The sequence below is a fragment of the Pseudomonas nitroreducens TX1 genome, from assembly GCF_000313755.1.
Taxonomy (GTDB): domain Bacteria; phylum Pseudomonadota; class Gammaproteobacteria; order Pseudomonadales; family Pseudomonadaceae; genus Pseudomonas; species Pseudomonas nitroreducens_A.
Window position 1 is genome coordinate 1 of record NZ_AMZB01000115.1, and the last position, 55,862, is coordinate 55,862.

50 protein-coding genes and 2 pseudogenes (1 of these 52 running past the window's edge) are annotated in these 55,862 nt (G+C 66.7%); 21 read left to right on the forward strand and 31 right to left on the reverse strand.

Annotated features, from left to right (window positions below; all coding sequences use genetic code 11):
* Positions 1–287 precede the first annotated feature (287 nt).
* Together C167_RS0115380 and C167_RS0115385 are read right to left on the reverse strand one after the other, a co-directional pair.
* Positions 288–1,286, reverse strand: coding sequence for an AraC family transcriptional regulator (locus C167_RS0115380; RefSeq protein WP_017519169.1), 999 nt, complete (start codon positions 1,284–1,286; stop codon positions 288–290).
* Between the two features lie 59 nt (positions 1,287–1,345).
* Positions 1,346–1,864, reverse strand: a complete 519-nt coding sequence (locus C167_RS0115385; protein ID WP_017519170.1) for a GFA family protein — start codon at positions 1,862–1,864, stop codon at positions 1,346–1,348.
* 130 nt (positions 1,865–1,994) lie between these two features.
* Here C167_RS0115385 and C167_RS0115390 point away from each other — a divergent pair, with 130 nt between their 5' ends.
* On the forward strand, positions 1,995–2,894 hold the full coding sequence (locus C167_RS0115390; protein ID WP_017519171.1) for a LysR family transcriptional regulator: 900 nt from the start codon (positions 1,995–1,997) through the stop codon (positions 2,892–2,894).
* Between the two features lie 3 nt (positions 2,895–2,897).
* On the opposite strand, the gene C167_RS0115395 is transcribed toward C167_RS0115390, so the two are convergent.
* Both C167_RS0115395 and C167_RS0115400 read right to left on the reverse strand, forming a co-directional pair.
* The gene (locus C167_RS0115395; protein WP_017519172.1) at positions 2,898–4,079 is read right to left on the reverse strand and encodes an iron-containing alcohol dehydrogenase; all 1,182 of its coding nucleotides are present in this window, start codon (positions 4,077–4,079) and stop codon (positions 2,898–2,900) included.
* 102 nt (positions 4,080–4,181) lie between these two features.
* Positions 4,182–5,676: pseudogene (locus tag C167_RS0115400) on the reverse strand (APC family permease); the annotation flags it as partial.
* Between the two features lie 373 nt (positions 5,677–6,049).
* Between C167_RS0115400 and C167_RS0115405 the strand changes: the two are divergent.
* From C167_RS0115405 to C167_RS0115415, 3 genes are read left to right on the forward strand one after another with little or no spacing between them, the layout of a single operon-like run.
* On the forward strand, positions 6,050–6,826 hold the full coding sequence (locus C167_RS0115405; protein ID WP_026079081.1) for an efflux RND transporter periplasmic adaptor subunit: 777 nt from the start codon (positions 6,050–6,052) through the stop codon (positions 6,824–6,826).
* Positions 6,823–8,139 (forward strand): efflux RND transporter periplasmic adaptor subunit, encoded by a 1,317-nt coding sequence (locus C167_RS0115410; RefSeq protein WP_017519175.1) that lies wholly within the window; start codon positions 6,823–6,825, stop codon positions 8,137–8,139. The genes C167_RS0115405 and C167_RS0115410 overlap by 4 nt, the downstream gene beginning before the upstream one ends.
* On the forward strand, positions 8,136–10,232 hold the full coding sequence (locus tag C167_RS0115415; RefSeq protein WP_026079082.1) for an efflux RND transporter periplasmic adaptor subunit: 2,097 nt from the start codon (positions 8,136–8,138) through the stop codon (positions 10,230–10,232). Before C167_RS0115410 ends, C167_RS0115415 begins: the two co-directional genes overlap by 4 nt.
* A 109-nt stretch (positions 10,233–10,341) precedes the next feature.
* Here the strand turns inward: C167_RS0115415 and C167_RS33750 are convergent.
* The 12 genes and pseudogenes from C167_RS33750 to C167_RS0115475 all read right to left on the reverse strand — a co-directional run.
* A pseudogene (locus tag C167_RS33750) lies at positions 10,342–10,630 on the reverse strand (nitrilase-related carbon-nitrogen hydrolase); the annotation flags it as partial.
* A gap of 163 nt (positions 10,631–10,793) precedes the next feature.
* The gene (locus tag C167_RS0115425; RefSeq protein ID WP_017519178.1) at positions 10,794–11,900 is read right to left on the reverse strand and encodes a response regulator; all 1,107 of its coding nucleotides are present in this window, start codon (positions 11,898–11,900) and stop codon (positions 10,794–10,796) included.
* Positions 11,890–13,653, reverse strand: a complete 1,764-nt coding sequence (locus tag C167_RS0115430) for an ATP-binding protein (protein WP_017519179.1) — start codon at positions 13,651–13,653, stop codon at positions 11,890–11,892. Before C167_RS0115430 ends, C167_RS0115425 begins: the two co-directional genes overlap by 11 nt.
* Entirely contained in the window at positions 13,646–14,620 is a 975-nt protein-coding gene (locus C167_RS0115435) for an ATP-binding SpoIIE family protein phosphatase (RefSeq protein ID WP_017519180.1), read from the reverse strand. Before C167_RS0115435 ends, C167_RS0115430 begins: the two co-directional genes overlap by 8 nt.
* Complete coding sequence (locus C167_RS0115440) at positions 14,617–14,967, reverse strand: anti-sigma regulatory factor (protein ID WP_017519181.1); 351 nt, start codon at positions 14,965–14,967, stop codon at positions 14,617–14,619. The genes C167_RS0115435 and C167_RS0115440 overlap by 4 nt, the downstream gene beginning before the upstream one ends.
* A gap of 7 nt (positions 14,968–14,974) precedes the next feature.
* Positions 14,975–15,400, reverse strand: a complete 426-nt coding sequence (locus C167_RS0115445; RefSeq protein WP_017519182.1) for an STAS domain-containing protein — start codon at positions 15,398–15,400, stop codon at positions 14,975–14,977.
* A 10-nt stretch (positions 15,401–15,410) separates the two neighbouring features.
* On the reverse strand, positions 15,411–16,253 hold the full coding sequence (locus tag C167_RS0115450) for an STAS domain-containing protein (RefSeq protein WP_017519183.1): 843 nt from the start codon (positions 16,251–16,253) through the stop codon (positions 15,411–15,413).
* A gap of 98 nt (positions 16,254–16,351) precedes the next feature.
* Positions 16,352–17,038: a ligase-associated DNA damage response endonuclease PdeM gene (gene pdeM / locus C167_RS0115455; RefSeq protein ID WP_017519184.1), complete on the reverse strand. Its 687-nt coding sequence runs from the start codon at positions 17,036–17,038 to the stop codon at positions 16,352–16,354.
* Entirely contained in the window at positions 17,035–19,635 is a 2,601-nt protein-coding gene (locus tag C167_RS0115460; RefSeq protein ID WP_017519185.1) for a ligase-associated DNA damage response DEXH box helicase, read from the reverse strand. The genes pdeM and C167_RS0115460 overlap by 4 nt, the downstream gene beginning before the upstream one ends.
* Complete coding sequence (locus C167_RS0115465; protein WP_017519186.1) at positions 19,635–21,290, reverse strand: ATP-dependent DNA ligase; 1,656 nt, start codon at positions 21,288–21,290, stop codon at positions 19,635–19,637. Before C167_RS0115465 ends, C167_RS0115460 begins: the two co-directional genes overlap by 1 nt.
* Positions 21,287–22,300, reverse strand: a complete 1,014-nt coding sequence (locus tag C167_RS0115470; protein ID WP_017519187.1) for a ligase-associated DNA damage response exonuclease — start codon at positions 22,298–22,300, stop codon at positions 21,287–21,289. The genes C167_RS0115465 and C167_RS0115470 overlap by 4 nt, the downstream gene beginning before the upstream one ends.
* Positions 22,301–22,387: 87 nt before the next feature.
* The gene (locus C167_RS0115475; protein WP_017519188.1) at positions 22,388–24,154 is read right to left on the reverse strand and encodes a S8/S53 family peptidase; all 1,767 of its coding nucleotides are present in this window, start codon (positions 24,152–24,154) and stop codon (positions 22,388–22,390) included.
* Between the two features lie 678 nt (positions 24,155–24,832).
* Here C167_RS0115475 and C167_RS0115480 point away from each other — a divergent pair.
* Positions 24,833–25,816 carry an SDR family oxidoreductase gene (locus C167_RS0115480; RefSeq protein WP_017519189.1) on the forward strand — a complete coding sequence of 328 codons (984 nt, stop codon included), beginning with the start codon at positions 24,833–24,835 and terminating at the stop codon, positions 25,814–25,816.
* Positions 25,817–25,901: 85 nt separating this feature from the next.
* Here the strand turns inward: C167_RS0115480 and C167_RS0115485 are convergent, their stop codons facing one another.
* Positions 25,902–26,804, reverse strand: coding sequence for a MerR family transcriptional regulator (locus C167_RS0115485; RefSeq protein WP_017519190.1), 903 nt, complete (start codon positions 26,802–26,804; stop codon positions 25,902–25,904).
* A gap of 121 nt (positions 26,805–26,925) precedes the next feature.
* Between C167_RS0115485 and C167_RS0115490 the strand changes: the two genes are divergently transcribed.
* The 7 genes from C167_RS0115490 (at position 26,926) to C167_RS0115520 (ending at position 32,457) form a co-directional block, all read left to right on the forward strand.
* Positions 26,926–27,378, forward strand: a complete 453-nt coding sequence (locus tag C167_RS0115490; protein WP_017519191.1) for a PAS domain-containing protein — start codon at positions 26,926–26,928, stop codon at positions 27,376–27,378.
* A 110-nt stretch (positions 27,379–27,488) separates the two neighbouring features.
* Positions 27,489–27,911, forward strand: coding sequence for a nuclear transport factor 2 family protein (locus tag C167_RS0115495; protein WP_017519192.1), 423 nt, complete (start codon positions 27,489–27,491; stop codon positions 27,909–27,911).
* Positions 27,908–28,663: an SDR family NAD(P)-dependent oxidoreductase gene (locus C167_RS0115500; protein WP_017519193.1), complete on the forward strand. Its 756-nt coding sequence runs from the start codon at positions 27,908–27,910 to the stop codon at positions 28,661–28,663. The genes C167_RS0115495 and C167_RS0115500 overlap by 4 nt, the downstream gene beginning before the upstream one ends.
* Before the next feature lie 3 nt (positions 28,664–28,666).
* Positions 28,667–29,914 carry an NAD(P)/FAD-dependent oxidoreductase gene (locus C167_RS0115505; protein ID WP_017519194.1) on the forward strand — a complete coding sequence of 416 codons (1,248 nt, stop codon included), beginning with the start codon at positions 28,667–28,669 and terminating at the stop codon, positions 29,912–29,914.
* Positions 29,911–30,726, forward strand: coding sequence for a DUF1365 domain-containing protein (locus tag C167_RS0115510; protein WP_017519195.1), 816 nt, complete (start codon positions 29,911–29,913; stop codon positions 30,724–30,726). The genes C167_RS0115505 and C167_RS0115510 overlap by 4 nt, the downstream gene beginning before the upstream one ends.
* Entirely contained in the window at positions 30,698–31,966 is a 1,269-nt protein-coding gene (locus tag C167_RS0115515; RefSeq protein ID WP_017519196.1) for an SAM-dependent methyltransferase, read from the forward strand. The genes C167_RS0115510 and C167_RS0115515 overlap by 29 nt, the downstream gene beginning before the upstream one ends.
* Positions 31,966–32,457, forward strand: a complete 492-nt coding sequence (locus tag C167_RS0115520; protein ID WP_017519197.1) for a DUF2878 domain-containing protein — start codon at positions 31,966–31,968, stop codon at positions 32,455–32,457. Before C167_RS0115515 ends, C167_RS0115520 begins: the two co-directional genes overlap by 1 nt.
* On the opposite strand, the gene C167_RS35305 is transcribed toward C167_RS0115520, so the two are convergent.
* Genes C167_RS35305 through C167_RS0115540 form a run of 5 tightly spaced genes read right to left on the reverse strand, consistent with a single transcriptional unit; the run spans position 32,422 to position 35,552 of the window.
* Positions 32,422–32,577, reverse strand: coding sequence for a DUF2256 domain-containing protein (locus C167_RS35305; RefSeq protein WP_081596681.1), 156 nt, complete (start codon positions 32,575–32,577; stop codon positions 32,422–32,424). The two genes, C167_RS0115520 and C167_RS35305, sit on opposite strands and share 36 nt — an antisense overlap.
* A complete protein-coding gene (locus tag C167_RS0115525) occupies positions 32,574–34,115 on the reverse strand; it encodes a cryptochrome/photolyase family protein (RefSeq protein ID WP_017519198.1) in 1,542 nt (513 codons plus the stop codon). The genes C167_RS35305 and C167_RS0115525 overlap by 4 nt, the downstream gene beginning before the upstream one ends.
* A complete protein-coding gene (locus C167_RS0115530; protein WP_017519199.1) occupies positions 34,112–34,417 on the reverse strand; it encodes a DUF6482 family protein in 306 nt (101 codons plus the stop codon). The genes C167_RS0115525 and C167_RS0115530 overlap by 4 nt, the downstream gene beginning before the upstream one ends.
* Before the next feature lie 47 nt (positions 34,418–34,464).
* Positions 34,465–35,019: a DUF3833 family protein gene (locus C167_RS0115535; RefSeq protein ID WP_017519200.1), complete on the reverse strand. Its 555-nt coding sequence runs from the start codon at positions 35,017–35,019 to the stop codon at positions 34,465–34,467.
* On the reverse strand, positions 35,016–35,552 hold the full coding sequence (locus C167_RS0115540) for a chalcone isomerase family protein (protein ID WP_017519201.1): 537 nt from the start codon (positions 35,550–35,552) through the stop codon (positions 35,016–35,018). The genes C167_RS0115535 and C167_RS0115540 overlap by 4 nt, the downstream gene beginning before the upstream one ends.
* A gap of 289 nt (positions 35,553–35,841) precedes the next feature.
* Here C167_RS0115540 and C167_RS0115545 point away from each other — a divergent pair, with 289 nt between their 5' ends.
* Both C167_RS0115545 and C167_RS0115550 read left to right on the forward strand, forming a co-directional pair.
* Positions 35,842–36,906, forward strand: a complete 1,065-nt coding sequence (locus tag C167_RS0115545) for a catalase (protein WP_017519202.1) — start codon at positions 35,842–35,844, stop codon at positions 36,904–36,906.
* Entirely contained in the window at positions 36,903–37,469 is a 567-nt protein-coding gene (locus tag C167_RS0115550; RefSeq protein WP_017519203.1) for a cytochrome b, read from the forward strand. Before C167_RS0115545 ends, C167_RS0115550 begins: the two co-directional genes overlap by 4 nt.
* A gap of 57 nt (positions 37,470–37,526) precedes the next feature.
* Here the strand turns inward: C167_RS0115550 and C167_RS0115555 are convergent, their stop codons facing one another.
* On the reverse strand, positions 37,527–37,742 hold the full coding sequence (locus C167_RS0115555) for a hypothetical protein (RefSeq protein WP_017519204.1): 216 nt from the start codon (positions 37,740–37,742) through the stop codon (positions 37,527–37,529).
* Between the two features lie 214 nt (positions 37,743–37,956).
* Positions 37,957–39,456, reverse strand: coding sequence for a sensor domain-containing diguanylate cyclase (locus C167_RS0115560; protein ID WP_017519205.1), 1,500 nt, complete (start codon positions 39,454–39,456; stop codon positions 37,957–37,959).
* Between the two features lie 494 nt (positions 39,457–39,950).
* Here C167_RS0115560 and C167_RS0115565 point away from each other — a divergent pair, with 494 nt between their 5' ends.
* The gene (locus tag C167_RS0115565) at positions 39,951–41,252 is read left to right on the forward strand and encodes an MFS transporter (protein WP_017519206.1); all 1,302 of its coding nucleotides are present in this window, start codon (positions 39,951–39,953) and stop codon (positions 41,250–41,252) included.
* Between the two features lie 15 nt (positions 41,253–41,267).
* Entirely contained in the window at positions 41,268–42,044 is a 777-nt protein-coding gene (locus tag C167_RS0115570; protein WP_017519207.1) for a substrate-binding domain-containing protein, read from the forward strand.
* Here the strand turns inward: C167_RS0115570 and C167_RS0115575 are convergent.
* The 6 genes from C167_RS0115575 to C167_RS0115600 form a co-directional block, all read right to left on the reverse strand.
* Positions 42,030–42,938 carry a LysR family transcriptional regulator gene (locus C167_RS0115575; RefSeq protein WP_017519208.1) on the reverse strand — a complete coding sequence of 303 codons (909 nt, stop codon included), beginning with the start codon at positions 42,936–42,938 and terminating at the stop codon, positions 42,030–42,032. The genes C167_RS0115570 and C167_RS0115575 overlap by 15 nt on opposite strands.
* Before the next feature lie 158 nt (positions 42,939–43,096).
* Positions 43,097–44,152 (reverse strand): ABC transporter ATP-binding protein, encoded by a 1,056-nt coding sequence (locus C167_RS0115580; protein WP_026079087.1) that lies wholly within the window; start codon positions 44,150–44,152, stop codon positions 43,097–43,099.
* Positions 44,153–44,166: 14 nt separating this feature from the next.
* On the reverse strand, positions 44,167–45,012 hold the full coding sequence (locus C167_RS0115585; protein ID WP_017519210.1) for an ABC transporter permease: 846 nt from the start codon (positions 45,010–45,012) through the stop codon (positions 44,167–44,169).
* Positions 45,009–45,917, reverse strand: a complete 909-nt coding sequence (locus tag C167_RS0115590) for an ABC transporter permease (RefSeq protein WP_017519211.1) — start codon at positions 45,915–45,917, stop codon at positions 45,009–45,011. The genes C167_RS0115585 and C167_RS0115590 overlap by 4 nt, the downstream gene beginning before the upstream one ends.
* A 101-nt stretch (positions 45,918–46,018) precedes the next feature.
* Positions 46,019–47,122 carry an ABC transporter substrate-binding protein gene (locus C167_RS0115595; protein ID WP_017519212.1) on the reverse strand — a complete coding sequence of 368 codons (1,104 nt, stop codon included), beginning with the start codon at positions 47,120–47,122 and terminating at the stop codon, positions 46,019–46,021.
* A gap of 363 nt (positions 47,123–47,485) precedes the next feature.
* Positions 47,486–49,108, reverse strand: coding sequence for a 5-guanidino-2-oxopentanoate decarboxylase (locus tag C167_RS0115600; RefSeq protein ID WP_017519213.1), 1,623 nt, complete (start codon positions 49,106–49,108; stop codon positions 47,486–47,488).
* A 182-nt stretch (positions 49,109–49,290) separates the two neighbouring features.
* Here C167_RS0115600 and C167_RS0115605 point away from each other — a divergent pair, with 182 nt between their 5' ends.
* From C167_RS0115605 to C167_RS0115625, 5 genes are all read left to right on the forward strand, one after another.
* The gene (locus tag C167_RS0115605; RefSeq protein ID WP_017519214.1) at positions 49,291–50,190 is read left to right on the forward strand and encodes a LysR substrate-binding domain-containing protein; all 900 of its coding nucleotides are present in this window, start codon (positions 49,291–49,293) and stop codon (positions 50,188–50,190) included.
* 536 nt (positions 50,191–50,726) lie between these two features.
* The gene (locus C167_RS0115610; RefSeq protein WP_017519215.1) at positions 50,727–51,569 is read left to right on the forward strand and encodes a sugar phosphate isomerase/epimerase family protein; all 843 of its coding nucleotides are present in this window, start codon (positions 50,727–50,729) and stop codon (positions 51,567–51,569) included.
* Between the two features lie 22 nt (positions 51,570–51,591).
* Positions 51,592–52,635: an isopenicillin N synthase family dioxygenase gene (locus C167_RS0115615; RefSeq protein ID WP_017519216.1), complete on the forward strand. Its 1,044-nt coding sequence runs from the start codon at positions 51,592–51,594 to the stop codon at positions 52,633–52,635.
* 33 nt (positions 52,636–52,668) lie between these two features.
* Positions 52,669–53,475: an ABC transporter substrate-binding protein gene (locus C167_RS0115620; RefSeq protein ID WP_017519217.1), complete on the forward strand. Its 807-nt coding sequence runs from the start codon at positions 52,669–52,671 to the stop codon at positions 53,473–53,475.
* A 65-nt stretch (positions 53,476–53,540) separates the two neighbouring features.
* Complete coding sequence (locus tag C167_RS0115625; protein WP_026079088.1) at positions 53,541–55,097, forward strand: amino acid ABC transporter permease/ATP-binding protein; 1,557 nt, start codon at positions 53,541–53,543, stop codon at positions 55,095–55,097.
* Between the two features lie 254 nt (positions 55,098–55,351).
* Here C167_RS0115625 and chrA read toward each other — a convergent pair whose 3' ends face one another.
* A protein-coding gene (gene chrA, locus C167_RS0115630) for a chromate efflux transporter (RefSeq protein WP_017519219.1) crosses the window boundary here: on the reverse strand, positions 55,352–55,862 show its 3' portion. The gene runs 854 nt beyond the window's last position; only the last 511 of its 1,365 coding nucleotides appear in the window; its start codon lies beyond the right edge, outside the window; its stop codon occupies positions 55,352–55,354.

Here is a 55,862-nt window from a genome sequence, read left to right on the forward strand (position 1 = left end):
CCGGCTCGGATAGCTCCCTCTCCCTTCGGAGCGGGGCGCGTAGCCAGGGCGGGGGGAGAGGGCGTGCCTCGGCACGGTGTTTCAGGTAGGAGCGAGCTCTGTCGGCGAGGTGTCACCGGCAAGTTCGGAGCTGCCGGAAATCGATCGCGGACGGAGTCCGCTCCTACGGTGCTGGATGCTTGGGCGCTGTCTGGTAGGAGCGAGCTTGCTCGCCAAGCGGGCCGAGTACCTAGGGCGAATAACGCCCCCAGCGTTATCCGCCGCTGCGGCGGATAACCCGTTCCCGGTTATGCGCCCTGCGCAGGCACCGGCAGGCTCTTGCGCAGGTCCGCAGGACTCATGCCGTAGGCCCTCTGGAAGTACTGGCAGAAGCGCCCGACGTTGCTGAAGCCCAGGGCCAGGGAAATCTCGCTGACCGACTGCGCGCTGTCCTGCTGCAGGGCGTCATAGGCGCGCTGCAGGCGCACTTCGCGCTGATAGGCGACGATGGAGCTGCCGACGAAACGACGAAAGCCGTCCTGCAACGCGCGCAGGCTGACATGGCTCAGCTCGGCCAGGTCGCTGCCGCTGACCATCGCCTCGGGATGCTCCTGGATGTATTCCATGGCCAGTTTCACGTGGCGGGGTGCGATCTGTGGAGCTGGCCGCCTCAATGCAGCGCTGTAGTTGTGCGGCCAGATGTCCAGTACCGCGTCGACCAGCATCTCCTGCAGGCGCGCCGGCATCAGCGCGCTGGAATGGATCAGCAGGTCGAACTCGTTGCCGGTCGCCATGGCGACAATCGCCTTGATGCCCTGGTAGGCCTCGTTGCCCAGGTCCACCCGTGGCTGGAAACGCACCTTGTGGGTGATCGGCCGGCCCAGCAGCATGGCCAGGCGGCGGGCGAACAGCGAGCGGCGCACCGACAGGCCGTGGTGGGCATGGCCGTCGATGAAGCCCACCGAGCGCACCTGGGTCTTCTCCATGGCCAGGCCGACGTTGGGCAGGCCGACACTGTCGCTGCACTGATTGAAGACGACGCGCCCGGCGCTGGGGAAGATGAAGGTGATCTCGTCTTCCAGGTCCGGCATTTCGGCCAGCAGGTCGCCGCGAAAGCTCAGGCGGCGAAAGCTGACGCCTTCGTAGCGGCCGTAGACTCCGCCGATGGCAATGGGCTTTTCGGGACGCGGCATCCCCGCGTAGAGGTTGCCGAACATGCGCGTGTACAGCTCGCCGAAATCGTCGGCGCTCATGTTCTCCGAGCGGATCAGGAACTGCTTGCGGGCGGGGGTGGTGTCTGCCGTCATGGTCCGTCTTCTGGCTGCGCCGGTCGGCGAAGATGGACGAGCACCTTAGCCGGCAAGGGTTACAACTGCGTGTCGGGGCAGCTCGTCCATGCGTTACCGTCCACGCCCAGGCGCTGGTGCCACTGGGCGATGGACTCCGACGGGTAGTCGTCGAATTGCAGGTCGTGCGGGCCGGCCTGCACCTCGACCCAGCTGGCCTTCGAGCGGAGCAGCAGGTGTGTGTGCTCGGGGGGAACCGGCAAGGGCGTGTCGATGGCCGAGGCGAATGGGTGGATCAGCTCCGGCCAGCGTGAATCGTAGAGCCACAGTCCGCTGCCGCACTGGCTGCAGAAGTGCCGTTCGGCGCCACTGGTGCGGGTACGCTGGCCTGCCTCGCGGATCTTCGCGTGGTAGATGCTGATGTGCTTGCGTCCGCGCACCCTGAGGCTGGCGGCGTCGCCGCCGAGGTTGATCGCATAGCCACCCCCGCCCTGGGTCTTGCGGCAGATCGAGCAGTAGCAGCGCTGGTAGGGGTAGGGATGAGCACTGTGCAGGCTGAAGTGCACGGCGCCGCAGTGGCAGGAACCTTCGAGCAGCATGGCTTCTCTCCATCGGGCTTACCTGGGCAAGGACTCGCGGGGGCGCTGGGAATTCCATCGGATCGCACCGGCGGGACTGGCGGTGCCCCGTGAAGTAGACTAGCCGTCCGCCCAGCGCCGGACTCTGCCCATGCTCAGGAATTTCACCGACCTCGATCTGCGCCTGCTGCGCATCTTCGCTTCCGTGGTGAAGTGCGGCGGCTTCACCGCGGCGCAGGCCGAGCTGAACATGAGCCAGTCGAACATCAGCATGCACATCGGCAGCCTGGAGAAACGCCTGGGCTATCGCCTGTGCGAGCGTGGCAAGGGCGGCTTCCGCCTGACCGCAAAGGGACAGCGGATACTCGAAGCCTCGCAGGCGATGTTCGACGCCATCGGCCTGTTCCGCGACCAGGCTCAGGCACTCTCCGGCCAATTGGTCGGCGAGCTGTACCTGGGCCTGGCGGACAACGTCACGACCCTGCCGCAGGCGCGCTTCGACGAGACCCTGGCGGCCTTCCACGCCCGTGAGCAGGACGTGCAACTGAACCTCTACGTGAACTCGCCCACCGAACTTGAGCTGGCGGTCATCGACGGCCAGCTGGATCTGGCGATCTCCTACTTCAGCCGCACCCGGCCTACGCTGGATTACCTGCCGCTGTACGCCGAGGAGATCGGCGTATTCTGCGGCGAGCGCCACCCGCTGTTCACGGCGCGCAAGCCGACGCTCAAGCAGATCGCCGAGTACAACTGGGTGCGCCATGGCTTCCTGCCGGCGGACCAGGAGCTGCCGTTCCGCCCCGAACGCAGCAGCGCCACCGCCCACCACATGGAGGCGGTGGCGCATTCGGTGCTGGCCGGTACGCACCTGGGCTACCTGCCGACCCACTATGCGAACATCTGGGTCGAGCGCGGTCGAATGAAGCCGTTGCTACCGGAAAAGCTCTGCTACGAGGTGACCCACAGCATGATCACCTACGCCGGTCGGCCCCGCAGCGAGGCCGCCCGCGCCTTCATCGAAGACCTGCTGAGCGTGCACGGTCTCGGCTAGTCCTCAGGCGAGCACGCCGTTGACGGCATTGAGGTAGATGCGCGAGTAGTCCTCGGCCTGAAGCGGCAGGGCGTTGGTCTCGGAGGAGGAGATGTCTGCCACCGCCTGTTCACCGACCCATTGCGCATCTTCGCCAGTGAGGCCCAGCTCCTTGAGCGTGTGGGGAATGCCCACCGCCGAACGCAGCTCCAGCACCCAGCCGAGCAGACCCTCGAAACTGGCTTCCGGCAGTTCCAGGTAGCGCGCCAGACGCGTGGCGTCCGCTTCGATGGCCGGACGATTGGCCACCAGCAGATAGGGCAGCAGTACCGCATTGAGCAAGCCGTGGTGCTTGTGGTGCTTCGCACCCAGCGGGTGGGCCAGCGCGTGCACGCCGCCGAGTCCTTTCTGGAACGCCACTGCGGCGCTGGCCGAGGCCACCAGCATGCCTTCGCGGGCGGCCAGGTCGGTGCCGTTGTGCACGGCGCGCTGCAGGTGCTCCTTCACCAGGCGTACGCCTTCGAGGGCGACGCCGGCGGACATGGGGTGGTAGAGCGGCGAGAACAGCGATTCCAGGTGGTGGGTCAGGGCGTCCATGCCCGTGGCTGCGGTGAGCGACTTCGGCAGGCCAACGGTCAGCGCCGGGTCGAGGATCACCGAACGGGCCAGCAACTCGCGATGGCCGACGACGATCTTGATACCGCGCGTGCTATCGGTCAGCACGGCTTCGCGGCCCAGTTCGGAGCCGGTGCCGGCCGTGGTGGGAATGGCGATCAGTGGCGGCAGGTCGAGGGCCGGGTGATCGCCCAGGGTCGGGTAGCGTTCGATCAGCTGCGACCATTCGAAGTGGTGCAGGCCCTCGGCGTCGCGGCTGAGCAGGGCGATGCCCTTGGCGGCGTCCAGTGCGCTGCCGCCGCCCAGGGCGATCAGCGAGTCATGGCCGCCCTCTGCCAGGGACAGGGCGCCGCGGGTGACTTCTTCCAGTGCGGGGTTGCTGGAGAAAGCGTGGAACAGCGCGTAGTCGATACCCGCGGCTTCCAGGCGGCGTCGCACTTCATGCAGCGGCGGCAGTTCGAGCATGCCGGGGTCGGTGACCAGCAGCGGCTTGCGCATCCCGGCAAGGCGGCAGCGTTCGGCCAGTTGGTCGAGCGCACCCACGCCGCAGAGGATTTCCGTGGGGTAGTTCCAGTAGTTCAGGGTGGACATGACAAGCTCCGGATTTCAGGCATGACCTGTCCGTACCGGCTTTGCGGGGCCAGCAGGGCAGGGCGTGGGAACAGAGGCGCCGGCCAATGCCGGCGCCGATGGGTCAGCCGGCGCGGCCGGCGAAGCTCAGGCTGGTGGCGAGGCGGCGGTGCGGTTTGGCGATGAACAGGTAGGCCAGGCCGAACAGGGCGAGCACGGAGAACACCACGATCACCGCCCAGACCTGGAACCAGGGCGCGCCGGGCGGGGCGAGCATTTCCCGCGGCCAGGCCACGTTGATCGCCTCGAACACCAGCCAGACCACCGCGATGACGTTGACCAGCAGGCCCTTGCGGCCAAGCTTCAGCGCGCCCTTGTCCGGGTTCCAGCGCCCCGTCAGGCGGGCGTACAGCGCGCTGGCGGCGACGATCAGGAAGACGAAGAAGAAGCCGCCGCTGCCAAAGGCGATCAGCGTGCCGACCGCAGTGGCGTTCAGCCCCAGCGCGAGGCCCAGGCTGGCCAGCAGGGTGCTGCAGACCATCGCCGCCATCGGCACCTTGCGCGTGTCCACGCGGCGCAGCAGGGCAGAGCCGGGGAGGATTTCATCGCGGGCCATGCCGAATATCGCGCGGCCGATGTAGGTCTGCACCGAGACGACGCAGGCGACGAAGGCCACCAGCACGATGGCCACGAAGGGTTGCTCGGCCCAGGCGCCGAAGGCATCCACCACCGCGGGGGTCACCGGGTCGATGATCTGCCCGCTGACCACGGCGGCCGGGTCCTTGTACGACAGGGTGACGGCGAAGGCGGTGAGCATCACGGTCAGCCCGACCACCAGCATCGAGCGCAGGATGGCGCGCGGCGTGGAGACGCGGGCGTCGGTGGTTTCCTCGGAAATCTGCGAGCAGGCGTCGAAGCCGAGGAAGGCCCAGCCCCCCACCGCCAGCGCGGTAAGGAAGCCGCTCCAGTAGGACCCGCCGGATGCCTCCAGTGCGCCAAGGCTGCTGAACAGCATCTCGACGGAGTGGTTGCGGAAGAACAGCAGCAACAGCACGCCGATGCCGATGGAGGCGATGGCCTCGGCGAAGATGCCGGCGTTGACGAAGTACTTCAGCGGGTTGATGCCCAGCAGGTTCACCCCCAGCCCGAGGGCCAGTAGCGCTGCGCCGCAGAGCACCTGGGCGTTGGCCGATGGCGGCTCGCCGGCCACCAGCAGGCCGAGCCAGAAGCCGCCCAGGTAGGCAACGGTGGTCAGCGAGGCGAGGGCGGAGGCCAGGTAGAGGAAACCGGTGAACCAGGCCGCGCGGTCGCCGATCAGCCGCCGCACCCACTGGTAGCAGCCGCCGGCCAGGGGAAACTGCGAGGACAGCTCGGCATACACCAGCGCCACGCTCAGCTGCAGTAGCAGGCACAGCGGCACGACCCACACCCAGGACGGCCCGACGCTCATGGCGCCCAGGGACATCACCGAGTAGATGCCCACGACCGGGGATATGGTGGCAAAGCCGACGGAGAACGAGGACCACAGGTTCAGCCCGCGGTCCAGCTCCTGGCGGTAGCCGTGGCTGGCGAGCAGGCTTTCATCGCCGTTGGCGGTGGAGCTGCGAAGGTCAGACATGCCGGCCTCCGATATTCAGGGATAAGGGGGATTCACGGCCAGGCATGAGCGGGCGAAGGCGCATGGGAGATCCTCGGGGCAGTTGGAGTTGTTATCGAGAACCCGCGTCTCTTTAGGACGGCTGAGTAGCTGGCGCTGTCAATACAGCACGTGGCCAGATTAGGGGGCTGCCGCATCAGGAAAAATTCATATTTGATTGGGCTGACATCAGCCATGGCTGATGTTTATCGGGCCGCTGCCGGATGGATGTCAGGGCGGGCGGTGGATTGCCCATGGCGCCGGCGCCAATAAATACTGGCAGAATGCTCTATGGATATTTCCTACCGCCCATGGCTCACATAGACTCGCGCTTCGTGATTCGGGAGAGCGAAGGATGCGCAGACAAGTGCAGTGGGGATTCTGGAGTTTGCTGGCCTTGGCTGGCAGCGCGCAGGCGGCCGAACCCGTGCCCGATCCGTTGTTGCCGGTCGCCACCGGCGAGGCTGGCAGCAGCCGGGACATCCGCGGCGTGCTGCATGCCCGCGATCAGGCGATGCTGTCCAGCGAGCTGGCGGGGCGGATTCTCGAGATGCCGTTTGCCGAGGGGCAGCCTTTCAAGAAGGGCGATGTCCTGGTGCGCTTCGACTGCTCCGCCTACCAGGCCCAGCTCAACGCTGCCCAGGCGGGTGTGCGCGCCGCGTCTGAGGAGCTCTCCCATAACCGTCAGTTGGCTGCGCTCAATTCCGTGGGGCGCTACGAAGTGGCCCTGGCCGAGGCCAGGCAGGCCGAAGCGCAGGCCCAGGCCCAGGTTTATCAGGTGCAGGTTCGCCGCTGCGGTGTGCAGGCGCCCTACGATGGCCAGGTGGTGCAGCGCAAGGCGCAACCCTTCGAAAGCGTGGCCAGCGGCGCTCCCCTGCTGGAGATCGTCGACAACCGCAGCCTGGAAATCCGCCTGCTGGTGCCTTCGCGCTGGTTGTCCAGGCTCAGGCCGGGGGAGCACTTCAGCTTTACCCCGGACGAAACCGGCCAGCCGCTGCAGGTCGAAGTCAAGCGCCTGGGCGCGCGTATCGATGAGGCCAGCCAGACCCTGCTGCTGATCGCCAGCGTACCGCCCACCGCGGGCCTGGTTGCCGGGATGAGCGGCACCGCGCAGTTCGCGGAGCGCCCATGAACGCATCGGTCGGCGGCGCCGAGCGGGTCTTCGCGCTGTTCCTCGGGCTGGAGCGCCAGGCGCGCCTGGCTGCCAGTGCCGAGCAACTGGCCTTCGCCATGGTTAACGACGGCCAGGCCTTGTTCGGCTTCCATCATGCCGCCCTGCTGATCGCCGGCAAGGCGCGTGCGCTCACCGGAGTCAGTGTGGTCGAGCCGAACGCGCCGTTCGTGGCGTTCGTCGAGCGCGCCTGCGGACAACTGCAGGCCAGCGGTTCGCATACTGCGCCGGGCATGGTCGAGCCCGAGGTGCTGGATGCCGCGTGCCGGAGCGACTGGCAGGCATTGTCAGTTGCCCAGGCCTATTGGCTGCCCTTGAAGACTCGCGCCGGTGAAGTCTTCGGTGGGCTCTGGATCGCCCGCGAGCAGCGCTTCAGCGAAGCGGAACAGGCCCTGCTGAGCCAGCTTGGCGATACCTATGCCCATGCCTGGCTTGCCCTGCAGCCGGGCAAGCCCTGGCGCCTGCGCTGGCCGAGGAAGAAGCTGCTGATGTTCGCCGGTGCGCTTTGCCTGCTGCTGCTGTTGCCGGTGCGCCAGTCCGTGCTGGCTCCGGCGGAAGTCGTACCGCAGGGTGGGCGGGTCGTCGCCGCTCCGCTGGATGGCGTCATCGCCGAGTTTCTGGTCAAGCCCAACCAGCCGGTGCTCGCCGGCGACCTGCTGGTGCGCTTCGAAGCCACCAGCCTCAAGGCCCAGGTCGACGTCGCCGAGCGCGCCCTGGGCGTCGCCGAAGCCGAATTGAAGTCGAGCACGCAACGAGCCTTCACCGACGCGGAATCGAGCGCGCGCATCGACCTGCTGGCCGCCCGTGTCGAACAGAAGAACGCGGAGTTGGAATACGCCCGGCAACTGCTCGCGCGCAGCGAGGTGCGCGCCGAGCGAGCCGGCATCGCGGTATTCGCCGATGCCGAGCGCTGGACGGGCCGGCCGGTGCAGACCGGCGAGCGATTGATGCAGATTGCCGACCCGGCGCAGGCCGAGCTGCGCATCGAGCTGCCAGTCGGCGACGCGATTGCCTTGCAGCCCGGCGCCGAGGTGGCACTGTTCCTCGACAGCGATCCGCTGAACCGTTACGACGCTCGTCTCGAACGCTCCGCCTACGAGGCCCAGCCCACCGCAGCCGGACAACTGGGCTACCGCCTGGACGCCAGCTTCATCGATGCCGTGCCGCGTATCGGTCTGCGCGGTACCGCCAAGCTCTCGGGTGACCGAGCGCCCCTGGCCTATTACCTGATGCGGCGGCCGCTGGCGGCAATGCGTCAGAGGCTCGGCTTCTGATGCTGCCCGCGCTGCGCCCCGACCTGAGCCTGTCGGCGGCCGCACCGAACTTCGACGGCTCGCCGCAGTGGACCCTTGCCGACCCCCTGCGCGGGCGCTACTTCAAGCTCGGCGCCAGTGCCGTGCGGCTGTTGCAGCACTGGGCGCTGGGCGACCCACAGCGCGTGCTGGCGGCAGCCAACGGCGAACCCGGCGGGCCGCTGGGCGACAGCGAACTGGAAGAGCTGCTGCGCTTCCTGCGCGGGCACGACCTGATCGCCGCCGTCGATGCCGAACAGCGCGCCAGCTATGCCAGCAAGGCGGCTTCGATGCGCCAGAGCCTGTGGCAGCGCGTCCTGCACCAATACCTGTTCTTCCGCGTGCCGCTCTGGCGCCCGGATGTTTTCCTCAACCGCGCCTGGCCGGTCCTGGCGCGCAACGGCGGCTGGCTGTTGCGCTGGGGCCTGCCGACCGTGCTGTGCCTGGGGTTGTTCCTGGTGGCGCGCGACTGGGATCGCTTCATCTCGACCTTCCCGCACCTGTTCAGTTTCGGCGGGGCGCTGGCTTTCGGCGTGGCCCTGACCTTCGCCAAGCTCTGCCACGAGTTCGGCCATGCCCTCATGGCCAAGCGCGCCGGCTGCCGGGTGCAGAGCATGGGGCTGGCCTTCATCGTGCTGCTGCCGATGTTCTACACCGACGTCAGTGACGCCTGGCGCGTCAACGACCGGCGCTCGCGGCTGCTGATCGGTGCCGCAGGCGTGCTCGCCGAGCTGGTGCTGGCGGTGCTGGCGTTGCTCGCCTGGTCGCTGTTGCCGGACGGGCCGGCGCGTACGTCGGCCTTCATGCTCGCCAGTGCGACGTGGATGACCACCCTGGCAATCAACCTGAACCCCTTCATGCGCTTCGACGGCTACTTCCTGCTCAGTGACCTGTGGGGCGTGGAGAATCTGCAGGCGCGCGCCTTCGCCCTGTGCCGCTGGCGTCTTCGCGAGGCCCTGTTCGGCTATGGTGAACCCAGGCCGGAACCCTGGTCGCCGACCATGTCGCGGCGCTTGCTGGCGTGGGGCTACGGTTCCTGGCTGTGGCGGGCCGTGCTGTTCTTCGGCATTGCCCTGGCGGTGTACCACCTGTTCTTCAAGGTGCTGGGCATCTTCCTGATGCTCGTGGAGCTGGTGTGGTTCATCGGCCTGCCCATCTGGAAGGAGCTGCGCGAATGGTGGAAACGCCGCGACCAGGCCGAGACCGGCAAGGTCCTGCGTACCGCTGGCGGCCTGTCAGTGGTGCTGGCGCTGCTGGCGCTGCCGTGGAACGGTTCGGTGGAGGTCCCGGCGTTGCTCGAGTCTTCGCGTACCAGCGCCTTGCACGCGCCAGTGGCGGCGCGCCTCAAGCAGCTGCACGTCAGGGACGGACAAGCGGTGGCGCAAGGCGAGCTGTTGCTGGAGCTGGAGTCCCCGGACCTGGATTCGCGCCAGGCCATTGCCCGCCGCAAGATCCAGATACTCCAGTTGCTGTTGCGCCGCCAGGCGGGGCGCAGCGAAACCGTGGCGGATGCCGGCATTCTCGAACAGCAACTGGCTGAGGCGGTGGCCGAATACCGTGGCTTCGCCGCCCAGCGCGAGCGACTGCAGCTGCGAGCGCCCCAGGCCGGGGTCGTGCGCGACCTGTTGGCCGATCTGAGCCTGGGGCGCTGGCTCAAGCCCGCCGACCCGCTGGTGCGTATTGTCGAGCCCGGCCTGCGCCTGCGTGGCTACCTCGCCGAGGACGATCTGTGGCGGGTGGAGGCGGGGACCGAAGGCCGTTTCATCGCCGACGATCCGACCCGTTCGGCGTTGCCGGTGCGCCTGGATGACATCGATGCCAATGGCGTGGCCTTCCTCGAACTGGAAGCGCTCAGTTCCGACCACCAGGGCCCGATCGCCGTTCGCCGGGATGGCCAGCAGCGTGCCGAACCGGTGCAGGCGCAGTATGGCGTACGCCTGAGTCCGCTCGAAGCTGCGGCCGAGTTCGCCCAGCCGATACGGGGCGTGGTGGTGCTGGACGGTCGCGGGCAATCGGTGCTGGGCTATGCCTGGCGCCGGCTGGCGGCGCTGGGTGTGCGCGAGAGTGGATTCTAGTCGACATCCTCGATAGTCCTCGGGAACAAGGAGCCGAACCCCGTGTAGGCAAACCCTGTTCCCTGGCCGGTCGCTCGTTCCATCGTCCCTGGGTATCGCGCCGCCATAATTCGCCTTTCAGTCGCTCGCAGAAGCCTCCCACGATGACGATGCCCAGTTCGCTGGCCAGCCGTTGCCAGCGCTGTAGCGTCGGGCCGTCCTGCGCTTCGGAGTGGACGAGCGCTTCGGCGCGGTCTTCGAAGACGTAGCCGCTCTGCGCGAGCTCCGGCAGGACGATGACCTGGGCGCCGCGCAGCGCGGCGGTGCGGATCGCCCGTTCAGCGGCGCGCCGGTTATGGGTCCCCGACGATGGGCGCCACTTGGCTGCAGGCCACGGTGACCGGTTTCGATGCAATCATGGCTGGGGTTCCTGCAGGGGACGGGGTTGAGGGCCGGCAAGGGCGGGCCGCGGAAACAATGTCGGCTTCGCGGATCGCGTCAATCCTGCTCGACGACGGCCTGGCTGGCACGGCACTGCTCGGCTCCTGCGTGCTGCGCGGCGGACGGCGTGATGCCTGCGCCTCAGTCCAGGCTTGCCGGCACTTCGATCTCCACCACGGCGCGATGGTCTTCGTTGCGAAAGCCCACTTGGCCGCCGAAGCTTTCGCAGAGCGCCTTGACGATGGGCAGCCCCAGTCCCCAGCCCTTGGTGTCGCTGCGCGTGGAGATGAAGTAGGGCGTGGCGAGGTTGTTCAGCACTTCCACCGGGAAGCTGCCGGCGTTGCTGACGCTCAGGCGCACCCTCTGCTTCGCCCGTGACAAGGCAATGCGTATCGGTTGCTCTGCCACTCCATGCTTGGCCGCATTGCCCACCAGGTTCTCCAGGATGCGCAGAAAGGCCGTGGTATCCCAGACCACCTCACCGAGCGCACCCTCCAGTTCCAGCGACAGCGGATTGGAGACCTGCAGGCCGAGGGTGCCGATAGAGTCCTGTATCCAGGCCGCCAGGTCGATCCGCTCGCCGCTCAGCTTGATGCCACCGCCGATGCTGACGTGGGAGATATCCAGCAGGTTGGCCACCATGCTGTCCACACGGCGCAGGTTGTCCTCGACGATCTTCAGCAGTTCGTCGGTCCGCCGGGTCGGGCGGCGCAGCATGAGCCCGGTGGCCATGGTGGCGGCAGCGAGCGGGGAGCGCAGATCATGGCTGAACGAGCGCATGAAGCGCTCGAGCATGATCTTTTCCTTGCTGATCTGCTCGGTGCGCGCTTCGGCCCAGTCGCGCTGGCGCTCCACCCGTTGCAACCGCGTGTTGCTCTTCATCAGGCTGCCAATGGTGGCGATCAGCTCGTCGGGGTTGATCGGATGGGTCAGGTAGGCGCGGGCGCCGACGTTCAGGCCGGTGGCCTTGTCCTTGCCGCTGACGAAGGTCGCCGAGATGTTGATGATCGCCGGCAGGCGTTTCGGCCCGAGGCGGCGCTCGGCCTTCTGGATCAGCTCGAAGCCGGTCATGTCCGGCAGGTTGATGTCCAGGATGACCACGTCCACGCCCTGCAGGATCAGCTCCAGTCCCTCCGCGCCGGTGGCCGCTTCCAGCACCTGGTACTGGGAGCCGTCGGCGACTATCTTGCGCAGGATGTAGCGGTTGGCCTCCAGGTCGTCGATGACCAGGACCCTCTTAGCACCCATGCTGTTGCTCCTCCATCAACCGCGACACCTCGCGCAGGACCTGCTCGCCATAGTCCGCAGCGGACTTCTGCACGATGGCCCGCGAATGGCGCGCCAGGCGCTGGCGAGTCGAGTCGTCCAGTGGCTTGGCGGTGTTGATCACGACACGCGAATGCATGCCCCAGTCCATGTTCTCCAGCAGGTCCTCGCCGGCGATGTCCGGCAGGTCGAGGTCGAGGAAGATCAGGTCCGGACGCACCTCGTAGAGCATCTCGATGCTCGCCGCTCCGTTGCTGGCCTCATGGATCGAGGCCTGGCAAGGGCGCAGCAGTGTCGCCAGCAGGTAGCGATCCGCGTCGCTGTCATCCACCACCAGGATATTCATCGCACTGAGATCGACTGCCGGTACCTCGATGGTTGCCTCGTCATGCTCGCGTCTGATGCGCAGCAGGAAGCGGCTGCCGAGCCCCGGGCTGCTGTCCAGGGTGATGCCGCCATGCAGCAGGCTGGCCAGGCGTTGCGCCAGCGGCAGGCCCAGTCCGGTGCCCTGCACCTTGCCCAGCCCGGGGTTGCGGATGCGCGAGAATTCCTCGAAGACCCGCGCCAGGTTTTCCTCGGCGACACCGATGCCGGTGTCCTCGACCAGGAACTCCACGGTGTCGCGGTCGGGCAGGTAGGTGCGCACGCTGATGCGGCCTTCCGGGGTGTACTTGAAGGCGTTGTCGATGAGGTTGCGCAGGGCCTGGAATAACAGGTGCCGGTCGGTATGCAGCAGGACATTGCTCGCCGGGGCCGCCACCTCCCATTGCAATCCGGGATAGCGCAGCGCGATGGCGCTGGCGCACTGGTGCAACTGCTCGGTGAACTCGGCCAGGGTGAAGCGCGTGGACGCGATCTCGATGCGACCGGATTCGGCCTTGGACAGGTCCAGCAGTTCGTTGACCAGGCCGGACAACTCGGAGGCGGCTTCGCTGATGAAGGCCACCTGGCGCTGTTGCTCGGGGTTGAGCGGCCCGTCGTGGCCGTTGAGCAGCAGTTGGCTGATGTTCTCGACGATATTGATCGGCGTGCGTATCTCGTGGGTCATGTTGGCGAAGAAGCGGCTTTTCGAGGCGCTCGCCTCGCGGACTTCCTCGTTGGCCTTCTCTAGTTCCGAATACAGCGCGACGACCCCCTTGTTGGTGTTCTGCAGCTCCAGGTTGATCGCTTCGAGCTCGAGTTGCTTGTTCTGCAACTCGGCGGTGGTCAGCAGCAGTTCGCTGCCGCTCAGTTGCAGTTCGACGAAGGGATCGGCCGCGCCGTTGTGCTGAAGTTGCAGGCGGATGGCCTGGACCTGGCCGGCACCGGGGGTGGCGCGGGAACCTGAAACGTACTTGCAGGCACGTATCCGTGTGCCCTCCGGTGAGGTGCGGATGTCGAACTCGTCCATCAGCCGCTGCGCGCCGCGCAGGCCCAGGCCCATGCCGGTGCGGGAGACGTAGCTGCCCTCGAGGATGCGCTCGACATCCTCGATCCCGGGCCCCTCGTCCCAAGCTTCCACGCATAAGCGCTCCAGCACGCCGCCGGGGCTGCTGGCAATGTCGAAATGAAACAGGCCGCCGCCGGCGTACTGGTAGGTGTTGCGCGCCAGCTCGGAAACCGCCGTGGCGAAGCGGATCTGCTCAAGGTTCGGCAATTCCAGCCAAGCGGCGATCTGCCGCGCACTCTGGCGGCAGGTGACCACATCGATCTCCTCGCGGATGCGAACGGTGGCGATGCGAAGCGTGTCAGACATGTTTGAGAACCACCAGGGTTGCGTCGTCGTTGTGCCGGCGAAAGTCACGGTGCAGCACGCCGGCAATGACTGCCGGGTGACGCGTGGCCAGGCCCGGATAGGCGCCCAGGTCGAAACGGCTGCCGATGCCATCGGAAGCCATCAGCAGGACGGTGGACGGCGACCAGGGATAGCTGAAGCTCTTGATCCGGCCGATCCGGTAACCCACCGTGCCATTGCCCGAGACCATGCTGCGGCTGCGCCCGTCGTCGAGCACGCCGAGGATGTTGCCCATGGCGCAGAAGCGCACCTCACATTGCTGCGGCAGTACTTCGGCCAGCGCCACGGCGCCGCCACGGGTCGAAGCCAGCGCATGGTGCATACGTTCGAGCAACATTTCCTGTGGCAGGTTCAGATCATGTTGCAGGAAGATTTCCCGCGCCCGCGAGCTGGCCAGGCTGGCGGCGTGGCCATGGCCCAGGCCGTCGCAGACCATCAGCCGGTTGCCCTTGCAGGCCCAGGAGTCGCCGCAGCTTTCCTCCCCAGGGTAGGGCGTGCTGAGGCCGGCGACCGTCAGCGGGGCGCCGGGGGCCTGCAGGTCGAAACCGGCGAAGACCACGGTGCCCTGGCCGGGCTGCGAGTAGAGGTCGAAGGTGTCGGCCAGGCGCTTGATGGCGCCAAGGCCCGCGCCCATGGTGCCGGCCGTGGAAAAGCTGTCGCTCAGGCAACGCGCCACGTCCTGCATGCCCGGCCCGCGATCCACCGCGAGCAGTTGCAGGCAGCGCTCGTTCTGGAAGTACAGCATTTCGCCGCCATGGGCGTGCAGCACCAGATTGCGCGCCATTTCCTGAATCACCAGGGTCAGGCGGTCCAGCAGCAGTTGCCCGGCGCCGGCGTCGCGCGCCAGGTTGACCGCCGCGCGGCGCGCGGCATCGATGTGGGCGGTATGGGAGACAGCCAGGTTGAACTGCAGGGCTGCGTCGTTCATTTCCATTTCCAAAGCTCGATGGTGGTCCCTGTCCCTGGCGCGCTTTGGATGGTGAACTGATCCACCAGCCGGCGCGACCCGCTCAACCCCAGCCCCAGGCCATTGCCGGTGGTGTAGCCATCCACCAGCGCCTGCTCGATGTTGGCGATGCCCGGGCCCTGGTCGCTGATTACCAGATGCACGGCCGCGCGGCCTTCGCGATGGGTGATTTCCAGCAGGCACTCGCCGCCGCCGCCGTAGAGCAGGGCGTTGCGCGCGATTTCACTGGCCGCGGTGACGATCTTGGTCTGCGACACCAGGCCCAGGCGTACTTCCTCGGCGGCTTTGCGGACCTTCTGGCGGATCATGACAATGTCAGTTTCCTGCTTCAGTGGGAGCGTTTGTGTCGTCGTCACTCTCCGGCCCCCTGTCGTCAGCCTCGTCATCCAGGCTGTTTTCCAGCCAGCGCATGCCTTTTTCGATGTTGAGCGCCGTGGCGATGCCTTCCAGCGAGAGGCCGAGTTCGACCAGGGTGATGGCCACCGCCGGCTGCATGCCGACTACGATCACCTTGGCATCGAGAATGCGCGATACGTTGGCGATGTGGGAAAGCATCCGGCCGATGAAGGAGTCGACGATTTCCAGCGCCGAGATGTCGATCAGCACGCCGCGCGCCTTGTGGCGGACGATCTGCTCGGTGAGGTCCTCCTGCAGGTCCATGGCCAGCTGGTCGTGCATGTCCACCTGGATGCTGAGCAGCAGGTACCTGCCCATCTTGAGAATCGGGATGCGATCTACCATGGCGATATCCTCAGCGGGCCCTGTCCGCATGGGTAATGCGTACGCCCAGCTGCTTGAGGGCGAGCTTGAAGGCGTCGGCCAGCGAGGCCTTGGTCACCACCTCGCCCAGCTCCACGCCCAGGTGCACGATGGTGGCGGCGATCTGCGGGCGGATGCCGCTGATGATGCACTTGGCGCCCATCAGCTTGGCTGCGGTGATGGTCTTGAGCAGGTGCTGCGCGACCATGGTGTCCACCGTCGGCACGCCGGTGATGTCGATGATCGCCAGGTCCGATTCGGTCTCGACGATCTTCTGCAATAGCGATTCCATGACGATCTGCGTGCGGTTGCTGTCCAGCGCGCCGATCAGCGGCACCGCCAGCACGCCGTCCCAGAGTTCCACTACCGGCGTCGACAGCTCCAGCAGGCTTTCCTGCTGTTCGCGGATTACCGCCTCACGGCCGCTCATGAAGTATTCCAGGCTGAACAGGCCGAGCTGGTCGATCAGCTTGCTGATCTTCCAGACCGACTCGATGGTGGCATCGGGCTGCTTCTGCAGCAGCGAGAACAGCGGCTCCTTGAGGGAAAAGATGAAGGTGGCGGTTTCCGATGGGCTGAAGCCCTGCCGCGCCTGGGTCAGGGAGAGGCGCTCGAGCTGCGACTTGAGCGGCTTCCAGATCGCCGACTCGAAGTTCGGTACGCCCTGGGCGAGGGCCATGGTGAAGGCCTTGAGCAGGTCCTGGGAGTTCTGCTGGACCGCGCGCTCGTCGATCAGGTCCAGCCGCAGCCCTACGGCTCGCTGTGCCTCCATCCAGTCGGCGAGGAGCTGTTGTTCGTTCTGTTTGAAGAGTTCAGCAAGCGAAGTGTCGAGCATGGTCGGCTTCCCGGTTGTGTGAATGGGCGAAACGGCATGGCGGAACCGACTCGGGAAAAAACCGTGAAGTTCAGATTATTTGCACGAAAGTTCTGAAATCATTTGTTCCGACGCGCCGATGGGACCTCCCAGACGCCACCATCGCCGACCACGAAAACCCGTTCGTTTTCGTCGATTTTCCAGGTCATGGCCCCGGTGAAATTGCCGAAGGCGGGCAGCAGGCTCAGCCCTTCGCCGATCACGAAGCATGGCAGGCGCACCTGCTGTCGGCCGCGGCCGCGCAGCACGAAAGCCGGATGCAGGTGACCTGCCAGTACGTGATGGCTCGCATGGGGAGCAGGCTCGTGTTGCAGCGCGAAGGGGCCGAGCAGCAGCGGCTCGCCGACCACTTCGATATTCCATGTGGCGGGAGGGTCTCCGGCACGCTCGTCATGGTTGCCGCGCACCAGCGTGATGGGTAGCGCCGCATGCCGGTCGCGCCACAGCTCAAGCGCCTCCAGGGTGCGAGCGGTGCGCGCCTCGCGGCTATGCAGGAAGTCGCCGAGAAAGATCAGCCGCCGGCACGGTAACTGCGCCAACAGGGCGTCGAGCCGCTGGAGATTGCCGGCAGTGGTGCCGCCGGGCACCGGCTGCCCCAGCGCGCGATAGCTCGCCGCCTTGCCGAAGTGGATGTCGGCGACCATCAGCACCTGCCCGGTGGGCCACCACAGCGCTCTCTCCGCCAGCAGCCAGAGTTCGCTGCCGGCCACCTGCACGGCCTGATGGGACGGGTGCGGGTGGCTCATCGGTCTGGGCGCTGCTTCGATGGGCGCGGACGGCCGTCCTTGGTTCGCCGGGGTCGCCGCGCGCGCGACATGCGCGGGTCGCTTTCGACGCTGACCGACACGGCCGTTTCGCTCGCAAAGGCGCCCGGGCCGGCGGCCTGCTCCAGATCGGCGACCATGCGCCGGATGCGGTCGGCGAGCTTCTCCGAGGACAGGCTTTCGCGCAAGCGCTCCACCAGCAGCGGAAAGGCGAAAGGCGTGGCGCGCGGGATCGGCCGCAGGTCCAGCTGCAGCGAGCGCATGCGCTGCAGGGTTTGTTGCAGGCGCTGCACTTCCAGCTCCTGGCGCAGCACCTCCTGCCGGGCCTGCATCAGCAACAGGTTGTCCGGGTCGTACTGCCGGAACACATCGAAGAACAGCCCGCTGGACGCCTGCAGCTGGCGCGCGCTCTTCGGCGCACCGGGGTAACCGGTGAAGACCAGGCCGGCAATCCGCGCAATCTCGCGAAAGCGCCGCCGCGCAAGCTCACCCGCATTCAGGCTGGCGAGCACTTCGGGGAGCAGGTCGTCGCTGTCGAACAGCGCCGGGGTCAGCGCCGCGGCGAAATCCAAGGGGCTGGCGCTGAGCAGCTCCAGGCCGTAGTCGTTGACCGCGAGAGAGAAGCTCAGCGGCGCATGCCGCGCCAGTCGCCACGCCAGCAGGCTGGCGAGGCCCAGGTGCACCGAGCGTCCGGCGAAGGGGTAGAGGAACAGGTGCCAGCCTTCGCGGGACTTCAGCGTCTCGGCCAGCAGGGTGGTCCTGCCGGGCAGGGCTGACCAGGCTTTCTGGATGTCCAGCAGTGGCCGCAGCAGGCGCATTTCCGGGCCGATGAATTGCTCCTGGTCCGCCGCATCGAGCTTGTCCAGCATGGCGTCGGCCAGCTCGCTGGAGAGTGGCATGCGCCCGCCGTTCCAGCGCGGGATGGCAGCCTTGCGGACGGTGGCGCGGCGCACGTAGACGGTCATGTTGTCTACTTCCACCAGCTCCAGGGTGCGTCCGGCAAAGAGGAAATTGTCGCCGGGACGCAGGCGGGCGATGAAGCCTTCCTCGATGCTGCCCAGCGAGCCGGCATTGTTCCTGCCCCAGAACTTCACCGTCAGGCTGGCATCGCTGACGATGGTGCCGATGCTCATGCGGTGGCGCCGCGCAAGACGCGCGTCGGGTACTTGCCAGAGGCCGTCGGCGTCAGGCTCTGCGCGGCGGTAGTCGGGGTAGGCGGTGAGCGCATGACCGCCGTGGCGGATGAATGCCAGCGCCCACTGCCACTCACTGTCGCCCAGATCCCGGTAGGACCAGGCACTGCGGACCTCCGCGAGCAGGTCCTGAGCGAGGAAGCCGCCGCCCAGCGCCATGCTCACCAGGTGCTGCACCAGGACATCGAGCGGCTTCTCCGGCGCCTGGCGCGCCTCGACCCTGCCTTCGGCCACTGCCGTACGCGCGGCGGCCGCTTCGAGCAATTCCAGGCTGTGGGTCGGCACCAGGGTGGCGCGGGAAGGGCGCCCCGGCGCATGGCCGGATCGCCCGGCGCGCTGCATCAGCCGCGCCACGCCCTTGGCCGAGCCGATCTGCAGCACGCGCTCCACCGGCAGGAAGTCCACCCCCAGGTCCAGGCTCGACGTGCAGACCACCGCCTTGAGCTGCCCCTGCTTGAGCGCCACTTCCACCCAGTCGCGCACTTCCCTGGCCAGCGAGCCGTGATGCAGGGCGAGCAGGCCGGCCCAGTCCGGGCGCGCTTCGAGCAGGGCCTGGTACCAGGTTTCCGCCTGCGAACGGGTGTTGGTGAACACCAGCGTGGTGCTGCTGGCCTCCAGTTCCTCGACCACCTGCGGCAGCATGCGCAGCCCGAGGTGCCCGGCCCAGGGGAAGCGCTCGAGGCCCGGCGGCAGCAGGGTATCGATGCGCAAATCCTTGGCGGTCTTGCCCTGTACCAGGCGCCCGGCGGGCATCAGCACCTCGCGGGCATGGGCCAGGTTGCCCAGCGTGGCGGACAGCCCCCACACCAGCAGTTGCGGCTGCCAGCGGCGCAGGCGGGCGAGGGCGAGCTGCAACTGCACGCCGCGCTTGTTGCCCAGCAACTCGTGCCATTCGTCCACCACCAGCATGCGCAGGTGGGCGAAAGTCTTGCGGGCATCGGCGCGGGTCAGCAGCAGGGTCAGGCTTTCCGGTGTGGTGATCAGCACGCTGGGGAGACGCCGGTCCTGGCGGGCACGTTCGGCGCTGTCGGTGTCGCCGGTGCGCATGCCCACGCTCCAGCCGATCTGCAGGTCATCCAGCGGCACCTGCAGGGCGCGCGCGGTATCGGCGGCCAGCGCGCGCATCGGGGTGATCCACAACAGCGTCAGCGGCGCCATGGCCGGTTGGCGGCGGCGCGGCGGGGCATCTGCCGCAGGCGCTTGCCGGACGAAACGGTCGAGCGCGGCGAACCAAACCGCGTAGGTCTTGCCGGCGCCGGTGGAGGCGTGCAGCAGTCCCGACTCGTCGTTCGCGACGGCCCGCCAGACCTCGCGCTGGAAGGCGAAGGGCTTCCAGCCCTGGCCGGCGAACCAGTGTTTCGAGGGGCGCTCCGCCTGCCGCGGCATCAGAGCAACCCCTGCAGGGTGGCCAGGGTGTCGGCTTGCTCCACGGACTTGTCGGTACGCCAGCGCAGCATGCGCGGAAAGCGCACCGCAACGCCGCTCTTGTGCCGCTTGGACAGCGAGATGCCTTCGAAGCCCAGTTCGAAGACCAGGGTGGGGGTGACGCTGCGCACCGGGCCGAATTTCTCCACGGTGGTCTTGCGGATGATCGCGTCGACCTTGCGCATCTCCTCGTCGGTCAGCCCCGAGTAGGCCTTGGCGAAGGGCACCAGCACGCGCTCGCCGGGCGCCGAGTCGTCCCACACGGCGAAGGTGTAGTCGCTGTACAGGCTGGCGCGGCGGCCGTGGCCGCGTTGCGCGTAGATCAGCACGGCGTCGACACTGAAGGGATCGATCTTCCACTTCCACCACAGGCCGAGGTCGCGGGTGCGGCCCACTCCGTACAGCGAGTCGCGGCGCTTGAGCATCATCCCTTCGACGCCAAGCCGGCGCGATGCTTCGCGTTGGCGGGCGAGGTCCAGCCAGTCGGCGCCGCTCAGCTGCGGCGAGAGCCGCAGGTGGCTGTCGGCGATCTGGGCGACCAGCAGTTCCAGGCGTGCACGGCGCTCATCCTGGTGGCGATTGCGCCAGTCCTCGCCGCGCCACTCCAGCAGGTCGTAGGCCAGCAGCGCAGCCGGCACGTCCTCCAGCAGCTTCCGGCTCAGGGTCTTGCGGCCGATGCGCTGTTGCAGCAGGGCGAAGGGTTGGATGCCGAACTGCGCGTCGCTGCCGACGGGCGGCTCCTTCCACACCACCAGTTCACCGTCGAGTACCGTGCCGTCGGGCAAGGCATCGGCCAGCTCGCGCAGTTCCGGGAAGCGTTCGGTGATCAGCTCCTCGCCGCGCGACCAGAGCCAAGCCCGGCCGTCGCGTTTCACCAACTGCGCACGGATGCCATCCCACTTCCATTCCACAAGCCAGTCCTGCGCGGGGCCCAGCAGGGTCTCGAAACGTTCCACCGGTTCCTGCAACGGATGGGCGAGGAAGAAGGGGTAGGGCTGGCCACCGCGCTGGGCGTGTTCGTCGCCGGACTCGGCAGCGATCAGCGCGAGGTAACGCTGCGCCGTCGGCCGGTGCGACAGGTCGGTGTAGCCGACCATGCGCTGCGCCACGCGCTTGGCGTCGACGCCGGCCAGGGCGGCGAGGGCGCGGGTTACCAGCAGCTTGGAAACGCCGACGCGGAAGGCACCCGTGAGCAGCTTGATGCTGACCATCAGGCTTTGCCGGTCCAGACGCGTCCACAGTGCCTGCAGGCGCTCGCCCAGTTCCTCGGGGGGCAGGCCGCGCAGTGGCAGCAATTGCTCCAGCCACCACTCCAGGCCTTCTTCGGAAGCCTGCGCGGATTCGGGAAGCAGCAGCGAGATGGTTTCGGCCAGATCGCCCACGGCCTGGTAGCTTTCCTCGAACAGCCAGTCCGGCAGGCCCGACAGACGCGTTGCCAGTTCGCGCAGCAGGCGCGTCGGCACCACCTGCCGCGGTCGCCCGCCGGCGAGGAAATACACCGCCCAGGCCGCGTCCTGCGGCGGGGCGGCGGCGAAGTAGTCCTGCAGCGCGGCGAGCTTGGCGTTGCTCGAGGTGGTGGCGTCGAGGCGGGCATAGAGTTCGGCGAAGGCTTTCATGACGCGCTCTGCTCCAGGGTGTCGTCTTCTTCGCCGTATTCGGTCCGGAAGGCGCGGGCGTCCAGGCCTTTTTCGCCGAGGTAGCGCACCAGCACGTTGACCTGCCCATGGGTGACCATCACCCGCTCGGCGCCGCTCTGCTCGATGGCCCACAGCAGACCGGGCCAGTCGGCGTGGTCGGAGAGCACGAAGCCGCGGTCGACGCCGCGCCGCCGCCGCGCCCCGCGCAGCAGCATCCACCCGCTGGCGAAGGCATCGCTGTAGTCGCCGAAGCGGCGCATCCAGGTGCTGCCGCCGGCCGAGGGCGGCGCGAGGATCAGCGCCTGGCGCAGTCGCGGGTCGTTCCTTGCAATCTCGGTGGCGAACGCGGTAGGTGGAATGCGCACGCCCGCGGCGCGATAGACCTGGTTGAGCGGCTCGACGGCGCCATGCACGAGAATCGGCCCGATGCTGTCGTCGATGCCGTGAAGGATGCGCTGGGCCTTGCCGAAGGCATAGGCGAACAGCACGCTGGCACGGCCGGCGGCGGCGTTGGCGCGCCACCAGGCATCGACCTCGGCGAACAGCTGTGCCTGGGGCTGCCAGCGGTAGATCGGCAGGCCGAAGGTCGACTCGCTGATGAAGGTATGGCAGCGCACCGGTTCGAACGCCGTGCAGGTGCCATCGGGCTCCACCTTGTAGTCGCCGGAAGCCACCCAGACCTCGCCGCCGTACTCCAGGCGCACCTGCGCAGAGCCGAGTACGTGTCCGGCCGGGTGGAAACTGAGCGTCACGCCGTGGTGATCCAGGCGCTCTCCATAGGGCAGGGTCTGCAAGTCGATGTCCTGGCCCAGGCGCGAGCGCAGGATGCCCTCGCCGGGCGCCGCCGCCAGGTAATGGCGATTGCCCCAGCGTGCGTGATCGCCGTGGGCGTGGGTGATGACCGCGCGCTCGACCGGGCGCCAGGGATCGATGTAGAAGTCGCCAGGCGGACAGTAGAGACCTTCAGGGCGAGCGATGACCAGATCCATGCGGCGCACCTTTCGCGGCGGGGGTGGGTTAAAGCTCAGAGCGCCGCTGCGATGTCGAGGTTCCTTGTTTGATTGCCCGCCACCGCCTCAGCGCACCCGCTCGCGACTCTGCACGGCCAGCTCCAGGGCCTTCTGCATGTCCAGCCTGGCGGAGCGGCCAATATCCTTGTCGTCCAGCCGATAGTTGCGTTCCGACGGCAGGATGGGGGCGGTGAGGTCTTCGGCATCCATCGGTTCGAAGTCGTAGTTGTCGCCGATGCTCATGGCGCTGCGGCGCAGCAGCATGCGCAGTTGATCGGGTTGCAATTGCGGGTTGATCGACAGCATCGCGGCCAGCAGGCCGGCCACCATGGGAGTAGCGTAGGAGGTGCCGCAATGCACGTCGCCTTCCTGGCCCGGCGCGTGGGTGGAGGCGTGGGTACAGGCGGACGCGGTGATGTCCACTCGCATGTCGATGTTCGAGGAGCTGCGCTTGACGGCGAACGCCGGGTCGTCGACGGCCAGGCCAGCGCGTTCGCTGCGCTGGTGCCCGCCGACCACGATCAGTTGTTCGGTGATGAAGGAGGAGGGCAGCCGATACTCGTCCGTGCCGGAGAAGGACGAGCCGTTTCCCGCCGAGTTCACCACCACCACATCCGGGTGCTCCTTGCGCAGCCAGAGGAAGAACTCCTCCAGCAGTTCCTCGTAGCCGCCCATGGCTATCCCCGAGCGCAGCAGCGAATCGACCTCGTCGCCCTCGACGTTGCGGGCGCCGACGCGGTGGATGCCCCAGCTCCAGTTCAGGATGCGCACGCCATCCTCCACCAGGTTCACCGAGGCGGCGATGTTGGCGGTGATGCCGGCATCGGAGTTGCGCTCCACCATGATCTCGAAACCACCGCCGGCCTTTTCCAGTCCGCGCAGGAAACCGGTGTTGCCGCCGTCGTCCCAGCCTGCGGCGAGGATGCCGGTCACCGTGGTGCCGTGGTTGTCCGGCTTGTCCGCATCGCGGGCGTAGACACAGAGACGCGGCGTCGCGCACGGGCCCAGGAAGCTGGCGAAGTCGGCGCTGTCGAAATCCACGTCGCGCTCGATCAGGCCGATGCGGACGGGCTGCGGGCGGATCGGCGCCTGTTTCGCGGGGATGCGCCGCTGGTAGTAATTCACCGCGTCGAGGAAGCGGTTGGCCGCCCACTCATCGGAGTCCGGCGCGGGCTTGCCGGGCGACTGTCGAGGCGCCGCTTCCTCGGCCTTTTCCGCAGCGGACTCCTCGATCACCACGGCGTCCACGCTGGTTTCGCTGCCCAGGCGCAGAACCAGGGCGTCGCGCTGTATCAGGTCCCTGGCCGGCAAGCGCAGCTGGTAGAGGTTCAGCGGGGCGATGCTGCCGACCACTTCGGCCCCGTACTTGCGCGCCAGCCGCTGCGCTTCCTGCCGGCCATCATGGTTCTCCTCGATCAGCAGGCTGACCAGGTCCACGTAGGTCGTCAGGCCATCCATATTCGTCGCGACCTCGTCAGGCCCGGCCGCCACCACGTGGCTGTTGCGCAGGGTCAGCCAGGCGGCGTTGCTGGACCGCGAGCCGTCCCGTAGCCAAAGCGGACCGCTGCGCCGGCTCGCGCTGTCAATGCGAATGCGCAGGTCGCCGCCATCGCGCTGGATGGTTTCAGCGGGCAGCGCCTGGCCGTCGAGCATCACCTGCGGCGAGCCGGTACCCAGCCCGCGCACTTTCAGGCACCAGTCCTGGCGCTGGTCGTCCAGCAGGTTGCCGCAGCGCTTGAGCGCCTGCAGGCGCAGCGGCTCGCTTGCCCCGGCCAGAGGGGCGATAGACAGGGCAGACAGGAGAACGGCGAGCAATGCGGGGCGTGGCGGCATGGCCTGAGGTCCTTGGCGAGTTGTCCCGGTTTCGGACTGGCATCGGTGCGCTTTCGTTCAGCTGGAAATGATCTGCCGTGGGACCGCTGCGGTTGCCGTCCGGCCGTGATCCGCCTAGCGGCTGTGGTCGAGCCATGGCGACCTGCCGCGTCGTGCCGGCGAGCGTTCTGCCGCCGCCGGAAATGGCGCAGGGAGCCGATATTTCCCCGCGCCCTGCACTTGCAGGTAGTGCTGGGCGGCGGCTGCCCAGGCCTGGGCTTCTTCCTGTGTTGCGCATGACCAGAAAAACGTCCCCAGGAAGACCTTCCACGTGGGCGGATCTCCAGCCACACATTCGATTCGAATGTTCATGGCGATCCGTTGTGCGCTGGATGCCGCCGCCGACAGGGGGCGTCGAGACGGCGAGGAGTAGTTCCGAAGCTGCGAGAAAATTAGCGCGCTGAGCCAGGAGAGCAAGACCTGCGCCCGCCGCCCCGACAGGCGGCCTGACCCTGGCTGGGGCGCCGTTTCGCCTGCGGGCGCGGCGAACCGGGCGGGCCGGCGGGGAGAATTTCTGAACCTCGTGCGCCCAGCTCTCTCCACCGTGCAGAGGTCGCCGGGTGGCCTGTTGGCTGGCTCGGGCGACGAACCGCCATTTGTGCCTCCAGCAAGCGGGGCGATGCAACGAGGAGACGGGCCATGCCGGAATTCTTTCCCTTCAAAGACCGAACCGTGGTGATCACCGGCGCCTCCAGCGGCATTGGCCGGGCGGCCGCTCACGCATTCGCCCGCCATGGCGCGCGGGTGGTGCTGGCCGCGCGGGACGAGGCTGCCTGCCAGGAGGTCGCCAGCCAATGCCGTGAGGCCGGCGGGCAGGCCTGGGTGGTGCCGACGGACGTCACCCAGGGCGAGTCGGTCATGCAGCTGGCGGAGCAGGCTGTGCAACTGACCGGCGGGATCGACGTGTGGATCAACAATGCCGGCGTTGGCAGCGTCGGGACATTCGAGGAGACGCCGCTGGAAGTGCATGAGCAGGTGATCCAGACCGACCTGCTGGGCTACGTGCGCGGAGCCCGCGCCGTGATGCCGCATTTCAAGCAGCGCGGCAGGGGCGTGTTGATCAATACGCTGTCGGTGGGTAGCTGGGTCGCTCAGCCCTATGCAGCCGCCTACTCGGCGGCGAAATTCGGCCTCGTCGGCTTCACCGAGGCGCTGCGCGGGGAACTGGTGCAGTGGCCGCGCATCCATGTCTGCGATGTCTATCCGGCGGTCATCGATACCCCCGGATTTCGCGATGGCGCCAACTTCACCGGGCATGAACTGGCGCCGCCGCCGCCGCGCTACGATCCTGAGCAGGTAGCGGCTGCCATGGTCGACCTGGCGCTCAATCCGCAACCCAGCAGAACGGTGGGCGCAGCGGCGCACCTGCTGCGCCTGGCGAGGGTGTTCACGCCGGGCTTTTCGCGGCTCATGGGCTGGGGCACGGCACGCGCCATCGAGCGCATGCCGCGAAGCGCCAACTCCACGGGCAACCTGTTCGCCCCTCCGGGCGGACCGCGCCAGGTACACGGCGGATGGAAACGGCAGCAGGGCCACTCCCCGAGTCCCTTGTTGCTGGGGGTCGCAGTCGCGGCGGCGGTCGGTATCGTCTGGGCGCTGGGCCGGGACGAAGATCGACGCTAGCGAGCAATGGGTTCAGGCGGGGAGGCCTGTAATTCTGTACGAACTTATAGGGGTGTACAGATTGTCCGTAGAACGGCTTTTCCAATCAGAGCTGTAGCGCACCCCGTAACAAGAGGCGCAGGGGCTGCGCGCTGCTTGCCGGGCTGCTGCCCAGCGCAACCAGAGGAACGCCGGGTACGCCGGAGGCGATGTGCTCGGCCGCCTCGCCGACCAGTGCCAGTGGGCATTCGATCGCCATCTGCAAGCGCTCCAGGCGCTTGATCAGGTCGCCGGACAACGCCACGGGGTTGAGCAGCACCAGCGCTGCCGGCCGTGTGGCGTCGCAGATCAGCGCCAATTCTTCCAGCGGAGCTCCCGGTCCGATGGCCTGGACGCGCACATCCTCGCCGCCCAGCAGCAGGCCGGCAGCGAGCAGTTCGAATTCCTGAGTGCTGCCGGTGGCATCCGCGAGCAGCACACTGACGCATTCCGCGCGGCTCATCTGCAGGCGCAGGAGCACCCGGGCGCGCAGGAAGGCGTCGAGAAACACCCATTGGCTGCGAGCGCCGTAGGCATTGAGTGTCAGCAGGGAGCGCCACAGCGGCAGCAGGATGTCCTCCAGCAGCGTGGCGTTCGGAAAGATGCTGTAGGCCTGGCCATAGAGCCTGTCGAGCTCGGCCTGGTCGAAGGCCGCCGCGGCGCGGGCAAAGGCTTCGCGCCAATGCTCGCGCTCATCGTCGGGCTTGGCCGGTTCCTGGCGCTGGCGCTGGGCGAGCAGCTCGCCGATCTTCCCCACCGCCATGCCTCGGCTGGACCACAGCAGGATGTCCTGGATGGTCTGCAGGTCCCTGGGCGTGTACAGGCGGTGCCCGCCGTCGGTACGCAGCGGGCTGACCAGGCCGTAGCGGCGTTCCCACGCACGCAGGGTCACCGGATTGACGCCGGTGAGACGCACGACCTCGCGCATGGGCAGGAGGTCGCTGGGGTCGATATCCGAGAGATCGTTCATGGCGCAGCCTGGCGGCGAAGAAGCGTGGATTGTAAACCAGCAGCAGGGCTCGTGGCCGAGCTAGGCAGCACCCGGCTGCCCGACTACCCTAGGCGGATCGCAGCAAACCGGATGGAAAACCATGATCAACGCCAAGCTCCTGCAATTGATGGTCGAAGCCTCCAACGACGGCATCGTGGTGGCCGAGCAGGAGGGAGAGGACAGTATCCTGATCTACGCCAACGCTGCCTTCGAGCGCCTGACCGGGTACGCCGTGGACGACATTCTCTACCAGGATTGCCGCTTCCTCCAGGGCGCCGAGCGGGCGCAGGCCGGGCTTGCGGCGGTGCGCGAAGCGATCCGTACAGGGCAACCCTGCCGCCAGGTGCTGCGCAACTTCCGCAAGGACGGCACGCCGTTCTGGAACGAGCTGTCGATCACGCCGGTGCGTAACGAAGCGGACCAGCTCACCTATTTCATCGGCATCCAGCGAGACGTCAGCCGGGAAGTCGAGGCGCAGGAGCGCGTCCGTGAATTGCAGGACGAAGTGCAAGCGCTCAAGGAGCAGCTCGCCGCGCTGAATCCGGCTGAATGATCCGCCGTTAAAAATTGTACAAGATGACTTGATTTGTACAATTAATGCCGTAGGCTTCGCTTATACCTGTACAGAAAATAAAAAATGTACAGGATTTGCCGGAGCCCATCATGCCTTCGTTTCTGCAGTCCTTTGCCGAGCGTTTCGCCGCCCTCGACGCCGCCAGCCTCCACCGCCTGGACGAGTTGTACAGCCGGGGCGTGAGCTTTCAGGACCCGTTGCATCGGGTGGAAGGGCTCGGCGAATTGCGCCGTTACTTCGCGTCGCTTTACGCCAACGTGCAGGAGCTGCGCTACGACTTCCACGGATTCGACGAGGTCGCCCCCGGCCACGGCTACCTGCGCTGGACCCTGCATTACCGCCACCCACGCCTGGGCGGCGGCAGGCTGATCGCCCTGGAAGGCTGCAGTCATTTGCGCTGGGGCGAACGCGTTGAGTTTCATCGGGACTATTTCGATGCCGGCGCGCTGCTTTATGAGCACCTGCCGGTCATGGGCGGCGTCATCGGCTGGCTCAAGCGGAGGCTGGCATGAGCCGCATCTGGCTGACCGGCGCCAGCAGCGGCATTGGCGCGGCGCTGGCCGAGCGACTGCTCGCCGCCGGCCATAGCCTGGCGGTGACGGCCCGCCAGACGGCAGCGTTGCAGTCTCTGGCGGAGCGTTACGGTGAACGCGTGCTGCTGGTCCCCGGCGATGTCTCTGACGCCGGTCAGGTCGACCAGATCGCGCGATGCATCCGGCAGGCCTGGGGCGCGCTGGATCGTGTGGTGCTCTGCGCCGGAACCTGCGAGTACCTGGAGCCCGGCCAGTTCGATGCGGCCCTGGTGCAGCGAGTGATGAAGACCAACCTGTTCGGCGCTGCGCTGTGCATCCAGGCCTGCGTGCCGCTGCTTCGCCAGGGACTGCGCCCGCACCTGGTGGTCATTGGCAGCGCGGTGACCTGGCTGGCACTGCCCCGTGCCGGCGCCTATGGCGCATCCAAGGCGGCGCTGCGCTATCTGCTGGAATCCCTGCGCATCGATCTGGCGGCCGAGGCCATCGACACGACCCTGGTAAGCCCGGGTTTCGTCGACACTCCGCTGACCCGGCGCAATGATTTTCCCATGCCGATGCTGTGGCCGGTGGAGCGCGCCGCCGAGCATATCGTCCAGAGCCTGGAGGCTCGCCCGCTGGAGCTGGCCTTCCCGCGCCGCTTCGTCCTGCTGCTGCGGTTGCTGGGGCTGTTGCCCGCGCGTTGGCGCCTCAGCCTCGGACGCCGCCTCGCGCGCCGTCCGGCGGAGGCCTGAGCCATGCGCATCGCGATCATCGGCAGCGGTATTTCCGGCCTTACCTGTGCACACCTGCTGGCACGCCGGCACGAGCTGACCGTCTTCGAAGCGACAGACTGGATCGGCGGCCACACCCACACGGTCGACGTCGACTGGCAAGGCCAGCATTACGCCGTGGATACCGGTTTCATCGTTTTCAACGACTGGACCTACCCCCGCTTCATCCAGTTGCTGGAGCGGCTGGGCGTCGCTTCCCGGCCGACCCTGATGAGCTTCTCGGTGCATGATCCGGCCAGTGGCCTGGAGTACAACGGCCACGACCTCAATACCCTGTTCGCCCAGCGGCGCAACCTGCTTTCGCCCGGTTTCTGGGGCATGCTGCAGGACATCCTGCGCTTCAACCGCGAAGCGCTCGATGACCACGCCGAGCAGCGCATTCCGTTGTCGCTGACGCTGGGCGACTATCTGCGGGCCGGTGGCTACGGCGATCGCTTCATCGAGCATTACATCGTGCCCATGGGCTCTGCCATCTGGTCGATGTCGCGGGCGCGCATGCTGGATTTCCCGTTGCGGTTCTTCATCCGGTTCTTCGCCAACCATGGCCTGCTGTCGGTGAACAGAAGGCCGCAATGGCGGGTAGTGGAGGGCGGCTCGCGCAGTTACGTGGCGCCCTTGACGGCGGGCTATCGCGAGCGGATCCGGCTGAACTGCCCGGTGCAGTGCGTCCGACGCGATGTGCAGGGCGTCGAGGTGATCAGCGCCGCCGGAAGCGAGCGCTTCGACAAGGTGGTATTCGCCTGCCACAGCGACCAGGCGCTGGCCCTGCTGCAGGCGCCCTCCGCGGAGGAGCAGGCGGTGCTTGGCGCGCTGCGCTATGCCAGCAACGAGGTCATCCTGCATACCGACACCCGCCTGTTGCCGCGGCGTCGGGTGGCCTGGGCGAGCTGGAACTACCGCCTCGGCGGCCCGGAGCAGGCACCTGCCGCGCTCACCTATGACATGAACCTGCTCCAGGGGATCGAGGCGCCGGTGACCTTCTGCGTCAGCCTCAACCAGACCGAGCAGATCGATCCGGCCAAGGTGCTGGCGCGCTTCGAATATGCCCATCCGCAATTCAGCCTGGCCGGGATCGCCGCGCAGGCCCGGCGAGGTCTGTTGCAAGGACAGCAGCACAGCTACTTCTGCGGCGCTTATTGGGGCAACGGCTTCCACGAAGACGGCGTGGTCAGTGCACTGGAAGTCGCCGGTCACTTCGGGGAGCGCCTGTGAAGAGCAGCCTGTGTCGCGGCTGGGTGATGCACCGGCGCCTGCTGCCCCGCGTGCACGCCTTCCGCTATCCGGTGGGCATGGTCCTGCTGGATCTGGCCGAACAGCGCTCCCTGATGCGGCTCTCGCCACTGCTGCGGCCTGGGCGCCTCGCCCCGTTGAGCTGGCGGCAGAGCGACTACCTCTCCGCCTGGACGGGGCAGGGGATGCCGCTGGACGAAGCGGTGCGCTGCCTGCTGCGCGAAGCCTTGGGCGAGGCGCCCAGCGGCCCGATTCTGCTGCTCACCCAGTTGCGCAGCTGGGGCCTGTGGTTCAACCCGGTCAGCTTCTACTTCTGCCACGACCGTGACGGCCGGCTGGCGGCGATTCTGTGCGAAGTGCGCAATACGCCCTGGCGCGAGCGCTTCCACTACGTACTGCCGGTCACTCCCGGCGCGCCACAGGAGTTCGCGGTGGCCAAGGCCTTCCATGTCTCGCCGTTTCTGCCCAGGGAGATGGAATACCGCATGCGCTTTCTCATCGAGCCCACCCGTGTGCACGTGCACATGGAGAACTGGCGTGATGGCGAACCGGTGTTCCTGGCCAACCTCGATCTGCGCCGCGAGAGCCTGGACGCCGGATCGCTGCGCCGGCACCTGCTGGCGTTTCCCTGGATGAGCCTGCGCACCGTTGCGGCCATCTACTGGCAGGCGCTGCGCCTGCTGTTCAAGCGCGTCCCCCTGCACGACCACCAGGCCAGCGAGCATCACCTGGGGGTCGGCCATTGCGCCGTCGAGGAGCCCGATCATGTCCGAACCCACCCTGAGCGCCGATAAGGCCGGCGCCGCCGCGCCGCTGACCGGCAACCTGTTCCGCCACGCGGTCACTGCGCGCTTGCGTCAGCTGCGCCATGGCTGGCTGCAGGTGCGCCGCGGCGAAAGCCTGCTGGATTTCGGCGATCCGCTCAGCCCCCTGCGTGCGGTGATCGACATCCACGACGACGCGGTCTGGGGCATGGTCGCCTGCAATGGCTCGATAGGCGCGGGGGAGGCGTATATACAGGGCTACTGGAGCAGCCCGGAGCTGGCGGCCGTGACCCGCCTGTTCGTTGCCAATCTGGAAGTGCTCGATGCCATGGAGGGCGGCCTGGCACTGCTCGCCAAGCCGGCGCTTCGCTTGTTGCACTGGCTCAATCGCAACAGCCGCAGCGGCTCCCAGCGCAACATCCGCGCCCATTACGATCTGGGCAACGACCTGTTCGAACGCCTGCTCGACCCGACGATGATGTATTCCTCGGCCCTGTTCGAACACCCCGCGCAGAGCCTGGAGCAGGCGCAGCTGAACAAGCTGGAGAGCATCTGCCGCAAGCTGGACCTGCAGCCGCAGGACCACTTGCTGGAGATCGGCACCGGCTGGGGCAGCCTCGCGCTCTATGCCGCCACCCATTACGGTTGCCGCGTGACCACCACCACTCTGTCGAAGGAGCAGTACGCCTGCACCCAGTACCGCATCCGCGAGTTCGGCCTGCAGGACCGCGTGACCCTGCTGTTGGAGGATTACCGGGAGTTGCGCGGTCGCTACGACAAGCTGGTATCCGTCGAAATGATCGAGGCGGTCGGCCATCGCTACCTGCCAGACTACTTCCGCCGCTGCGCCGCCCTGCTCAAGGAAGACGGATTGATGCTGCTGCAGGCCATCACTATCCGTGACCAGCGCTACGAGCAGGCGCGGCGCTCGGTGGACTTCATCCAGCGCTATATCTTCCCTGGCGGCGCGCTGCCCTCGATCACCACGCTTGTGCAGACTGCCACGGCGCACACCGCGCTCAACCTGGTGCATCTTGAGGATTTCGCCGGGGACTACGCCCGCACCCTGCGGCATTGGCGAGACAACCTGCGCCATTCGCGCGCCGAGTTGCTGGAGTTGGGCTACGACGAAAGCTTCCAGCGCCTGTGGGAGTTCTACCTGTGCTATTGCCAGGGTGGCTTCGAGGAGCGCGCCATCGGCGTGGCGCACCTGCTGTGGGCCGGGCCGGCGGCGCGTAGGGCGAGCCTGGTGGAGCCGCTGGAAGCCTGATGGACCGGCGCCTGCCGCTGCTGGTCAACGCGATCTGGCTGCAACTGGGCTGGTGGGGCTGTGTGCTCGCGGCGCATCGCCCGGTCCTGCTCGGCGCGGTGGCTGTCGGGTTGATGGTGCACCTGTGGGTGTGTCGGCAAAGGAAGGAGGAGGGCCTCGCCATTCTCCGGGTCGGCCTGGCCGGTTGCCTGCTGGATGCTGCTCTGGGCTGGCTCGGCCTGTTCGAATTTCACGGAGCGCTTTTACCCGGCTGGCTCGCCTTGCTGTGGCTGGTCTTTGCCAGCGGGCTCCGGCACAGTCTTGCCTGGGCCGAGCGTCCGGCCTGGCGCGGAGTATTCGTGGGGGCCGTAGCCGGCCCGCTGGCTTATTGCGCCGGTGCGCCGCTGGCGGGAGTCGGGCTGCCGTTGGGCATGGGCGTCTCGGCACTGCTTTTGGCCGTGATATGGGCGGCATGGCTACCGCTGATGCTGCGTCTGGCGCTTGGCCGGTGAGCGCCGACAGCGCTCCGAGCAGTAGCGCACCTCTTCCCAGCAGCGCGCCCAGCGCCGCCGCCAGGCGAAGGGGCGGCCGCAGGCCACGCAGATTTTTTCCGGCAACTGGGCTTTTTTCATAACGCTTGCCCGGCATCCAGGCGCGCCAGCAATGCTTCGCCGCGCTGCCAGAGGGCGAGACTGCGCGCCTCGTCCATGCCCTGCAGATTGCGATAGGCCAGGGCCAGCCTTGGATTGGCGCCAAGCCGCTCGCGGTGCCGCATGAGGAAATGCCAGTACAGCGCGTTGAAGGGGCAGGCATCGTCCCCGGTCGCCTTGTCCACCCGGTAGCGGCAGGAGCCGCAGTGGTCGGACATCCGCTGGATATAGCGTCCGCTCGCGCAATAGGGCTTGGAGCCCAGGTAGCCGCCGTCGGCATGCATCACCATCCCCAGCGTATTGGGCAGTTCGACCCAGTCGAAGGCATCCAGGTAGACGGCCAGGTACCAGTCGCAAATGGCCGCAGGGGCGATGCCCGCCAGCAGAGCGAAGTTGCCCGTGACCATCAGCCGCTGGATGTGGTGCGCATAACCCAGTTCCAGCGTCTGGCCGATGGCCTGGGCCATGCAGCGCATGTCGGTCTTGCCTGTCCAGTAGAACTCCGGCAGCGGCCGGCGGTTACCCAGCACGTTGAGCTGCGCATAGTCGGGCATGCGCAGCCAGTAGATGCCGCGCACGTATTCCCGCCAGCCGATCAACTGGCGAATGAAGCCTTCGGCGGCATTCAGCGGGGCGCGCCCCTGGCGATAGGCCTGCTCCACATCGCTGGCGAGTTGGCGCACGTCGAGCAGGCCGATGTTCAGCGCAGCGCTGATGCGGGCGTGGAAGAGAAAGGGCTCGCCCTCGGCCATGGCGTCCTGGTAATCGCCGAACGCGGGCAGGGAGAACTCCAGGAAGTGCTGCCAGAGTTCCTGTGCCTGGGCGTGGGTCACCGGGTAGTCGAAGCCCTCCAGGTGCCCGTAATGACCGCTGAAACGCGCACCGACCAGTTGCATGACGTCGCCGGTGATCCGGTCTTTCGCGAAGCGCGCCGCAAAGGGGCCGCGCAATCCGCGGGGCAGGGGCTTGCGATTATCCCCATCGAGGTTCCAGGCGCCGCCGACGGGTTGGCCATCGGGTTCCATGAGCAACCCGGTACGCCGGCGCATATCGCGATAGAAGTGCTCCATGCGCAACTGCCGGCGCGCGCCTGCCCAGCGCGCGAACGCGTCGCGGCTGCAGAGGAAGCGGCGGTCCTCGTGCCAGATCAACGGTACCCAGCCGTTTCGCAGGGCCTGCTCCAGGCGCCACTCGCCGCATTCGGTGAAATGCACCTGCGGCTCGCCCAGGGCGGCATGCCAGCGTTCGACTTCGCCGCGGATGCTGCCGCTGTTGTCGGGATCGTCCAGCGTTACGTAGATTACCTGCCAGCCCCGTTCCCGCAGCGCCTGGGCGAAGTGGCGCATAGCGCTGAAGATCAGCACGATCTTCTGCGGGTGATGCGGCACGTAGCGGGCTTCCTGATCCACCTCGGCCATCAGGATCGCGTCCTGCGCCGGGTCCAGCGCGTCGAACAGCGACAGGTCGAAGCTCAGCTGGTCCCCCAGCAGCAGGCCCAGCCGACGGGGCTTGCGCGTCATTCGCGGGGCTCCAGCGATAGCGCTACGCGCAGCGGCTGGACCGCAGTTGGATGCGCAGAACAGATCTCGTCATGGGCGCAATGCTGCACCAGTTCGCAGGGGAGCGACGCCCAATCGCGCAGCGCCTCGCGTACCTGGGTGGTGGAGCGCAGGTGCAGCACCTGGCCGTCTTCGTCGCGAATGGGGCGCAAGCCCTCGGCCAGGCGCGCTTGCAGGACATAGAAACCGCCTTCCAGCGAGATGGCCTCGAAACCTTGGACGCGCCCGGCCGCTATGGCCTGCGCCAGTTCCTGCATGGTCATCGTTGACTCCTGTCCGGCGCGGCCGGAGAAAGTAGCGGGCGGCTGCCTCAGCCCCTGCCGGGATCGGCGCCGGCCCCGCGGCGGAAGAACAGGGTCACCTGGCCCAGCTCGACGCCGAACTTGCGCATGCTCGAGCGGTTGATCAGGGTGTCCTCGTCCATCAGGTACATCCAGTCGTCGAAGCTCACCTTCCAGGTGCTGTCATCGACGACCAGGTTCAGCTCGTAGCGCCAGCGCAGCGCATTGCCGGCGATCTCGCCCACGGCTTCGCCGACAACATCGGCGGCGCGCCCCCGCCAGCGGCCGACGCCGTCCGGCGTCAGGGTCCAGACGCGCTGCTGGCGAGTGCCGTCGCTGTAGCGAAAGCGCTCGTCGAGGATCAGCCGTTCGCCTTCACGGCGGCTGCTGATGTCCACCACGAAGCGCTTGACCACCTCGCCGGACGGTTTCTGGAAGATGCCCCAGGCTGTTACCGGCCCGGCGAAGAACGCCGGCAGGTCGAGGGTGGGGCGCTCGTTGGCGTAGTGCTCGACGCCGACGTTGCCGCAACTGCCCAGCAGCAGACAAAGGGCGACTTGAAACAGGCGCAGGGTCAGCTTCATGGTGGGTCTCCGTTCAAGCCCAGCAGGTCGCGGCGCAGCTCGGGATTGCGCGTGCGCGGGTCCAGCCAGATGGAAAAGAACGCCCGGGCGAAGCGGATATCGGCCACCGTATGGCGCAGCTTGCCGTCGACGTAGAAGCGGCAGCCCTCATCGGGCAGGAAGACGCCGGTGATCCGTTGCCCGGCCTGCACGTCGACGAAGGCCTGGCGCATCTCGACGGCCCAGCTCGCCAACTGCGTTTCGTCGGCAGCCCCCAGGCGGCGCATTTCCTCGAGGCTGGCCTGCACCAGGGTGTCCCGCGATAGTTCGCGACGGTAAACCAGCTCAAGCGCAAAAGCATGGGACCAGCCCGGCGAGGCTTCAGCACTCCACAGATGCGCCTCGTACACCACGAAGCCGAACCAGCTGAACTGGCCCTGGCCAATCTGCATGGCCCTGGGGACTTCGCTGCGCCAGTCCGCGCAGGCCGTCGGCGTCCACAGGCCGTAGAGCAGGGCGATACTCAGGGAGAGCAGGGTGGTGGTCGCGCGCATGAAAGCCAGCTCCAGGTTCCTGCACTAATGGTTATACAAAAAATTATAGTTGTACAGATATTGGATGAATGGCAATGACGGTTTCTCAGTGGATTCGCTTTGCGGAAAGCGGGTGTTTCTGGGGGATAGCCACCGATGGCGCTTGAAGAGAGGCGGGTAGGAGAATCGAGGGTGCGTACAAGTGCTGCGTTAATTGTGTGCATATTGGTGTGTTTGTATAGATAATGCCTCCACCCAGAGCATTCCGCCGATGACGGAGTGATGTCTTTCGCCTGCCGATGACGAAACCATGCCTGACGCCCCTTCCTTGACTCGAAACCAACGCCTGCTGCGCAGCGCCGCCATCGGCGGCGTCTTGTGCGGCGCCATCGGCCTGTTTGCCTGGAGCGCGGGCTGGCTGGGCGCTCATCCGCTCACCAGCGCACAGTTGATCGACCGCATGGAGACCAATGCCGGGGTCCATCCGGGGTATCGCCGCGCCCATCCACGCGGCATCTGCTTCAGCGGTTACCTGGAGGTGAACGGCACGCTGGCTCCTCTCTCCCGTGCGGCACTGCTGGGAGTGGGCCGGGTGCCGGTGCTGGGGCGTTTGTCGGTCGGTGCGGGCAATCCGCACGCCGGGGATACCAGCGTGCCGGTGCGCAGCATGGCGCTGCTGCTGCGTCAGCCCGACGGGCAGCAATGGCGCATGGCGATGAACAACCCCCCCGTGCTGGCGGTGCGCACGCCGGAGGATTTCTACGAGCAGATGGGGGCGATGCGGCCAGACCCGGCGACCGGCAAAAGCGATCCGCAGCGCGTCAAGGCATTCTTCGATGCGCATCCCGAAAGCGCCGGGTTCCGTGCCTGGGCGGCGTCCTACCGGCCCAGCGACAGCTTCGCCAGTACCGCCTACAACAGTATCAATGCCTTCGTTCTGGTCGATGGCAAAGGACAGCGCCAGGCGGTTCGCTGGTCGATGGTGCCGCAATTGGCCGCCACGCCCCTGGCCGCCGCCGGCGTGGCCGACGATGCGCTGCAGCAGGACCTGCTGCAGCGCCTGCAAGCGGCGCCGCTGCGCTGGACCTGGCGCTTCACCCTGGCGGGTGCCGGCGATCCGGTGGACGACCCGACCCATGCCTGGCCCGCCGAGCGCAGGCAGGTGGACGCCGGCATCCTGGTGGTGGAGCAGGCACGCGCGCAGTTGGGCGGCGATTGCTACGGCTTCAACTTCGATCCGCTGGTCCTGCCTGACGGCGTCGAACCCAGCGGGGATGCCATCCTGCGCGCCCGCTCATCGGCCTATGCGCAGTCCTATCGTCGGCGGACCCTCGAAGGGCAGCCGTCCAGCCAGCACCTGGGAGCACAACCGTGAGCGCGCCTGTCGAGTCCTTCCATCCGTTGCTTCGCCTGCTGCATGGCCTGATGGCTGTCCTGGTGATCGCCATGCTCTTCATCGGTGTCGCCATGGTCGCCAGCGTCGACGGCAGCCAGCCGCAACTGGTTGCCTGGCATAAGCAGCTGGGGCTGGCGTTGCTGGTTCTTCTGTTGGCCCGCCTGCTGGTCCGTGCTCTGACGGCGCGCCCGGCGCTGCCGGCCTCGGTAACGCCCTGGCAACGGCGCATGGCGGGAGCTGTGCATTTCGCGCTGTATGGCCTGCTGTTGGGACAGATCCTGCTCGGGTGGGCCATGCAGGGCGCCGCGGACTATCCGTTGCGACTTGCGTCGTGGCGCATCCCGGCGCTGGTCGACGCCGATCCGGACCTCTACGGCGTCCTGCGCTGCGCACACGGCTGGATGGCCTATGGTCTCTTCGCCCTGATCCTGGTGCATGCTGCGGCGGCGCTGGTCCATGGCCTGCTTCGCCGTGACGGTGTCTGGTCGAGCATGTGGCGCTTTCGCCAAGGCGAGGAAGAGCCTGGGAATCCCGGGCGCTGAGCGGCAACGCGGGCGGCGCTCACCCAGCACAGGACGTTGTCTGCGCCGCGCCGGGCGTCAGTTTCCGGCTTGCCGCGCAATCCATTCTGCCAAGGCTTCGCTGATCGGCTGGGCGTTCGCATCCAGCACCATCAGGTGACGCCGGACGGCTTGCGCGGTTTCCGGTGATCCGCTTGCCTCCGCCCAGGCGGCGAGCTCTCGAATGGCGGCGCTGGTGGCATTGATGTTCTGGTTGATGCGGCAGACCAGCGAAGGGAGGGAATGGGTATTCATCATGACCTCCGGCAACGGGGACGTCAGAGCACTCAAAAGCAAGAAAGGCCGTATCGATCGATACGGCCTCGGGCCTTGCGACTGCTGCTCTCCAAGCCACACGGCAGAAAAAATTTAGCAAAAACGATTCTGGAATCAAGCCCTGCCAGGCGCTTTCCCTGGGCGAGCCTGGGTTCCGGGCTCTGCCCCATCGGGCGCGTCCCTTCGCCGGGCTTCAACCGGCCTGGAGCCGGTTGCGGCCCATTCTCTTGGCGGCATAGAGTGCGGCATCGGCGCTGTCGAGCAAGGACTGCCAACCGTCCAGTGCCGCACCCGAGGCACTGGCGATGCCGATGCTCAGGGTCACCCTTGCGAACGGGCTGGAGCGGTGGGGAATGGCTTTCTCCTCCAGGTGGTCGAGCATCCTCTGCGCAACCACTGCCGCCCCGGCTTGATCGGTGAGCGGCAGCACTACGGCCATCTCCTCACCGCCATACCGCGCTACCAGGTCGGTTGGGCGGCGTACGCAGTCTGCGAGAAGCTTGCCGACCTCCTGCAGGCAGGCATCGCCCGCGGGGTGGCCGTAGGTGTCGTTGAACAGCTTGAAGTGATCGATATCGACCATCAGCAGCGCGAGCGGGGTTTTTTCGCGCTGCGCCCTGCGCACCTCAACCTCCAGTGTTTCGTTGAAGCAGCGACGGTTGGCCAGCCCCGTCAGCGGATCGTTCAAGGCCAGGTGCGCGAGCTTCTGGTTGCTGTCGAGCAACTGCTGCTGGGCGATGCGCAACTCGCTTTCCACGGCCACGCGACGGCGGATGTCGCGGATCAGCATCCAGCCGACGAAACTGGTGAGCATCAGCAGGCCGGACACCACCAGCAGCGACAGCAGCGCTTCGAAACGCCAGGCGCCCATCGCCTCGTTCCGGCCCAGCGCGACCGTCGTCACCAGCGGCAGCTTGTCGCTCTTGCGGAAGGCATAGAGACGCTCCACGCCATCCAGGCTGGAGGTGAACGAGGCGGTGCCGACCGAGCGATCCACCAGGTACTTGGCGTAGATCGGCGACTTCGAGAAATTGCGCCCCATGTCCTGCTCGCGGAAGGGGTAGCGCACCAGCAGCGAGCCGTCGGTGTAGGACAGGCCGATGGCGCCTTCGCGGCCGATGTCGAGCTGGCCGAAGAGGCGCAGGAAGTTCTCGATGCCCAGGGTCACCGCGACGACACCGGCGAACTCGCCGTTCGGATCATTGAAGCGGCGGCTGACGGTGATCACCCATTCCTGGGTCGAGCGGCTGCGAATCGGCAGGCCAATGAACGGCTCGCGGGAGGGATCGTTGCGGTGGTGGATGAAAAAGGCCCGGTCACTGCTGTTCGCGCCGGCGGGAGTCGGTCGGTTCGACGCCATCAGCCAGCGGCCGTCGCGGTCGTAGACCGTCACGCCGCTCAACTGAGGCATCAGCGACTGCTGGCGGCCGACGAGTTGTCGCAGTCTTTGGATCTGCACCGGCCCGCTGCCCTCGGTTTCCAGTCGCTCGACCAGGCCCAGCAGGATCAGCGAGCTTTGCCGGACTATGCCTTCGGAATAGGTCGACAGCGCCTGGGTCAGGTTGAGGCTATGGACATTGATGTCCTCCAGCACCTGCTTGCGGGAGGCCATCACTTTCCAGAGCGTCAGCGAGGCCAGCGAGCTGCCGATGATCAGCAGCAACAGAAACACGAGCTGGATGTCACGCTTCACGACGGTGACCGGGGCGGTCCCGCTTTTCCCTGGGGCAGACAATCGCAAGATATTTCCTTATCAGCAGCGTTCCGGTGATGTGCCTGTCTCGGCCAGTTTCCAGGGAGCCATGCGCTTCATGCCATTCAACCAACGTCCTGGCCTTGAGCGCCATCAAGCGAACCCCTGGGCCTGCGCAGAGGAGCGAGCGGAGCGGCAATTATCTCGCAAAAGCGGCGGAAGCATCGCACTGGACAGCGGCGTTACAGGCTAGCGAAGCGTGCACGGGGCGAGGGGATCGGCTCATTGGAGGGAAGCACGGCGCGGCCTGTGGCGGCTGTCCTGCATTCGTGGCGGGAGCCACGGGGCCCGATCACAGTGTCTTCTGCATCGATTGATCAGCGGCGTGCATCAATGCATGCAAACATAGCACTTATCGTTTCAAAGTGTGTCCAGCAGAATCGGGCCGTCGCAAGCGCCAACAAGCCCAAATAAGATCGCTGGAGAAATGACCTATGCATGCCTTCCCACAACCGGGCTCGCCGTCCGCACGCTCAAAGGCGGGCGCCGTGTTTCGAGTGACCTCGGGTAACTTCCTCGAGCAGTTCGATTTCTTTCTCTTCGGCTTCTACGCCACCCAGATAGCTGCCGTTTTCTTCCCGTCTTCCAGCGAGTTCGCCTCGCTCATGATGACTTTTGCGGTGTTCGGCGCGGGGTTCCTGATGCGTCCGCTCGGCGCGGTGATCCTCGGTGCGTACATCGACGATGCGGGGCGCAAGAAAGGCCTGATCGTCACGCTGTCGATCATGGCCAGCGGCACGCTGTTGATCGTCCTGGTGCCGGGTTACGCCAGCATCGGGCTCTGGGCGCCGTTGCTGGTGCTGGTCGGGCGGCTGCTGCAGGGCTTTTCCGCTGGCGCCGAGCTTGGCGGCGTCTCGGTCTACCTGGCGGAAATGGCGACGCCGGGGCGCAAGGGCTTCTACACCAGCTGGCAGTCGGCGAGCCAGCAGGCGGCCATCGTGGTGGCCGCGGCACTGGGCTACGCGCTGAACCAGTTCATGGCGCCGGCCGTGGTGGCCGACTGGGGGTGGCGGATTCCCTTTGCGGTGGGTTGCGTGATCGTCCCCTTCATCTTCGTGCTCCGCCGCAGTCTCGAGGAAACCGAGGAGTTCACCCGGCGCGCCCAGCGTCCGACGATGAAACAGGTGTTCGCCACGCTGGGGCGGAACTGGAACGTCGTCGTGGCTGGCATGCTGATGGTGGCCATGACCACCACCGCGTTCTACCTGATCACCGTGTACGCACCGACCTTCGGCAAGACCGTCCTCAACCTCAGCGCCACGGATGCCTTGCTCGTCACCCTGCTCGTCGGCGTCTCGAACTTCGTCTGGCTGCCCATCGGCGGTCATCTGAGCGATCGTTACGGGCGCAAGCCCATGCTCATCGCCATGACGCTCCTGGCTGTCTTCACGGCTTATCCGGCACTGTCCTTCCTGGCCGCTTCACCCAGCTTCGGACACATGCTGCAGGTCCTGCTCTGGCTGTCCTTCCTCTATGGCCTCTACAACGGAGCGATGATCCCGGCACTCACCGAGATCATGCCGGTCGAGGTTCGGGTCGCGGGTTTCTCGTTGGCCTACAGCCTGGCGACGGCGGTGTTCGGCGGCTTCACGCCGGCGATCTGTACCTGGCTCATCCACCTGAGCGGCGACAAGGGCGCACCGGGATACTGGATGACCTTCGCCGCGCTTTGTGCGCTCTGCGCGACCCTGCTGCTGTATCGCGACAGTTCCGCGCGCGTTGCGCAGCCAGCCTGACTGAGAGAATCCCTGATGAAGAGATTGGCGAAACACCTTGCCGCGCTCGCCATCGGCCTCTGCGCGCTCAATAGCGCCGCATCGGCCGAGGAACTGGATGTCATGACCTCCGGCGGATTCACCGCGGCCTTCAAACAGTTGAGCGCGACCTTCGCCGAGCGTAGCGGCGACACGATCCATACGGTGCTTGGCCCGTCCATGGGGCAGGCCCGCGAGGCCATACCCAAGCGGCTCGCGCGGGGCGAGAACGCCGATGTGGTGATCATGGTGGGCTATGCGCTGGATGAGCTGATCCGCCAGGGCAGGGTCGACCCGGCTTCCAGGGTCGAACTGGCGGATTCGCGCATCGGCATGGTGGTGAGGCAGGGGGCTGCCAAGCCGGACATCGGCTCCGAAGACGCGTTCAGAAAGACCCTGCTCGATGCCAGGTCGCTTGCCTACTCCGACAGCGCCAGCGGGATGTACATCCAGAACGAGCTGTTCCGCAAACTGGGTGTGCAGCAGTCGGTAGCCTCGAAGGCCCGTATGATCGAGCGGATACCGGTGGCTTCGGTGGTGGCCTCGGGGCAATACGAGATCGGCTTCCAGCAGGTGGCCGAACTGCTGCCCGTCTCCGGGGTGACGTTCGTCGGCAGGATTCCGGAAAGCCTGCAGTCCATCACCCGTTACTCCGCCGGCATTGTGCGCAACGCCAGGCATCCGGAGCAGGCCAGGGCGCTGCTGGCCTACCTGTCCTCGCCGGCTGCGCAGCCGGTGATCCAGTCGAGCGGGCTGGACTCAATCCCCCGCTGACTGCACCGGCATGTCCCTGACCAGCCGCTCCAACTCCAGTGCCGCGGGCGTCAGCGCGCGTCCGCGGCACTTGATCAGGCCGACGTTGCGCACCACCTGCGGCTCCTCCAACGGCACGGCGGTGAGCAGCGGGTGATGCGTCCGCGGCATGGCGATCGACGGCACCGCCGCAACGCCCAGTCCGGCCTCGACCAGGCCGATGGCCGTGGTCACATGCCGCGTTTCGCAGATGCTTTGCCGGGTTGGGTGCAGGCGCTTCAGGGCCTGGCTCAGGATCAGGCGATTACCCGACGTCTTGTCCAGCGAGATGTAGTCGTGCTCGTACATCTGGCTCCAGGTCACCGAAGGCCGGTTGGCCAAGGGGTGGTCGCGCCGGCAGGCCATCACATAGCGCTCTTCGAGCAGCAGCTCGAAGGTCAGCCCCGGGTCCAGGTGAGCGCTGAAACTGACGCCGAAGTCGGCTTCGCCGCTGGCCACCGCCGCGTTGACGTCATTGGCGCTGGAGTCCAGCACCATGATCTTGATGCGTGGGTAGAGGCGATGGAATTCGCTCACCACCTGGGGCATGAAGTAATAGGCCGCCGAGGGCACGCAGGCGATGGTGACGCGCTCGGTCCTGCTCGAAGCGACCTCGGCGATGCTCATCAAGGCACTGTCCAGGTGATCGAGCACCCGCTCGACTTCCGGCAGGAAGGCGCGACCGACCGGGGTGAGGCTCACCTTGCGGGTCGTGCGCTCGAACAGCCGCACGTTCAACGCCGATTCGAGTTTCTCGATGCGCCGGCTGAGCGCGGGCTGGGTAATCTTCACAGCCTCGGCCGCCTTGCGGAAGCTGCCTTTCTCGACGACGGCACGGAAGGCTTGAAGGTCGTCCAGGTCGAAATTGATGCTCATCGAAATGCCGCGCTATTGATAAATGTACGGCATCAATAGCATGCCGGGACAAACCAGGGAAAGCCGTCACCCAACCCACCTTCCCATACGGCGATACCCGCATTGCGAAACCGCTGTAACGGCGCGCCGGCGGCCTCCCAGCGGCCGGCGCGGCCAGATCAGGCGCCGAGTACGCGGCAGGCCTGTTCGGGAATGGTCACCGACACGGCCTGGCCCACGCGCAGGCCCATGTCATGGCAGGGCATGCTGAGGGCGGTCAGCGAGACGCCGGAACACTCGACAGTGGTCTCGATGGTCGCGCCTATGTCGCGGATGAAGGTCACGGTTCCATCCAGGCGATTGGCCGAGGCTACCGGCTCCGTCGACAGTTGCAGGTCCTCCGGGCGCACCAGCATGCGCACGCTGGACCCAGGCTGGATGCTGGGGCAATGCGCCGCGTTCAGTGCCCCGCCGCCAGGCAGCCCGACCACTCCGTTGCCCAGCGCGGTCGCGGTGAAGATATTGCCCGAGCCGATGAAGTCGGCGACGAAGGCGTTGGCCGGATTGCGGTAGATCTCGATCGGCGTGCCGACCTGCTGGATGCGATGTTCACCCAGCACCACCACGACGTCGGCCATGGTCATGGCTTCGCGCTGGTCGTGGGTGACCATGATGGTGGTGATGTTCAGGCGCTGCTGCAGCTGGCGAATCTCCACCTGCATCGACTCGCGCAGCTTGGCGTCGAGTGCCGACAGCGGCTCGTCGAGCAGCAGCAGCTTGGGGTGCGAGGCGATGGCGCGGGCGATCGCCACGCGCTGGCGCTGGCCGCCGGACAGCTTGGCCACCGGCCGGTCGATCATCTGCTGCAGCTGGATCAGCTGCAGCAGCTCGACGACGCGCGCCTGCTGCTCGGCCTTGGCGACACCGCGCAGCTTCAGCGGATAGGCGATGTTCTCGCCGACGGTCATGTGCGGGAACAGCGCCAGCGACTGGAACACCATGCCGAAGTTGCGCTGGTGCGCCGGGATGCGGCTGATGTCCTCGCCGTCCAGGAGTATCTCGCCGCCGCTGAGGCTTTCCAGGCCGGCGATCATGCGAAGCAGCGTGGTCTTGCCGCAGCCGGAGGGGCCAAGGAAGCAGACCAGCTTGCCCTGCGGCAGGTGCAGGTTCACGTCCTTCACGGCGCAGGCGGTGCCGTAGTGCTTCTCGACGTTTTGCAGTTTCAATCCATTCATTTCTTCACCTCGAATCAGAACGACACGCCACTTTCGCCAACCAGCTTCTCCAGCGCCCAGATGAGGACGAAGTCGATCAGCACGATCAGCACGGCGAACGAGAACACGGTGGGGTCGAGCGAGGACACGGTGCGGCTGTACATCCAGATCGGCACGGTCATCACGTCGATGTTGTAGAGGAAGTAGGTCACGGTGAATTCGTTGAACGAGACGATGAAGGCCAGCAGCATCCCGGCGAGGATGCCCGAGCGCATCAGCGGCACGACCACGTCGACGATGGCGCGCAGCGGCGCGGCGCCGAGCATCTGCGCGGCTTCCTCGACCTCGCTGCCGATGGCGACCATGGCCGCCGTGCAGTTTTTCACCACGAAGGGCAGGGCGAGGATCACGTGGGCGATGACCAGGCGCGAGGTATCCAGGTGCAGCGGCAGGCTGTCGAACACCAGCAGCAGGGCCAGGCCGAGCACGACCATGGGGAACACCAGCGGCAGCGACATCAGTTGCAGGGCGACGGCCTTGCCGCGGAACTCGCAACGGGTCAGCGCGTAGGCGGCGGGGACCGCGACCAGGGTGGCGAGGACCATGGTCAGACAGGACACCAGCAGGCTGGTAGTCAGCGCCTTGCCCAGGCTGAGCACGTCGCTGGCATCGGGCGAGACGAAGGTGTGCCAGGCCGCCTGATACCACTGCAGGCTGTAGCTGCTGGGCGGGAAGTCGAGGTTCGCCGCGCCGCTGAAGGACATCACGATCATGGTCAGGATCGGCAGCACGGCGAGCAGCAGGATGATGCCGGAGAGCACCAGGGCGAAGCGGCCGGTGTCGCCCGGCAGGGTGGGTTGGCGAGGGGACAGGTTGCTCATTGCGAGGCCTCCAGGATGCGTCGGCGACGGCCGGTGACGACTTCCGACAGGGTCATGATGGCCAGGGTGGTGACGATCAGCACCACGCCGGCGGCGGAGGCGGCCGGCCAGTTCATCAGCGGGGCGATCTGGTCATGCACCATCACCGCGAGCATCGGCACGCGGCGGCCGCCCAGCAGCAGCGGGACCACGAAGCTGCTGGCGTTGTAGGCGAACACCAGGGTGGCGCCGGTGAGAATGCCGGGCAGGCTCATGGGCAGCACCACCTGGCGGAACACCTGGAAGCGACTCGCGCCGAGGGTCGCTGCCGCTTCCTCGTAGCTGCGCGAGATGCCGCGCATGGCGCTGGCAATCGGCAGCACGGCGAGCGGGAATGCGGTCTGCACCAGCCCCATCAGTACGCCGTTCTGGTTGTACAGCAGCATCACCGGGCGCTTGATCAGGCCCAGGGCCAGCAAGGCTTTGTTGAGCATGCCTGCCGGGCCGAGGATCACCAGCCAGCCGTAGCTCTGCAGCAGCAGGTTGACCAGCAGCGGCAGCAGCACGGCGGCGAGGAAGATCCGCCGCAGCAGGGGCGATTGCAGGCGCGACATGCTGTAGCCGACCGGGATGGCCAGCAGCACGGCGATCAACGCACTGAAGAAGGCCAGGCGCAGCGTCAGCAACAGCGATTTGAGGTAGTAGGGCTGCAGCAGCTGGGCATAGCTGGCCAGGCTGAAGCCGCTCCACTCGGCGCCTTTCTCGCCGACGCTCATGCGTACCACCAGCAGGCTGGCGGCGATGAGCACGATGAGGAAACACAGGGACGGCGTGAGGAAAAGCCAGGCACGCGCCGTCGGTGAAATCGCCCGGGCCGGGCGCAGGGGCGCCACGCCGACCGGGCGGGTCGGATTGCTCGATTGCATATCGCGTCTCTCGTCAGAACGGAGGATGTCCGCATCGCGCGCAGGTGGTTCCGGCCACTTGCGCACGAATGTTCATGGTCGCCGTGGCGACCATGGCTGCATCAGGAAGAGAAGATTTCCGTGTAGCGGCGGATCCACTGGTCGTGGACGGTGGAGAGGAAGGCGTTGTCGTGCATGATCGCCTTCTCTGCGATCTGCTCCGGGGTGAGGATGTACGGGCTTTTGCGCGCTTCGGCGGAGATGATCGCCTTGGCGTTGACCGGGCCGTTGAAGATGTCCTCGGCCATCTTGCCCTGCACGTGGGGGTCGAGGGAGTGGTCGATGAAGGCGTGGGCCAGGTCGGTGTCGCCCGGACGGTTCTTGGGCAGCACCGACAGCATCAGGTCGGTGTAGAAGCCTTCCTTCATGCCGAAGGTGGCGCCCAGGCCGTAGTTGGGGTCGCGGATCTGCTTGGGAAAGAACGCCGGCGCGTAGAGGCCGCCGATATCCAGCGAGCCGGTGCGGAACAGCTCGGCGATCTGGTTGGGGTTCTCGCCCAGGGTCATCACCCGGTCCTTGAGCTCTTCGAGCTTCTTGAAGCCGGGCTCGATATTGTGTTCGTCACCGCCGGCCAGCTTGGCGGCGATGATGATCAGGTCCATGGCCTCGGTCCAGTTCGGCGGCGGCAGGAACAGGCGCCCGGCGTAGTTCTCATCCCACAGGGCCGCGTAGCTGTCGGGCACGTCCTTCACCGTGCGCGTGCTGTACACCAGGCTGTTGCACCACAGCAGGTAGCCGATGCCGTGGCCGTCGGCGCCGGTCTGGTACTTCGCCGGTACGTCCTTGAGGTTGGGGAGGCGGTTGAGGTCGGGTTTCTCCAGCAGCCCGGCGCTGGCCAGGCCCTCGGCGCCGACGCCGGCCAGGGTGATGACGTCGTACTGCGGGCGGTCGCCGCCGGCCTTGAGCTTGGCGACCATCTCCGAGGTGCTGCCGGTACGGTCGGCGATCACCTTGGCGCCAGTCTTGGCCTCGAAGGTCGCGGCGATATTGCGCAGCGCCGCAAGGCCAGTGTCGTCGGACCAGGTGAGCAGGCGCAGGGTCTTGCCCTGGAAGCGGTTGTCGCTGGCGCTGGCCCGGATGAAGGGCATGGACAGGGCAGCCGCGGCCACCGAGGCAGCGCCTACCGTTTTGATGAATTGTCTTCTGCTGAAATCACGCTCGCCCATCTGGGACTCCTTTGCTCTTATCGCTTTTGTTTAGGAAGGTCACGGGTGTGCTGCGGGAGGTCAGGGCTGTCGACCCTCCGCCTGCCGGATACGCCTGGCGGCCCCGGAATCCGGAGGGCGCAGGCTGTTCGGCGGGGTCATCCTGCGACCTCGGCGGAGTGCCAACAATCGAAAAAATGTCATCGAAGCCATGTCTTGCATGCATGGCTGGCGTGCGCCCATGCGAGGGCTGCAGACCTTCCCTGAAAGGCCTGCAACAGAGTGGCTCAACGAAAAAAAAAGACGCGCCGTGGAATCGGCGCGTGGCGGGAACGTTTCCCGGAAGGACCCCTGCCGCCCGGGTGCGGCAGGGAGAGTGAGGTGTCAGTCCTGGCTGCTCATCCATGAGGCCTGGTCGATCTCGATCAGGGTGGGCAGTGAGCAGGCGCTGGCTTCGCGCAACGCGGCTCGCAGTGCCGCTTCGTCGCTGGCGCAGTGGGCCTTGCAGCCCAGCGCCCTGGCGGCGCCGATGAAGTCGGGTGTGTAGATGTCGACGCCGACCGGCTCGATGTCGCGGTTGACCATGTAGCGCTTGATTTCCTCGTAGCCGTGGTTGTTCCACAGCAGGACGATCAGCGGTACGTGCGCTTCCACCGCGCTGGCCAGTTCCGGCAAGGTGAACTGCAGCCCGCCGTCGCCGATCAGGCACAGCACCGGGCGTCGCGTGGCGTCGCCCAGCCAGGCGCCGATGGCGGCCGGCAATGCATATCCGAGGGTGCCGTAGCCGGTCGAGGAATTGAACCAGCGTCGCGGCTTTTCAAGGTCCAGGGTCAGGTTGCCGGTGTACACCGGTTGGGTCGAATCGCCGACCAGTGCCGCGTCGGGCAGCTCCTCCAGCGCAACGCGCAGGAAACGGGTCTGGGCGCGCAGGTTGTCGTCCAGGGAGGCCAGCACCGCTTCGCGCAGGCGGCCGGCGCGGCGGCTGCCCCATTGCTCCGTATCGACCGCCAGGGCCCGGCTTTCCAGGGCGCCGAGCAGGGCGTCCAGGGCCAGCCCCGCATCGGCCACCAGCGCGGCTCGCGGCGGGTAGTTGCGCACGGTCTGGTCGGGATCGATATCGATGCGCAGCAGCGCGCCTGGGATCTTGAACCCGTCGGCAAAGGTCACGTCGTAGTCGGTTTCGCCGAGCTCGGTGCCGACCGCGAGCACCACGTCGGCCTCATTGACCAGTTCGCGGGTGGCGTCGGTGGACTGCGTCGAGCCGATCAGCAGGGGATGCTGCGAGGGCAGCAGGCCCTTGGCATTGATCGTCAGCGCCACCGGCGCCTGCAGGCGCTCGGCCAGTCGCTGCAGGGCCGGTCCGGCATCGACGGCGCCGCCGCCGGCGAGGATCAGCGGGCGTCGCGCGCTTGCGAGCAGGCCAGCCATTTCGGTTACCGCCTCCGGCGCTGCGCCGGCGCGGGATACCCGGATCGGTTGGCTCGACAGCAGCGCGTCGGCGTCTTCCACCAGCACGTCGAGGGGAATCTCGATATGCACCGGACGCGGCCGGCCAGCCTGGAACAGGGCAAAGGCGCGGGCCAGCACGGCCGGCAGTTCAGCGGCCGACATCAGGGTGTGGGAGAAGGCGCTGCAACCGGCGACCAGGCTGCTCTGCGAGGGCAGCTCGTGCAGCTTGCCGCGACCACCGCCGAGCTGGCTGCGCGCCTGCACGCTGGAGATCACCAGCATGGGAATCGAGTCCGCGTAGGCCTGGGCCATGGCCGTGGCGATGTTGGTCATGCCCGGGCCGGTGATGATGAAGCACACGCCGGGCTTGCCGCTGGTGCGCGCATAGCCGTCGGCCATGAAGCCGGCGCCTTGTTCGTGGCGCGGCGTGACGTGGCGGATCTTCGAGCGGGCGAGCCCGCGATAGAGCTCCACGGTATGCACGCCGGGGATGCCGAACACCTGCTCGACGCCGTAGCCTTCGAGCAATTTCACCAATACTTCGCCGCATGTGGCCATGGACTTCATCCTTATTGTGGGTCGTCGGTCCGGCGCGTCATCGCGGTGTCTCCACCTGGAAAACCGGGCGGCAGGCAGAGGCGGGAGCGCGCGGGGAGAGGGCATTGGACCTGTCGGGCGAGGGCGCTGACAAACCAAAATTTGTCATACTAGGCATGTCTTCACCTCATGCCTGAGCCCCGATGAAGCGCTTGCCCCCTCTGCCTGCCCTGCACACCTTCCTGGTCACCGCGCAATGCTGCAACTTCACCCGCGCGGCCGGCCTCCTGCATATCACCCAGGGCGCGGTGAGCCGGCAGATCGCCGGCCTGGAAAGCCATCTGGGCTATACGCTGTTCCAGCGGCAGGCGCGCGGCCTGACCCTCACGCCCCAGGGGCGCGAGCTGCTGCCGCGCATCCAGCAGGTGTTCGCATTGATCGAAGAGGCGATGGAGGAGGTCGGTGGCAAGCGCGAGGCGCTGCAGCTCAAGGCGCCTACCTGCATCATGCGCTGGCTGTTGCCACGGCTGCTGCAATGGCAGACCGAGCGTCCGGACGTGCCGGTGGAGCTGACCACCACCGTGCAGCACTCGGTGGATTTTCGTAGCGAGGAGTTCGACGCCGCGGTGGTCTACAGCGTGCAGAAGAAGGATGGCCCCGCCTGCCACCGGCTGTTCGACGAGCAACTGACGCCGGTCTGCGCCCCGCAACTGCTGCACGGCCCGCTGCCCCTGGGCGCCCTGGAGGACCTGGAGCGGCATATGCTGCTGCACCCGACCCGCGACCAGCGCGACTGGGAGGCCTGGCTGTCCGCGGCCGGCACCCGGGTCAGCAACATGGGCAAGGGCCAGCACTTCGACACCCTCGACCTCGCCGTTTCGGTGGCCACCCAGGGTGCCGGCGTGGCGATGGGCGATTGGGCACTGATCGGCGACGACCTTCGCGCCGGGCGACTGGTGGCGCCTTTCGAACTGAAGGTGCGCACGGGGGCGGCGTATTACCTGGTGTATCCCGAACGTCGCGAGACGTCGCCGCAATTGCGCGAGCTGATCGACTGGCTGCTGCTGCAAGCGGCGGAGCCACAGGACTCGCCCACTGCCTGATGCCGCCCGGCGTCAGGCGCTCTCCCCCCGCGTGTCGGGCCACCCAGGTGGCTCGCCAGGGCGGCGCGCCACGATCGGACGACCTGTCCGGTGCTGTGTTCTGCCGAGTGAATTCCCGCTTCATTCAAGGAAAATTACTTTTGAAAAATCTGAAGTAATTATTTGCACAGGGCTATTTTCTCCAGCCCATCAAGCTGCGACAACTGCATTCACACCAAGCCGCTGAGGTCTTGGTCTACGCGGACCGGAGCGTCTGAAAAGCTCCGGCCGTGCTGTTGTTCCTTACTGCCAAAGCCCGGCGGCCACACGCCAGGCATACAACAACAATCGGCGAGTACAGGCCCGCGAAGCAGCGGTCTGTCAGAGGAATATCACCATGTCCATGCTTGCGCAGTTTCTCCGCTCCACCTCCTTCCCTGCACCCGCCGACGCGCCTCGACGCCTGACGCTTTCAGCCGCCGCGCCCGTGCGCTGAACCTCCTGCCGAATGCTTCGCCGTGCCCGACGGCGCGGTTAACCCTGCCCGGAGTTCGTCCATGCGACTCGAAATCTTCCGCACCCTGTGGGGCTACACCCCTGGCTGGCCGCAGGCCATCGCCGAGCTGCGCGAGGCCGGCTTCGACGGCCTGGAAGCGCGGCTGCCCCTGGAGCCTGCCATCCGCGCCGACCATGCACGATTGCTGGCAGCAGAAGGGGTGCCCTATATCGCGACCCTGTTCACCGCCCACGACGTGCTGCCCGATCAGGCGGCCAGCCCGCAGGATCACCTGGACGACCTGCAGCGCAAGCTGGGTTACGCCGCCGAGCTGTCGCCGCGCCTGGTCAACACCCTGGCCGGCAACGATCGCTGGCCGCTTGCCGCGCAGGTCGACTTCTTCGGCCGCGCCCTGGAGCTGGCCGCCGCGCAGGAACTGACCTGCCTCTTCGAGATTCACCGCGCACGTTCCCTATACAGCCCCTGGGTGACCCTCGAGCTGATCCGCCAGGTGCCCGAGCTGCGCTTCACCACCGACATCAGCCATTGGGTGGTGGTCTGCGAGCGCCTGCTCGACGACCCCGCCGATGATCTCGCGCCTTTCGTCGAGCGCGTGCAGCACATCCAGGCCCGTGTCGGCTACGACCAGGGGCCGCAAGTGCCGCACCCCGGCGCGCCGGAATACGCCAAGGCGCTGGCCTTCCACCAGCGGCACTGGGAGGCCGTGTGGCACGCCCAGCGGGCTCGCGGCCAAGAGATAACGACTCTGACCCCGGAATTCGGCCCGGACGGCTATTTGCACCACCTGCCTTTCACCAATGCCCCGATCGCCGATCTGTGGGCGCTGAACCGCTGGATGGCCGACGAAGAGCGTCGCCACTTCCAGCGCTTCCTCCAATCCTGAATCCGAACCGGAGCCATCGAACATGCAGGAGCAAGCGAGCAGAGCCTTCACCTCCATCCCCGTCATCGACATCGGCGGGCTGTTCAGCCCGCGCCTGGAGGAACGTCAGGCGGTGGCGGACGAACTGGGCAAGGCCGCCCGAGAAGTGGGCTTTCTCTACATCCGCAACCACGGCCTGGATCCTGCGCTGATCGAAGGTCTGCAAGCGGCCGCGCGGGACTATTTCGCCCAGTCGCTGGACGCCAAGATGCGCCACTACATCGGCGTATCGGAAAGCCACAAGGGCTTCGTCCCCGAAGGCGAGGAGGTCTACGCCAAGGGCAAGCCGGACCACAAGGAAGCCTTCGACGTCGGCTTCGAAGTGCCCGCCGACGACCCGCTGGTGCTGGCCGGCACGCCGCTGCTGGGGCCGAACCGCTGGCCGGAGGTGCCCGGCTTCCAGCAGCAGGTGAGCGCCTACTACCAGGCGGTGTTCGCCCTCGGCCGCAAGCTGTTCGACGGCTTCGCCCTGGCGCTGGGCCTGGAGGAGGGCTATTTCGACCCGCTGGTGAGCCGGCCGCCGTCGAAACTGCGCCTGATCCATTACCCCTTCGATGGCGAAGCGCAGGATGCACCGGGCATCGGGGCACATACCGACTACGAGTGTTTCACCATCCTGCACGCCACCCAGCCGGGCCTGGAAGTGATGAACGAAGACGGCGAGTGGATCGACGCGCCGCCAGTGCCGGGTGCCTTCGTGGTGAACATCGGCGACATGCTGGAGGTGATGACCAACGGCGCCTTCGTCGCCACCGCCCACCGCGTGCGCACCGTGCGCGAGGAGCGCTACTCGTTCCCGCTGTTCTACGCCTGCGACTACCACACGCAGATCCGCCCGCTGCCGCAGTTCGACAACGGCAGCCAGGACTACGAAACCATCGCCATCGGCGAGCACATGTGGAGCCAGGCGCTGCAGACCTACAGCTACCTGCGCCGCAAGGTCGCCGACGGCGAGCTGGCACTGCCGGAGCGGGCGCGCAAGCCGTCCAGCTTCGGCCACCTGAAAAAACAGACGCAGCCTTCCTGAAGCCGCGCGCAACCCTAGACTGGAGCAATCACCATGAAAACCACCCGCACCCTCCTGGCCGCCGCTGTCGTCGGCGCAGTCCTCCTGGGCCCCCTGCAGACCGCCAGCGCCGCCCTGACCGCCACGCCGGGGCAGTTCAAGGTCGGCATGGAAATCACCTACCCGCCCTTCGAGTCCTATGACGGCGACAAGGTGGTCGGCTCGGACCCCGAGCTGGCGGAGCTGCTGGCCAAGCACATGGGCCTTACGACGAGCTTCGTCAACACCAAGTTCTCCGGGCTGATCCTGGGCCTGAACGCCGGCCACTTCGATGCGGTGATCTCCGGCATGTACGTCACCCCCGAGCGTGCCGCGCAGGCCCTGGCGATCCCCTACGCGCAGACCGGCGCAGCCATCATGGTCCCGGCCGACAGCACCGAGCGCCCGGCGAAGCCCGAAGACCTCTGCGGCAAGAAGATCGGCCTGGAAAAGGGCACCACCTGGGTGCCGAAGTTCGAGGAGCTGTCCAAGACCTACTGCGTACCCAACGGCAAGGGCGCCATCAGCGTGAGCGAATACCCGTCCGCGCCGGAAGTGACCCAGGCGTTGCTGTCGAAGAACGTCCAGGCCCAGGTGGAGATTTCCGGCGCCGCGCACATGATCGCCGAGCGCTCCAAGGGCCGCGTGGTGGTCAGCTCCAGCGAGCTGATCTACAAGCAGACCCTGGGCATGTACGTGAAGAAGGGCAACCAGGAACTGTACGACGCACTCAAGAGCGCCTTCCAGAAGACCAAGGACAGCGGCGAATTCGCTGCCCTGCTGAAGAAGTACGCTCTGGAAGAAGCTCCGGCGACCGAGTGATTTCGCTTTAACGCAACATGAAAGACGGGGCTGGCCTCGCGCCAGCCTCGTTCGCCGAGGTCTCCATGCAATTCGACTGGTCCTACTTCTTCTCCCTGTTCTCCTTGCCGGATTTCTGGAAAGCGTGCGTCACGGTGATCGAGCTGAGCACCCTGACCTGGCTGATCGGTATGGTCCTGGGTTTCTTCCTCGCCTGCGCCAAGCTCTCCGGATCGCGCTGGCTGCGTGCGCCGACGGCGCTGTACATCTGGTTCTTCCGCAGCGTGCCGCTGCTGGTGCTGGTGGTGTTCGTCTACAACCTGCCGCAGCTCTTCCCGGCCAGCGGCGTGCTGCTGTCCAATCCGTTCGTCTCCGGCCTGCTGGCCCTGGTGCTGACCGAAGCGGCGTACATGGCCGAGATCCATCGCGGCGGCCTGATTTCCGTGGCCAAGGGCCAGAAGGAAGCGGGTCGCGCCCTGGCCATGGGCGGCATCGGCATCCAGCGCCTGATCGTCATTCCGCAGGCGTTCCGCATCTCGCTGCCGACGCTGATCAACGAGTACGTCACCGTGGTCAAGCTGACCTCGCTGGTCTCGGTCATTTCCCTCACCGAGCTGCTGCAGGTCGGCGAGCGCCTCTATGCGCAGAACTTCCTGGTGATGGAGACCCTGTCCGCGGTCGCCATCTACTACGTGCTGATCGTCACCCTGTTCGGCTGGGGCCTGCAGTACCTGGAGCACCGCCTGGACCTCAATGCCCGCAAGCCGGACACCCTGGCCGCCGAAGCTCTGGAGCGCGTGCGCAAGAACCTTCCGGCAACCCCGGTGGCCAGTCGTGAGGTCGCCCCGGCCGGTGCGCCGCCCGCGCTGAAACTCAAGGGTATCCGCAAGAGCTACGGCACCCATGAAGTGCTCAAGGGCGTCGACCTGAGCGTGGGCAACGGCGAGGTGGTTTCGATCATCGGTCCCTCCGGCTCCGGCAAGACCTCGCTGATTCGCACCGTCAACGGCCTGGAGGGCATCGACGGCGGCGCTATCGAGCTGTTCGGCAAGCCCTACATCGAAGCCGGCAAGCCGGACCCTGCGCGCCTGCGCGAGGGCGTGCAGCACATTGGCATGGTGTTCCAGAACTTCAACCTGTTCCCTCATCGCACCATCCTCGACAACGTCACCCTGGCGCCGCGCTTCCACGGCCTGGCCGGGCGCGACATCTGCGAGCAGAAGGCCCTGGCACTGCTGGACAAGGTCGGCCTGCTGGCCCATGCGAACAAGTACCCGCACCAGCTCTCCGGCGGCCAGCAGCAGCGCGTGGCCATTGCCCGCGCGCTGGCCATGGCGCCGGCGATCATGCTGTTCGACGAACCGACCTCGGCGCTGGACCCGGAGCTGGTGGGCGATGTGCTCAACGTGATCCGCGACCTGGCGAAGGAAGGTATGACCATGGTGATCGTCACCCACGAGATGGACTTCGCCCTGTCGATTTCCGACCGGGTGATCTTCATGGAGCACGGCCAGGTGCAGGTCGACGCCGCGCCGGCGAGCATCCGCAACGGCGACTGCGGCGAGCGGGTGATGCGCTTCATCGGCCTGGAACGACAGGCCGAGCAGGACCTGGCGCAGCAGCGGGCGTTCCTCGCCGGCTGATCTGCGCTGGCCTGGCGGCGGGGCGCGCCGCCAGGCAATTTCTGGAGCGCCGCCGCAGGGGCCGGTTGATCCCGGCCGTGCGGCAACTCGACGTGGCGCAGGCCGCTCAGGCGAGCCAGCGGCGGCAGCGCGTAGATCAGCGTGGTGTCCGCTGCGGTATCTGTGGAGCGAGGCGGGGAAATCTTACAGAACCTTCAGGCATGACCTTTTGGCCTGGCTGTCACCATTCCCTGCGTCTGCCGTTGGCGCTGCTGTCAGCCGCGCAGCAAATGCACTGCCAGACCCGCGAGCGCGCAGCCAAGCAACACCTGGATTACGCCGCGCTTGAAGCGGAACAGCGCAACTGCCGCGGCAATGGCGATCAGCGCCGAGGGCCAGTCGAACGTGCCTGCGAAGCCTTGCGGCCAGAGCACGTGATAGCCGAAGAACAGCGCCAGATTGAGGATCACGCCGACCACGGCGGCGGTGACGCCGGTCAGCGGTGCGGTGAATTTCAGCTCGTTATGCGTCGACTCCACCAGCGGGCCGCCGGCGAGGATGAACAGGAACGACGGCAGGAAGGTGAACCAGCTGACCAGGCTGGCGGCGACGGCGCCGGCAAGGAAGGCGTGATCGGCGCCGAACATCGGATGAACATAACCGCCAACGAAACCGACGAAGGCCACCACCATGATCAGCGGGCCGGGTGTGGTTTCACCCAGGGCCAGGCCGTCGATCATCTGCGTCGGCGACAGCCAGCCATAATGGCCGACCGCGCCCTGGTAG

What these genes read in the sequence shown, in the direction of transcription:
- C167_RS0115460 (WP_017519185.1), bottom strand. Translation starts at nt 19,635, where the DNA reads ATGCCGCGGCAGGCGGAGCGCCCCTCGAAACACTGGTTCGCCGGCCAG.
- C167_RS0115590 (WP_017519211.1), bottom strand. Translation starts at nt 45,917, where the DNA reads ATGCAATCGAGCAATCCGACCCGCCCGGTCGGCGTGGCGCCCCTGCGC.
- C167_RS0115450 (WP_017519183.1), bottom strand. Translation starts at nt 16,253, where the DNA reads ATGCTCGACACTTCGCTTGCTGAACTCTTCAAACAGAACGAACAACAG.
- C167_RS0115520 (WP_017519197.1), top strand. Translation starts at nt 31,966, where the DNA reads ATGGACCGGCGCCTGCCGCTGCTGGTCAACGCGATCTGGCTGCAACTG.
- C167_RS0115405 (WP_026079081.1), top strand. Translation starts at nt 6,050, where the DNA reads ATGCGCAGACAAGTGCAGTGGGGATTCTGGAGTTTGCTGGCCTTGGCT.
- C167_RS0115390 (WP_017519171.1), top strand. Translation starts at nt 1,995, where the DNA reads ATGCTCAGGAATTTCACCGACCTCGATCTGCGCCTGCTGCGCATCTTC.
- C167_RS0115530 (WP_017519199.1), bottom strand. Translation starts at nt 34,417, where the DNA reads ATGACCATGCAGGAACTGGCGCAGGCCATAGCGGCCGGGCGCGTCCAA.
- C167_RS0115610 (WP_017519215.1), top strand. Translation starts at nt 50,727, where the DNA reads ATGCGACTCGAAATCTTCCGCACCCTGTGGGGCTACACCCCTGGCTGG.
- C167_RS0115615 (WP_017519216.1), top strand. Translation starts at nt 51,592, where the DNA reads ATGCAGGAGCAAGCGAGCAGAGCCTTCACCTCCATCCCCGTCATCGAC.
- C167_RS0115600 (WP_017519213.1), bottom strand. Translation starts at nt 49,108, where the DNA reads ATGGCCACATGCGGCGAAGTATTGGTGAAATTGCTCGAAGGCTACGGC.
- C167_RS0115515 (WP_017519196.1), top strand. Translation starts at nt 30,698, where the DNA reads ATGTCCGAACCCACCCTGAGCGCCGATAAGGCCGGCGCCGCCGCGCCG.
- C167_RS0115425 (WP_017519178.1), bottom strand. Translation starts at nt 11,900, where the DNA reads ATGGGTGCTAAGAGGGTCCTGGTCATCGACGACCTGGAGGCCAACCGC.
- C167_RS0115545 (WP_017519202.1), top strand. Translation starts at nt 35,842, where the DNA reads ATGCCTGACGCCCCTTCCTTGACTCGAAACCAACGCCTGCTGCGCAGC.
- C167_RS0115575 (WP_017519208.1), bottom strand. Translation starts at nt 42,938, where the DNA reads ATGAGCATCAATTTCGACCTGGACGACCTTCAAGCCTTCCGTGCCGTC.
- C167_RS0115440 (WP_017519181.1), bottom strand. Translation starts at nt 14,967, where the DNA reads ATGATCCGCCAGAAGGTCCGCAAAGCCGCCGAGGAAGTACGCCTGGGC.
- C167_RS0115480 (WP_017519189.1), top strand. Translation starts at nt 24,833, where the DNA reads ATGCCGGAATTCTTTCCCTTCAAAGACCGAACCGTGGTGATCACCGGC.
- C167_RS0115525 (WP_017519198.1), bottom strand. Translation starts at nt 34,115, where the DNA reads ATGACGCGCAAGCCCCGTCGGCTGGGCCTGCTGCTGGGGGACCAGCTG.
- C167_RS0115470 (WP_017519187.1), bottom strand. Translation starts at nt 22,300, where the DNA reads ATGGATCTGGTCATCGCTCGCCCTGAAGGTCTCTACTGTCCGCCTGGC.
- C167_RS0115500 (WP_017519193.1), top strand. Translation starts at nt 27,908, where the DNA reads ATGAGCCGCATCTGGCTGACCGGCGCCAGCAGCGGCATTGGCGCGGCG.
- C167_RS0115465 (WP_017519186.1), bottom strand. Translation starts at nt 21,290, where the DNA reads ATGAAAGCCTTCGCCGAACTCTATGCCCGCCTCGACGCCACCACCTCG.
- C167_RS0115570 (WP_017519207.1), top strand. Translation starts at nt 41,268, where the DNA reads ATGAAGAGATTGGCGAAACACCTTGCCGCGCTCGCCATCGGCCTCTGC.
- C167_RS0115625 (WP_026079088.1), top strand. Translation starts at nt 53,541, where the DNA reads ATGCAATTCGACTGGTCCTACTTCTTCTCCCTGTTCTCCTTGCCGGAT.
- C167_RS0115540 (WP_017519201.1), bottom strand. Translation starts at nt 35,552, where the DNA reads ATGCGCGCGACCACCACCCTGCTCTCCCTGAGTATCGCCCTGCTCTAC.
- C167_RS0115605 (WP_017519214.1), top strand. Translation starts at nt 49,291, where the DNA reads ATGAAGCGCTTGCCCCCTCTGCCTGCCCTGCACACCTTCCTGGTCACC.
- C167_RS0115580 (WP_026079087.1), bottom strand. Translation starts at nt 44,152, where the DNA reads ATGAATGGATTGAAACTGCAAAACGTCGAGAAGCACTACGGCACCGCC.
- C167_RS0115445 (WP_017519182.1), bottom strand. Translation starts at nt 15,400, where the DNA reads ATGGTAGATCGCATCCCGATTCTCAAGATGGGCAGGTACCTGCTGCTC.
- C167_RS0115505 (WP_017519194.1), top strand. Translation starts at nt 28,667, where the DNA reads ATGCGCATCGCGATCATCGGCAGCGGTATTTCCGGCCTTACCTGTGCA.
- C167_RS0115535 (WP_017519200.1), bottom strand. Translation starts at nt 35,019, where the DNA reads ATGAAGCTGACCCTGCGCCTGTTTCAAGTCGCCCTTTGTCTGCTGCTG.
- C167_RS0115620 (WP_017519217.1), top strand. Translation starts at nt 52,669, where the DNA reads ATGAAAACCACCCGCACCCTCCTGGCCGCCGCTGTCGTCGGCGCAGTC.
- C167_RS0115495 (WP_017519192.1), top strand. Translation starts at nt 27,489, where the DNA reads ATGCCTTCGTTTCTGCAGTCCTTTGCCGAGCGTTTCGCCGCCCTCGAC.
- C167_RS0115555 (WP_017519204.1), bottom strand. Translation starts at nt 37,742, where the DNA reads ATGAATACCCATTCCCTCCCTTCGCTGGTCTGCCGCATCAACCAGAAC.
- C167_RS35305 (WP_081596681.1), bottom strand. Translation starts at nt 32,577, where the DNA reads ATGAAAAAAGCCCAGTTGCCGGAAAAAATCTGCGTGGCCTGCGGCCGC.
- C167_RS0115485 (WP_017519190.1), bottom strand. Translation starts at nt 26,804, where the DNA reads ATGAACGATCTCTCGGATATCGACCCCAGCGACCTCCTGCCCATGCGC.
- C167_RS0115475 (WP_017519188.1), bottom strand. Translation starts at nt 24,154, where the DNA reads ATGCCGCCACGCCCCGCATTGCTCGCCGTTCTCCTGTCTGCCCTGTCT.
- pdeM (WP_017519184.1), bottom strand. Translation starts at nt 17,038, where the DNA reads ATGAGCCACCCGCACCCGTCCCATCAGGCCGTGCAGGTGGCCGGCAGC.
- C167_RS0115380 (WP_017519169.1), bottom strand. Translation starts at nt 1,286, where the DNA reads ATGACGGCAGACACCACCCCCGCCCGCAAGCAGTTCCTGATCCGCTCG.
- C167_RS0115410 (WP_017519175.1), top strand. Translation starts at nt 6,823, where the DNA reads ATGAACGCATCGGTCGGCGGCGCCGAGCGGGTCTTCGCGCTGTTCCTC.
- C167_RS0115435 (WP_017519180.1), bottom strand. Translation starts at nt 14,620, where the DNA reads ATGAACGACGCAGCCCTGCAGTTCAACCTGGCTGTCTCCCATACCGCC.
- C167_RS0115395 (WP_017519172.1), bottom strand. Translation starts at nt 4,079, where the DNA reads ATGTCCACCCTGAACTACTGGAACTACCCCACGGAAATCCTCTGCGGC.
- C167_RS0115585 (WP_017519210.1), bottom strand. Translation starts at nt 45,012, where the DNA reads ATGAGCAACCTGTCCCCTCGCCAACCCACCCTGCCGGGCGACACCGGC.
- C167_RS0115595 (WP_017519212.1), bottom strand. Translation starts at nt 47,122, where the DNA reads ATGGGCGAGCGTGATTTCAGCAGAAGACAATTCATCAAAACGGTAGGC.
- C167_RS0115490 (WP_017519191.1), top strand. Translation starts at nt 26,926, where the DNA reads ATGATCAACGCCAAGCTCCTGCAATTGATGGTCGAAGCCTCCAACGAC.
- C167_RS0115430 (WP_017519179.1), bottom strand. Translation starts at nt 13,653, where the DNA reads ATGTCTGACACGCTTCGCATCGCCACCGTTCGCATCCGCGAGGAGATC.
- C167_RS0115565 (WP_017519206.1), top strand. Translation starts at nt 39,951, where the DNA reads ATGCATGCCTTCCCACAACCGGGCTCGCCGTCCGCACGCTCAAAGGCG.
- C167_RS0115385 (WP_017519170.1), bottom strand. Translation starts at nt 1,864, where the DNA reads ATGCTGCTCGAAGGTTCCTGCCACTGCGGCGCCGTGCACTTCAGCCTG.